Genomic DNA, 57671 nt, shown 5'->3' on the forward strand with positions numbered 1-57671 from the left:
GGTGGAGCGATGCTCTTTATCCGGCCACGCACATCCCGGGCAGTCAAACCCGTCGGGCTGGTTGGTACGCATCAGCGTCACCGGCGCTTCCAGGGTATCCATCTGTGTGCGCACGGCGATGGCCGTCGCTTTCAGCGCGCCCCAACCGCCGGCGGGCCCATCGTAGGGATGGACACCGGGTACTGCTCGTCTTTTCGCCATTATTGATTGCCTCCGACACCGCTTACGATAAATGCAGGTGATTGATTTAAAATTAATATTGTCGTTATCGTCTAAGAAGGAAGGCAGACGCCGCCGTCGTCAAACGCGAGCCTGTCGCTTCAGTATAGATGAGTAAGAAAGGGCGCAGCGGCAGTCAATGCGGGGAAGTAGCGGCCCGTCTAACCTGAGGCGGGCCGCCGGGGCGTTACTTTTTCACCACCAGGCCCACGCCGCGGCCGCGCGGATCGGACGCGGTTTCCGGCGTGCGGCCATCGATGCGGATGACCTGAATATCCCCCATGTTCCAGCCCTGGTCTTCGAGGGTGTAGCCCATGGCCTTCAGCTCGTCCGCCGGTTTGCCGGTCAGCGGCGCAAAGCTGTCATAGTAGACGGTGTCTTTCGGCAACAGCTGATGGTGTACGCGCTGGGCGGCCACCGCCTGCGCCAGCGGCAGGTGGTAATCGTAGAGGTTGTTGATCACCTGGAAGATCGAGGTGAAGATGCGCGAACCGCCCGGGGTGCCGATCACCAGGGTGACGTCGCCGTCGCGGGTGATGATGGTCGGGCTCATCGAGGAGAGCATGCGTTTGCCCGGCTCAATGGCGTTGGCGTCGCTGCCCACCACGCCAAAGGCATTGGCGACGCCCGGTTTGGCGCTGAAGTCATCCATCTCGTCGTTGAGCAGGAAGCCGGCGCCTTTGACCACCACGCCGCTGCCGAAGTCCCAGTTGAGCGTATAGGTGTTGCTGACGGCGTTGCCGGCGGCATCGACGATCGAGAAATGGGTGGTTTGGTGGGTTTCCAGCCCCGGCCGTACCTGCTCGGTCGGTGAGATCGCCTGCGGATTGATCTCGGCGGCGCGTTTTTGCAGGTAATCAGGGGCGATCAACTGCGCTTCCGGCACGTTAGTGAAATCCGGATCGCCGAGGTAGTCGGCGCGATCGGCGAACACGCGTTTTTCGATCTCCGCCAACAGGTGGATATAGCGCGCCGAGTTCAGCGGCACGTCCTTGAAGTCGGCGGCGCGATCTTCTTTTATCCCCAGCAGCTGCGCCAGCGCGATGCCGCCGGAGCTGGGCAGCGGGGCGGTATACACGGTGTTGCCGCGCCAGCTGATGCGCATCGGTTCGCGCCATTTCACCCGGTAGTCGGCCAGATCCGCCGCGCCGATCAGCCCGTTGTCGCGCTGCATTTGCGCCACCAGCAGGCGGGCGGTTTCGCCGTGATAAAAATCGTCGGCGCCCGATTTGGCGATGCGCTCAAGGGTGGCGGCCAGCTCCGGCTGTTTGAACACCGTGCCGGGCTTCATGGCGCCGAAATAGTCGCCGAAGTTGGTTTTACCGGCGAACAGCTTGTTGGCGTCTTCACGGTACTGATACTGCTGATCCGCTACGGTGAAACCTTGCCGGGCGTAACCGATCGCCGGCGTCAGCAGTTCGGCCCACGGCAGCTTGCCGAAACGCTTGTGGGCTTCCCACAACCCCAGCACGGTGCCCGGCACGCCGGCGGCGCGGCTGCCCACCAGGCTGAGATTTTCGATCACTTCTCCTTTCTCGTTCAGATACATGGTCTTGCTGGCGGCCTTGGGCGCCACTTCGCGGTAGTCGAGAAAATAGGGCTTGCCGTCGACATACAGCGTCATAAATCCGCCGCCGCCGATATTGCCGGCTTCAGGGTAGGTCACCGCGAGGGTAAAGGCGGTGGCGACCGCCGCGTCGACCGCGTTGCCGCCGGCCTGCAGAATGTGCGCGGCGACCTTGGCGCCATACTGATCCGGGGCGGCGACCGCGCCGGCGGTCAGATCGGCGGCAAAGGCGGCGGGAACGGTGCAGGCAAGGGCCACGCTCAGAGCTATCGTTTTCAATAAACCGGCAGACATAGAAGATCCTTTTAGCGATGTTCAGTTATCAGGTGAATTCAACTAATTATTTTGAAACAGCAGGTTAGCGCGTTTTCTTCGGGTTGTTGCGACGCTTTATTGAAGGTAGCAGCGGTCAGGCGGGGCCGCCTGACCAGAGTAGCAAATCGTGACGTGACGCGTTATGCGCCGGCGGGCAGCGCCGACTGCAGCCATTGGCAGAAGTGACGGGCGAGCGGATTGTGTTCGCTGTCGCGGTGCAGCAGCCACGCCCAGTTGGCGCCGCGCACGCGTTGCTCGGTTAACGGTTGCAGCAGCCCGACGTCGCGCGCGTGTTGCGCCAGCAGTTGGCTGACCAACGCAATGCCGAGGCCGTTGCAGGCGGCGTCCAGCAGCAGACCAGGATCGGAGAAGTTCAGCCCGCTGTCGCGTTGGCCGACGTGCGCGCCGCCCGCCACCGTCCAGTGGCTCCAGTCCATCTCGCGTTCGCCGTGCAAGGTCACGCGCTGCTCCGGCGCCAACGCCAGCAGGCTGGGGTGGCAGGCGGGATAGAGCCGGTCGGTACAGAGAACGTTAAAGGTGCAGTCCGCCTGCGCGCTGAGATCGTCGCGGATCGCCAGATCGATGCTGTCCGTCGCCATATCCGGCGGTTCAAAGCTGGTGAACAGCCACAGATCGATCTGCGGATGCCGCTGATTGAACTCGCCCAGCCGCGGCGCGAGCCAGTGGCGGGCAAAGGCCGGGGTGGTGTTGACGATCAGCTGGTTGGGTTTGCGGTACTGATCCAAACGGCGAATGCCGACGGCCAACTGTTGCAGCATCACCTGTGCGGTGCTGAACAAATCGTGGCCGGCGTCGGTCAGCGTTACGCTGCGGCCGGTGCGGAAGAACAGCGGCTGTTCCAAAAACGCCTCGAGGCTGCGGATCTGTTGGCTGATGGCCGACTGGGTCAGGTGCAATTCTTCGGCGGCCTGATGAAAACTGCCCAGGCGCGCCGCCGCTTCGAAACCGCGCAGTGCGCTCAAAGGGGGCCAGTGTTTTAACATTATCGATAAGCCTGTCTAATCAGATATCCACTAAATATATCGTTTGTCGCGGTGGCAGGGGAAGACTAGCATGGGATTCAAGTGCCGGAGAGTGAAAAATTCGGTTAACCATTTGAATTTAAATTAATTAAAAGAGGTCGTTTATGTCATCGCGTCGCACCTTCATCAAGCAGCTTTCGGCGGTGGCCGGCGTCAGCTTGACGGCATCGTTGGGCTTTCCATTACGCGGTCACGCAGAAGCTGCGCTTAATCCGGCCTGGCGGATGCCCGACGAAGGGGAACCTCAGCTGCGGGCGTTTCTCGCCTTCGGCGCCCAGAAGGCCATCTGGGGCGGGTTCACGGCGGACGTGCAGGCAGCGCAGGGGCGCATCGCCCGCGCCATCGCCGAGTTTCAGCCGCTGACGGTATTTTGCCGCGCGCACGAACGGCAGCTGGCGGAGGCCACCTGCGGCAGTCAGAACGTCAGCTATGTCGTCACCGAGCTGGATGACATCTGGATGCGTGACATTGGCGCCAATTTCGTCATCAACGACGCCGGTGCGCTGGGCGCGGTGGATTTCAACTTCAACGGCTGGGGCGATAAGCAGCAGCATGCCAAGGATGCGCGTCTGGCGGCGTTCGCCGCCAAAAAATACGGCGTCGCTCAGCCGCGCCGCAGCGCGCTGGTGGGGGAAGGCGGCGGCATTGAGGTGGATGGGCGCGGCACCGGCATCATGACCGAGAGCAGTTGGGTGAATGCAAACCGTAATCCAGGCTGGAACCGCGATCGGGTGGAGCAGGAGCTGAAGGCGATGCTCGGCCTGCGCAAAATTATCTGGCTGCCGGGCATTAAAGGCCGGGACATCACCGATGCCCACGTCGATTTTTATGCCCGTTTCGTGCGGCCGGGCGTGGTGGTGGCCAACCTGGACACCGATCCGGCCTCTTATGATCATGCGGTTACCCAGGCGCATCTGGCGATCCTCAAGGCAGCGACCGACGCCGACGGCCGCAAGCTGCAGGTGCATACGCTTTCGCCGCCGCTGGCGCCGCGCGACAGTCGTTTCAGCCGCCACAATCCCGATTTTGCGGCGGGCTACATCAACTATTTCGTGATCAACGGCGCGGTGATCGCCCCTGAGTTTGGCGATCCGCAGGCGGATAAAGCGGCGTTTGAGCTGTTGACGGCGCTCTATCCGCAGCGCAAGGTGGTGCAGTTGGAGATCGACGCCATCGCGGCCGGCGGCGGCGGCATTCACTGCGTGACCAGCCAGCTGCCGGTGCATGGCAAACCAGAGCAGTGAATGTTCAAAAAATGCGCGCACGGTTGTTTGTCGCCATAGGCTGTGGTTGGCTGAGTGGAAACATAAGGAGGCCATCATGAACGACTCACCCTTGAGCATTCCCACCTGGTATCGCGATCCGCACGCAGAGCAGGCCATGGCCGAAGGCCATGCACCTATCTGGCGGCATCTGCTAACTCTGGTGCCGGAACACGAACTGTCCGGCGTCAGGGTGCTGGACTTCGGCTGCAATCAGGGCGGTTTTCTGCGTCTGTTGCACCAAATCCGGCCATTTCGTGAAGGGCTAGGCGTCGATATCGCCCGCCAGTCCGTCGAACACGCCAATCGCCTGAAAGGAAACCTGCCGATCGATTATCAAACCGACACGCGGCTGACAGGCTGGGATCACCATTTCGATATCGCTTTCAGCCATGAAGTCATCTACCTGATCGAAGATATCGCGCAGCATGCCGCCGATATGCTGCGGGCGCTGAAACCGGGCGGCGTTTACTATGCGGTGACCGGTTGCCACACCGACAACCCGCTGTGGCCGCAATGGCGCGCAAGGGTCGCTGAACAGACGCATACCGTGGTGCAGGATCGCTCGCTGGACGACTATGCGCGCATTTTCTCCGGCGCGGGGTTCCAGGTCTCTGCCCGCAGGCTGGGTTTTTCCGGCTTCGTGCCCTATGAGCCGGACGGTTGGATGCCGAATATCGCGGCGGCGATCGACTACTATTGGCACACCAAAACGGTGTTCAGATTGGCGAAGCCGTAAAAAGCCGTAGGTACGCGAGGCTGTTGGCGTAGGCGCCTGCGCGATGATGAAGCATGGGCAGACTGCCATCCTGAATATCATGGGGGAGCTATTGCTTTTATCTCACTGTGTTGCTCTAAAAAAATCCTGGTATTTGTGATGAGGCAGGTAGGCGGGGGATTTTCCATGGATCTTGTCCACCTATCCAATATGTGGACAACCTGTGATATTCTTTCGTCCCTGACCCCATTCAATGTGGAACATCACGATGAGTAATGACGCGGATAATAGCGGCTCACAGGTGATTGCCCGGGCCGCCACCCTGCTGCGGGCGCTGGAAACTCAACCGAAGGGCATGACCATCTCTCAATTGTCCCGGGAAACGGGGCTGCCGCGCACCACCGTACACCGTTTGGTCACCTCGCTTGAATCGCAACAGCTGCTCATCATGGGCAGCGGCGGCGTTCAATTAGGGCCGGCGCTCGCCCGCCTGGCGGCTTCCGCGCATACGGATGTGATCACCCTTGCAAAACCGGCGATGGAAACGCTGGGCCGCCGCACGCGTGAAACCGTCGATTTGTGCGTTTACCGCGGCAGCCACGCGGTATCGGTAGGCCAGTTTGTTTCCGATCAGGAACTTCGCGTCGTATCAGCCGTTGGCACCGCCTTTCCGTGCCACTGCACGGCGCATGGCAAAGCCATTCTGGCCGAGCTGCCTGACGAAAAGATTGCGGATCTGCTTGGCGGCCAGCCGGATGTCAGAACGGATAATACCCTCAGGACAGTCTCATCCGTACTGGAGGACATTCGGGAAACCAGGATCCGTCGTTACGCCATCGATCGCGAAGAGCACGCTCGCGGCGTCTGTGGCGTCGGCGTTTATCTCAATATCGGCGTCAACGAGCTTTACGCCATATCCATTGCGGTTCCGGCCATGCGCTTCGAGGAAAAGTTTGACCATCTGCTCGGTTCGCTGATGCAGTGCAAAGCGGAAATCGAGGCGATGCTGGCATAACAAGCCGGGGCGTTTGGCCCGGCAGGCGCTAAACGCCGCATGGGCAAGCATGCCTCGCCCCCGGCGCTGCGTTGGCGAGGGGAAGGCGGCAGTCAGCTGTTGCCGAACCGGGCATAAATTTCAGGCAGGAAACGGCCGAGCGAAGAAAACTCCGTCATATCGTGGACGGCCATTTCATAAGCAAAGCCTTCCAGCGACGCTTTCGTCATCCCCGCTTTTGTGATGTATTCGCGGGAGCGTTTTCCGCCGTCCGGGAACTTATCGAATCTATCCCAGGATTCATGCGTGCCGATCCAGTAACGGTTGACCATTTCCATCCCTTGCGGCGTGTCGCGACCCAGATGAATCATCAACACCAGCGGCGTTGATTGCGCATCATAAGGCGTGATGATGCCGCTGGCGTTAAAGGTAAAGCGATGCTTTTTGAGCAACTCGCTCTCGACGCCGAAGCTTTCCGGCGCATTAAAATGGATAACGCCGTCAAGATAGTTATCGCCAATGTACTCGGTAATGTGGTTCGGGTTGCCGTACAGCCGCTCAGCGTAGGACAGACGGGTATCCGCCAGACGCTTGGGATCGACAACCGAGTTGTGGATATGAGCATGCGGGAACCACAGATAATAGCGTTCGCTCTCGATCGGGTGCCAGCAGAACCACCACTTGAACATCTCCGTGGTCACGCCCGGAAAAATATGGCGGCTTTGCGCATAGGCGCAGGGGCCGCCATCCTCAACGACGGCGTAACCCGATACCGGAAACTCGTCAAAACGTTCCAATAGGGTTTTCAGGCCCGCTTTCGTGGGTTGAAGGATGTGTTCTTTTGCCAACGGCCCCTGTTCCAGCGCGCGGATCATCTCTACGGGCGCATCCAGATTGCTGTCGAAGAACTCGGCGTAGGGCTTGCCCTGAATGCCTTTCTCATTGATCTTCAAGCGTTTCTGTATCGGCACCTGATAGTAGGAAATCAATGACTTATCGAGCGATGCGCCCGCATCAGTAAACGCGCCTTTCCGCGCCGCCGCCGGTAGGGCGGATGATGGCGCCGCCATGGCGGAAGACAGCAGGGATTGAGAAAGCAAGGCACCGCCAGCCAACAGCGGAATGCGCTTGATGATATTACGACGTGAAATTTCTTTACTCATGAGATCCTCACTTAGGTTGTCGCCGACTTGACGGCAGCGAGATGTGGTGTGGTTGATATTGATTCTGAATTATCCGTATAATGGATAATTCATCCGAATAATGGTTATTATTCTGTTGCCGGATGTGGGCGATGTCAACGCTCATTGAGTGACAAAGCGCATGGATTGCCAAAAAGCGCCTGCCAGCCATTGCAGGTAATAACTGGAGGGTTGCCGACGTTGGCAGGGTAGGATTGACATTCGGTTTACAGTTTGCGCGTTGACATGTTGGGCAGAAGCCTCAAGAATACCGTCCGAATTGTGGATGTTATATCCATATATCGGATATTTCAGTGAGGCACTCTATGCGTGAATTAAGAAAAATGGCGGCGTTTACGCTCTTGGCCGTGGCCTGTCTGACGATCATGGTCGGTTGCGTGATCGTTCCCGGTTTGACGGAGATCGCGAGCCAGTTGGGCACGCCTTCCGCGGCCAGTTGGCTGGTCACCGTGCCGTCGTTGGGCGTGGTGATATTTGGCCCCTTCGCCGGACGTTTTATTGACAAGGCGGGCGCTTACGCGGCGCTCAGCTGGGGGCTGTTGTTGTATGGCCTGCTTGGGTCGGGGGGGCTGTTCCTGCGCGGCTTTTGGCCGGTGATGCTCGACCGCCTGCTGCTTGGCGGCGCCACGGCGATCGTGATGTCAGCCGGCACCGGTCTGATTTCTGCTTTTTACAGCGGGCAGGCGCGCTTGAAAATGATCGCTTCGCAAGGCATGTCGATCGAGCTGGGCGGCGTCATCTTTCTGTTTATCGGCGGGCTGTTGGCGACGCTCGGCTGGCGCTGGCCCTTCCTGTTGTATCTTGTCGCCTGGGTGTTGCTGGCGATGCAGTTGCTGTTTGTGCCCAAACCCCAGTCCGATGTGGGCGAATCAGACAACGTTCAGCGCGATGATGCCATTTCCACCGGCGCCGGCAGATTAACCGCGGTCTATTTTTCCGCTGTGCTTTCCATGATCTGCTTCTTCACCGGGATCATTATCATCCCGCAGCATTTCCACCACATGAATATCGGGGCGGCGCAAACGGGATACTTCCTGTCGTTTATCTCGCTTATCGCCGTTTTTGCCGCCGCGCTGATGCCCAGGTTGGTGGCTTTACTCAGAGAAAACGGCGCGCTTGGCGCGGCGTTTGTCTGTTATGCCGCAGCGCATCAGCTCTTCGCCTCTGCGCACGGCACTGCGGCATTTGTTGCCGGCGGCATTCTGATGGGATGCGGGTTCGGCTTCTCGGTGCCGTTGGTTAATCATATGACCGTAGAAAAAAGCTCCCCCCGCACCCGGGGGCGAAATCTGGCCTATTTATCGATGGCGATTTTCTCCGGCCAGTTCTTGTCATCCTTTATGGCGTTCATTCCCGGCAGTTCATCCGCCGTTTTCCTGGGAGCGGCGGGTATCAGCATCGCCACGATTTTGGCGCTGACGCTTGCGCGCAGATTAGGATAAACCCACCGCGCTGCGCGTTTTCCAGCCCGAAAAGATTTTACGCAATCCTTACGCAACCCTTTCAGAAGCGCATTGCGGCATTCGATATATTGAGAATAGTCATTCTCAATAGGATCGTATTGCAATGCAGAGGAAAACGCTTTTAGCGCTGGGGCTGTCGCTGTTGCTGGCCGGCTGCGATGGGCAAAACGCCGGTGCGCTGGCGGGCGCAGGCGGTGAGCAGGAGGTCGGCGTGGTCACGCTGCGCGGCCAGTCAGTGACCCTGAGCAGCGAGTTGACCGGCCGGGTCAACGCCACCATGACCTCCGACGTGAGGCCGCAGGTCGACGGCATCATCAAGCAGCGGCTGTTTACCGAAGGGGCCGAGGTGAAAGCCGGGCAGGCATTGTATCAAATTGACCCCGCCAGCTATCAGGCCAGCTACGATCAGGCCGCCGCCCAGTTGAAAAACGCCCAGGCTACGGTGCAATCCACCCGGCTCAAATCGCAGCGCTATGCGGCGCTGGTCAAAGAAAACGGCGTTTCCAAACAGGACGCAGACGACGCCAAAGCCGCGTATCTGCAGGCCGTGGCGTCGGTGGCGCAGTACCAGGCGGCGCTGGAGACGGCGCGCATCAATCTCGGCTATACCCAGGTGCGTGCGCCGATCGCCGGGCGCATCGGTATTTCGTCGGTGACGCCGGGCGCGCTGGTCACCGCCGGCCAGACCGATGCCTTGGCCACCATCCGCGCGCTGGATCCGATCTATGTCGATCTGACCCAGTCCAGCGCCCAACTGCTTAAACTGCGGCGCCAACAGGCGGCGTTACAGCGCGGCGCGGTCACGCCGGTCGCCATTAAGCTGGAGGACGGCACGTCTTATGCCCACCCCGGCAAGCTGGAGCTGACCGAGGTGGCGGTGGATGAGGCCACCGGTTCGGTCACGCTGCGCGCGGTGTTCCCCAACCCCGAACATGAGCTGTTGCCCGGCATGTATATCCACGCCACGGTGGATAACGGCGTCGATCCCAAAGCCATTCTGGCGCCGCAGCAGGGCATCACCCGCAACGCCAAGGGCGAAGCCACCGCGTTGGTGGTGGACGAGCAAAACAAAGTGGCGCAGCGCACCGTCAACGCCGAACGGGTGGTGGGCAGCAACTGGCTGATCGGCAGCGGGCTGAACGAAGGCGATCGCCTGATCGTCGAAGGCACCAGCAAGGTGACGATCGGCGCCGCAGTGAAGCCGGTTGAAGTCTCGGTCGACAAAAACCAACGCGGGGAGCAGTGATATGGCGCAGTTCTTTATCCGGCGGCCGGTGTTCGCCTGGGTGATCGCCATCATCATCATGCTGTGCGGCCTGATGTCGATCAATTCGTTGCCCATCTCGCAGTACCCGGACGTGTCACCGCCGCAGATTTCCATCTCCGCCACCTACCCGGGCGCGGACGCGGAAACGCTGGAAAACAGCGTCACCCAGGTGATAGAGCAGCAGCTCACCGGGCTGGATGGCCTGCTGTATTTCTCTTCAACCAGCAGCTCCAGCGGCTCGGTCAGCATCGACGTCACCTTTGATCAGGGCACCGATCCGGATATCGCGCAGGTGCAGGTACAAAACAAAGTTCAGCAGGCGGAAAGCCGCTTGCCGAGCGCGGTCACCGCCCAAGGCGTGACGGTCAAGAAATCCCAGAGCAGCTTTCTGCTGATCGTCGGGCTGTATGACGAGACCGACAAGGCGACGATGGCCGACATTTCCGACTATCTGGTCAGCAACCTGCAGGATCCGCTGTCGCGCATCGAGGGCGTGGGGGACGTGCAGGTGTTCGGCTCGGAATACGCGATGCGCATCTGGCTGGATCCGACCAGGCTGGCGAGCTATGCGCTGATGCCTTCCGACGTGCAGACGGCGATCGAGGCGCAAAACACCCAGGTGTCCGCCGGCAAGGTAGGCGATCTGCCGGCCGCCGCCGACCAGCAGCTGACCGCCACGGTGAAGGCGCAGTCGCGGCTGCAAACGCCGGAACAGTTCCGCAATATCATCCTGAAAAGCGACAGCAGCGGGGCGCTGGTGCGGCTGGGCGACGTGGCGCGGGTTGAACTGGGCAACGAAGACTACTCCGCCAGCGCGCACCTCAACGGCCACCCGGCGGCGGGGATCGCGGTCAAGCTGGCGGCGGGCGCCAACGCCCTCAACACCGCCAAGCTGGTAAAGGCCAAGGTGGCGGAATATCAAAGCGCGATGCCGCAGGGTTATAAGGTGGCCTACCCGAAAGACAGCACCGACTTCATCAACATCTCGATCGAGGAGGTGGTGAAAACGCTGTTCGAAGCGGTGGTCCTGGTAGTGGTGGTGATGTTCGTGTTCCTGCAAAACCTGCGCACCACGCTGATCCCGACCATCACCGTGCCGGTGGTGTTGCTGGGCACCTTCGGCGTGCTGGCGGCGTTCGGCTACTCGATCAATACCCTGACGCTGTTCGGCATGGTATTGGCGATCGGGCTGTTGGTGGACGATGCCATCGTGGTGGTGGAAAACGTCGAACGCGTGATGCGTGAAGATAAGCTGCCGCCGCGCGAGGCGACGGAGAAATCGATGCGCGAGATCACCGGCGCGCTGGTCGGCATCGCGCTGGTGCTGTCGGCGGTGTTTCTGCCGATGGCGTTCTTCGGTGGTTCCACCGGGGTGATCTACCGCCAGTTCTCGATCACCGTCGTCTCCTCGATGGTGCTGTCGGTGGTGCTGGCGTTGACGCTGGCGCCGGCGCTGTGCGCCACATTGCTGAAATCGACGCATAAAGAACAGACCGACAAAGGGCTGCTGGGTAAATTCAACCGCGGTTATAACCGGCTGCAGGAGAAGTACGCCGACAAGGTCGGCGGGGTGATACACCGGCCGACGCGCTATCTGCTGCTGTACGGCCTGCTGCTGATCGCCACCGCCGTGATGTATCTGCGTTTGCCGACCGGTTTCCTGCCCAATGAGGATCAGGGTTCGGTGATGGTGCAGTACACCTTGCCGGCCGGCGCCACCAATGCCCGCACCTCGGCGGTGAGCGAGGCGGTCACCGCCTATTTCCTCGAGCAGGAAAAGGCCAACGTCAGCACTATTTTCACCATCAACGGCTTCGGTTTCAGCGGCAGCGGGCAAAATGCCGGCATGGCGTTCGTCAGCCTCAAAGACTGGAGCCAACGCGGCGGCAGCGAAAACACCGCCGACGCCATCGCCAAACGCGCCATGGCGCACTTCGCCTCGCTGCGCGACGCCCAGGTGTTCTCCATGAGCCCGCCGGCGATCGACGGCTTCGGTCAGTCCGACGGCTTCACCTTCGAGCTGCAGGCCAAAGGGGCGACCACCCGCGCCGAGCTGCAGGCGATGCGCGATCAGATCGTCGCCGCCGCCGCCGGCAATCCGTCGCTGTTGGCGGTGCGCGCCAACACCTTGCCGGACACGCCGCAGCTGCAGGTGGAGATCGACAGCGGCAAACTGCAGGCGCTCGGCCTGAGCGCCGGCGACGTCAACAGCACGCTTAGCAGCGCGTTCGGCAGCACCTACGTCAACGACTTTATCGATCGCAACCGGGTGAAAAAAGTCTATATGCAGGGCGACGTAGCGTATCGCGCCAAGCCGGAAGATCTCGACAAATGGTTTGTGCGCGGCACCAACGCAGCGGGCGACAGCAGCATGACGCCGTTCTCCGCTTTTGCGTCCTCACACTGGATCTACGGCCCGGAAAACCTGTCGCGCTATAACGGGCTGTCGTCGTTCGAGATCACCGGGCAGGGCGCCGCCGGCGTCAGTTCCGGCACGGCGATGAGCGAGATGGAGAAACTGGCGGCGAAGTTCTCCGCCGGCAGCAGCTATTCCTGGAGCGGGCTCTCCTATCAGGAGCGGCTGACCAGCGGCCAGGCATCGTCGCTGTACGCCATTTCGCTCATCGTGGTGTTCCTGTGCCTGGCGGCGCTGTATGAGAGCTGGTCGATTCCGTTTGCGGTGATGTTGGTGGTGCCGATGGGCATCGTCGGTTCGCTGCTTGCGATCACGCTGCGCGGGCTGGAGAACGATATCTACTTCCAGGTGGCGCTGCTGACCATCGTCGGTTTGTCGGCAAAAAACGCCATTCTGATCGTCGAGTTCGCCGAGGAAATGCACCAGCGCGGTGAAACGCTGATTGGCGCGGCGGTTCACGCGGCGCGCATGCGCCTGCGGCCGATCCTGATGACCTCGCTGGCGTTTACCGCCGGGGTGCTGCCGCTGGCGGTATCCAGCGGCGCCGGCGCCAACAGCCGCATCGCCATCGGTACCGGCATTATCGGCGGCACCCTTACCGCCACCGCATTGGCGATCTTTTTCGTCCCGCTGTTTTATGTGCTGGTGCGACGCATGTTTACCCGTCGGCCCGCCAACTCGCCGTCGCAGGCAGGAGAATAACGTGTTGCAACGAGTCATGATGTTAACTTTACCGCTGCTGCTGAGCGGGTGTCTGTCGCTGGATCCGCACTACCAGCGCCCGGCGGCGCCGGTGCCCGCCAACCTGCCGCAGGGCGAGGCCGCCGGCAAGCAGGCGTTGAGCTACCCGGACGTCGCCTGGCGCGACTATGTGCAGGACGCCAGGCTGCGCCAGGTGGTGGCGATGGGGCTGAGCAGCAGCCGCGATCTGCGCGAGGCGATCGCCAATATCGCCTCGGCGCGCGCGCTGTACGGTGAGCAGCGCTCGGCGCTGTTGCCGACGATCAACGCCACCGCCGACGGCAGCCGCGGGCGTTCGCTGACCGGCAACGGCAATGCCACCGCCATCAGCCAGAGTTACGAAGCGCAGGCCGGCGTCAGCGCCTTTGAGCTGGATCTGTTCGGCAAAAACGCCAGCTTGTCGCGGGCGGCGTTCGAAACCTATCTGGCGAACTCGGAGGCGGCGAAAAGTACCCGCCTGACGTTGATCGCCGACATCGTCACCGACTGGGTGGCGGTGGCGGCCGAGCGCAGCAATCTGGCGGTGGCGCAGCAGACGATGGAAAGCGCCAAACGGTCGCTGGAGGTGACACGCAAGAACCAGCAGCACGGCATCTCGTCGCTGGTCGACGTGGCGTCGGCGGAGACCGTTTATCAACAGGCGCGATCGGACGCCGCCAGCTATGCGACCAGCGCCGCGCAGGCGAAAAACGCGCTGGATTTAGCGGTGGGACAAAGCGTGCCGGAAAACCTGCTGCCCGGCGGCATCGACACGCTGGGCGGGATCATGCGCGACCTGCCGGCCGGGGTTTCTTCGCAGGTGCTGCTGACGCGGCCGGACGTGCTGCAGGCGGAGCATAACCTGAAATCCGCCAACGCCAATATCGGCTCGGCGCGGGCGGCGTTCTTCCCGTCGATCAGCCTGACCGCCAGCGGCGGGGTGGGCAGCGGTGAACTCTCGTCGCTGTTCAGCCACGGCGCGGGCGTTTGGTCATTCGCCCCGAGCATCAGCCTGCCGATTTTCAGCGGCGGCTATAACACGTCGCAACTGAACTACAGCAAAGCGCAGAGAGATCTGTATGTCGCCACCTATGAGAAAGCGGTGCAGACGGCATTTCAGGAAACCGCCGACGCGCTGGCGCGCAAAGCCACGCTGCGGGAGCAGCTGGCGGCGCAAACCGGCTATGTGGCGGCGGCGCAGCAATATTATCGTCTGGCCGAACTGCGCTACCGCCAGGGCGTGGACAGCTATCTGACCGTGCTGGACGCGCAGCGCACGCTGTATACGGCGCAGCAGTCGCTGATCGCCGCGCAGCAGACGGCGTACGATAATCAGGCGACCCTGTATAAAGTGTTGGGCGGCGGGGTTGCCGCCGAGCGGCAGGGGGATGGCGTCATCGCCGACAAGACGACGCTCAGCCGCTAACCTTCGACCGCGCGCGCCGGGCGTTTGGCTGCGCGCGCTTTTTATGGAAAGTGTAAAGAAACGGAAAACCCGCGCGGCGGCCCGAACTCGCCGCGGCGGGCAGAGTCAGACAGGTAATTGCACTCACTTTTTCTTCATATCGGCTCGAGGTCGTCATGGCAGAAGACATTCAGCAACAGGTCATCGCGCTTATCGCCGCCTTCAACGCATCAGGGCGGCTGCAGAAGGGCGTGGCCATCACCCCGGAAACCGAGATTAACACCGTGCTCAATCTGTCGTTCAGCGACTCCAACACGCTGATGCGCCGCTACTTCGACACCTTCGGCGTCGACAGCGGCAACTATAACCACGAGCTGTATTTCCAGCCGCCGAGCAATACCGGGCGCTGGTTTTCTCCCTCCGCCTGTAAAGAACACACCCGGCCGCTGTGCGTGTCTATGCTGGTGCGCTCCGCGCGCGCCAAACGCTGGCTGTACGACATCCATTTTCTGATCGAGCAGCTCCGTTAGCGCCGCATTACTGCTCCAATACCTCAGCGAACTTCGCCAGCCACTGCGGATGCGCCGGCCAGGCCGGGGCGGTGACCAGATTGCCGTCGACGTGCGCCTGATCGATGCCGATCTCCGCATAATGACCGCCGCCGAGCCGCACCTCCGGTGCGCAGGCCGGGTAGGCGCTGCAGGTGCGGCCTTTCAACACTCCGGCCGCCGCCAGCAGCTGCGGACCGTGGCAAACGGCGGCGATCGGTTTTTTCGCGGCGTCAAACGCCTGTACCAGCGCGATCACGTCGGGGTTCAGACGCAGGTATTCCGGCGCCCGACCGCCGGGGATCAAGAGCGCATCGTAGTGCTCTTCTTTGGCGGCGGCGAAGTCGGCGTTCAGGGTGAAACGGTGGCCGGATTTCTCGCTGTAGGTCTGCGCGCCGTCAAAATCGTGGATCGCGGTCTGGATATAGTCGCCGACGGCTTTGCCGGGGCACACGGCGTCCACCCAATGGCCGATCATCTGCAATGCCTGGAACGGCACCATGGTTTCGTAATCTTCGGCGTAGTCGCCGACCAGCATCAGGATCTTTTTCTTGCTCATGATCACAACTCCTGCAGGAGGGGGAATGCCTAAGGTATAGCCCAGCCCCCCTTGGAATGCGAACCGCAAAGCGCCTATCTATACTCGTGATACTGCGGCGCTTTTCTCGTCGCTCAACCCCAGGGAGAATCCCCGATGCTGAATCTGGCAACCTTGCTTGAAGAGAGTGCGCGTACCTGGCCGGAGCGGCCGGCGGTGATACAGGACGATATCCCGCTCAGCTATCGGGCGCTGAATGAAATGGCCAACCGGGTGGCGAATTTGCTGGTCGCGCGCGGCGTGCAGCCCGGTGAACGGGTGGCGCTGGCCTGCACAAACCGGCCGGAGTTTCCGGCTATCTACTACGGCATCCTCAAAAGCGGCGCCGTGGTGGTGCCGCTGAATATTTTGCTTAAAAGCGCCGAATTCGACTATTACCTGGCGGATTCGGCGGCGGTGGCGCTGTTCTGTTTCGAAGGCAGCAGCACTCTGCCGTTGGGGGAAGAGGCGCTGCGGGTGGCGGCGAAGGCGGAACAATGCCGCGAGGTGTTTATTATCGGCGATCGGCTGCCGCTCGAGGGGGAGCGTTTCAGCCAGGCGATAGCCGCACAGTCCACTGAGTTCGCGTCTGCCGCGACGCTCGAAAGCGACACGGCGGTGGTGCTCTATACCAGCGGCACCACCGGCCGGGCCAAGGGTGCGGAGTTGACCCACGCCAATCTGGTGCTCAACGCATTGGGATCGGTGCGGCTGTTCGACGGCTCAGAGGCGAATCCCGATCGTCACCTGGTAACCTTGCCGCTGTTCCACACGTTTGGTTCGACGGTGCAGATGAACGCCGGATTTGCCGCCGCCGCCACCCTGGTGCTGGTCGAGCGCTTCGACGCCGCACAGGCCATCGCGCTGATGCAACGGCACGGCATCACCTTTTTCGCCGGGGTGCCGACCATGTATTGGGCGCTGTTGAATGCGCTGGATGAGCACACGGATATCGAACGCTTGCGCAGCACGCTGCGTATGGCGGTGTCCGGCGGCGCCAGCCTGCCGGTGCAGATCCTGGAGGATTTCTCGCGCCGCTTCGGCGTCAACATTCTCGAAGGGTATGGGCTGTCGGAAACCAGTCCGGTCGCCACCTTTAACCATCCGCACCGCGTGACCAAACCCGGCTCCATCGGCCAACCGATCTGGGGCGTGGAGGTTCGCTTGCTCGACGTCACCGGGCAGCCGATCGACGGTGTCGATCAGGTGGGGGAGATCGCGGTGCGCGGTTACAACATCATGAAAGGCTATCTGAATCGCCCCGAAGCGACGGCGGAGGTGCTGGAAAACGGCTGGTTTCGCACCGGCGATCTGGCGCGCCGCGACGCCGACGGCTTCTATTTTATCGTCGATCGTGCCAAGGACATGATCATTCGCGGCGGGTTCAACGTCTATCCGCGCGAGATTGAAGAGGCGCTGATTCGCCATCCGGCGGTGTCGTTGGTGGCGGTGATCGGTGTCGAGCATCCTTCGCTGGGCGAAGAGATCAAAGCGGTGGTGGTATTGAAGGAAACGGAAGAACCGATCGAGGAAGAAGCGCTGATCGCCTGGAGCCGGGAGCGGCTGGCGGCGTTCAAGTATCCGCGTATCGTCGAGTTTGTCGAACGCTTGCCGATGACCAGTACCGGTAAGGTGTTGAAACGCTGTTTGCGCTGAGGAAAATCCGGCCTGCCGGGGCAGGCCGGAATACGGGTATCAACCAGGGTAGATGCCGCGCTCTTTACGTGCGGTCAGGATGCGCTCACAGGCCACGATGTAAGCGGCGGTGCGCAGGCTGCACTCTTTCTCGGAGGCCTTGTTCCAGACGTGGACCATCGCGTCGGTCATGATCTTGTCCATGCGCTCGTTGATCTCGGACTCGCTCCAGAAGTAGCTCGCCATGTCCTGCACCCACTCGAAGTAACTGACCGTTACGCCGCCGGCGTTACAGATAACGTCCGGAACCACGGTGATGTTGCGGGAGCGCAGAATGTCGTCCGCTTCTGGGAAGGTTGGGCCGTTAGCCCCTTCCAGCACCAGTTTGGCGCTGAGGATTTCGGCGCGCTGGCGGGTGATCTGGCCTTCCAGCGCCGCAGGGATCAGGATGTCCATGTCGACCGACCAGAACGCTTCGCTTTCGATCTCGCTGGCGCCAGGGAAGCCGGCGATCTGCTTGTGCTTGGCCTGGTATTCGGTCAGCGCGGCCAGGTCGATGCCGTCGGCGTTGAACAGGGTAGCGGAGTGGTCCTGGATGGTGACGACGCGCGCGCCGACGCCGACGAACAGACGGGCCGCTTCGCTGCCCACGTTACCGAAGCCTTGTACCGCCACTTTGGCGCCTTCGATCTGCACGCCCAGACGCTTGGCCACTTCGCTGCCGGTGACGAACACGCCGCGGCCGGTCGCTTTCTCACGGCCCAGGGAGCCGCCGAGGTGGATGGGTTTGCCGGTGACCACGCCGGTGATGGTGGTGCCGTGGTTCATGGAGTAGGTGTCCATCATCCAGGCCATCACTTTGGCGTTGGTGCCGACGTCCGGCGCAGGAATGTCTTTCTGTGGCCCGATGATGAAGCCGATTTCACTGGTGTAGCGGCGGGTCAGTCGCTCCAGTTCACCTTCAGACAGTTTGAACGGGTCGACGCGGATACCGCCCTTGGCGCCGCCGTACGGCAGGTTGACCGCGGCACACTTGATGGTCATCCAGGCGGACAGGGCCATCACTTCGTTCAGATCGACGTCAGGGTGGAAGCGGATGCCGCCTTTGCCCGGCCCGCGCGACAGGTTGTGCTGTACGCGGAAACCTTCGAAGTGACGGATGGTGCCATCGTCCATCTGCAGCGGGATATCGACAATCAAAGCGCGCTTAGGGTGACGCAGCGTATCAACCCAGCGTGACAGGTCACCGAGGTAAGGGGCGACGCGATCGATTTGTTGCAGATATGTAGCCCAAGCGGTGGTGCTGCTGTCTGAAGCGTAGGATAGCTTTTCCATAACCAACCTTTATATATTAGAGGTATTTATTTCGTTTAACCGTGGATTAGCAAGCGCATAACACTTTGCGACGCTAAATTTACCACTAATTATGCCGGTTGTTAGCCCCCCTCTCATCGGGCCAGCGGACGGTTTTTCGCCGCCTGCAGAGCGGTAAATGAATAGTTAATTACTTTTTGTCGGCGGTGAGCGATCACATGCATAATTTATGCATATAAAGCGCATAAAAACCCTTTCTATCTATTTTTCAGAAGCTTGAATGTGATCAAAAAGTTTCATTTTATTTAACTGCCATGTTGACAATGGCATTTCCCCTCGCCAGAGTTAAATTAATGTTAAAACGGCTCCGGCGTCGTTTTTTTGTTGCACAAGGGAAAGTATAACCATTTGATATTGTAGTGTTTACCCACCACGCTCAGGCTTTGTACGCCAAACGTGGGCGATACGACGGCTCACGAGAGCATTTTCTTGGTACCCATTATTATTACCTCCCTGTCACAACGGGGCGGGCAGCGTTTGGTCTCAATTTTTTTGCCGGTTAGAGCGCCCGCGGGCGTTTCATTCCTGCTGCAACCGCGCATCGGTTGCTTAATCGCCTTAACGACGGACAGGTAACACCATGACAAAAAACCACTGCGATCGGCTGAGCCCAGGTTCAGCCGAGGGGCCTCACTGTGCCCAAACCCTGCAGCGCGGGCTGAGTGCGCGCCACATTCAACTGATTTCGATCGGCGGCGCCATCGGCACCGGGCTATTTATGGGCTCCGGTAAGACCATCGCGCTGTCGGGCACCTCCATCGTGCTGACTTACGCCATCGTCGGCTTTTTCATGTTCATGGTGATGAGAGCGATGGGGGAGCTGCTGCTCACCCGGCTCGATTACCGCTCGTTCGCCGATTTTGTCTCCGAATACCTGGGGCCGCGCGCCAGCTTTTTTCTCGGCTGGTCCTACTGGCTGAGCTGGGTCGTAACCTGCATTGCCGACGTGGTGGTGTGCGGCGGCTACGTGCAATATTGGCTGCCGAACGTTTCGCCCTGGCTGCCGGCGCTGCTGACGCTGGGGTTTCTGTGTCTGTTCAACATGCTGTCGGTCAAGATGTTCGGCGAGGCCGAATTCTGGTTCGCGATGATCAAGGTGGTGGCGATCGTCGCGTTGATCGCTACCGGCGCCTGGATGGTGTTCAGCGGCTGGACTTCGCCGGACGGCGTGACCGCTTCGCTGCATAACGTCACCGATCCCGCCATTTTCATGCCGCACGGCATCTTCGGCTTTTTCGCCGGTTTCCAGATCGCCATTTTCTCCTGCACCGGCATCGAGCTGCTGGGCACGATGTCGGCGGAGACCAAAAACCCCGAGAAGGTGCTGCCGAAGGCGATCAACGCGATCCCGGCCCGCATCATCGTCTTCTACGTGTGCTCGATGCTGACCATTATCGCCGTCACCTCATGGAGCCACATTTCGCCGGACAGCAGCCCGTTCGTGATGCTGTTCGATCGGGCGGGGCTGCCGGCCGCCGCCGCGGTGATCAACTTCGTGGTGCTGACTTCGGCGATGTCCTCGGCCAACAGCGGGGTGTATTCCAGCACCCGCATGCTGTACAGTCTGTCGATGGAAAAGCATGCCCACGGTCAGTTCCGCATTCTGTCGCGCACCACGGCCATTCCGATCCGCAGCCTGCTGTTTTCCTGCTTCTGCATGGTGGCCGGCACCTTGCTGCTGGTACTGGTGCCGAACGTCATGACGCTGTTCACCATCGTCTCTACCGTGGCGGCGATCCTGGTGGTTTACAGCTGGGGCATGATTTTGGTCGCCTACCTGGTGTATCGCCAGAAGCGGCCGGATCTGCACGCCGCTTCCCACTTCAAAATGCCGGGCGGGGTAGCGATGGCCTGGCTGACGCTGGCATTTTTCGCCTTTACGCTGGTGCTGATGGTGTTCGATAGCGATACGCTGATCGCGTTGTGCAGCATGCCGCTGTGGTTTACCACGCTCGGCCTGATCTGGCGCTATCGGGTCCGCGACAGCGTGGCGCGCGAGAGCTACGTGTTTTATCGGCGCGGCGCCGAGGCGGAATAACCGGCGAAGGATACGCCGCTTGCCGCCGCTTGCCGCCGCTCCGCTCGGCAAGCGGCGGCAACTGCGGTATGCTAAGCGGCTGAACCGCAAACCAAACCGGGCTATACGGAGACCCCCAGCGTGCCGAACTCTTCTTCTCAACTCGACCTTTTGCGATCGGTCGCCGACGGCATCGCCGCGCTGTTTTTCCCGAATGCGGAAGTGGTGATCCACGATCTGGCCACCAACAAGATTGCCTATCTGGCGAACAACCTGTCGAAGCGCAAACCGGGCGATGACGCCGGCCTGGAAGACTTCGAGCTCGATGGCGGCACCGGCGTGACCGGCCCCTATGAAAAGCTGAACTGGGACGGCAAAAAGATGCGTTCGGTGAGCATCGCCGCGCGCGACGAGCAGGGCAAGCCCAGCTATCTGCTGTGCATCAACCTGAGCACCGCGATGTTCGAGGACGCCCGCAATGCGCTGGATATGTTTTTATCGGTCACGCGATTGCAGCCGCAGCCGCAACAGCTGTTCAAAGACGACTGGCAGGAGAAGATCAACACCTTCCTGCATGACTGGCTGCGGCGCGAGAACGCTGCGCTCGGCGCGCTGAGCCGCGAGCAGAAACGGCGGCTGGTCAGCGATCTCTATCATCAGGGGGCGTTCAAGGCCAAAAGCGCGGCGGATTACATCGCCAACGTGCTGTCGATGGGGCGCGCCACGGTGTACAAACACTTGCGGGAATTGAAGCAGGAGTAAAGGCGGCGAGAAAGGCGGAAGAAAGGGGCGGCGATGGCCGCCCCTTGTCGTTACCAGCGGTAGTTGACCGAAGCGATAATGCTGCGGCCGCTGCCGTAGAAGCAGGCGTACTCACCGCTGCACGACGAAACGTATTTCTTGTCCGTCAGGTTCTGCACGTTGAGCTGCAGCGCAGCGCCGCGCAGCGCCGACGAAGCCTGACCGAGGTCATACTTCACCATGGCGTCGTACAGCGTGTAGTGCGGCACGTCGTACTGGCCGGTGGCGTCGGCCGGCGCATCGCCGATGTAACGCACGCCGCTGCCGACGGTCAGGCCGTTGAGCGCGCCGCTCAGGAAGCTGTAGCTGCCCCAGGCGGACGCCGCGTGGCGCGGGATGCCCGCCGGGCTGTGGCCGATTTCGTCCGCCGAGTTGGAGTCTTTGGTCACTACGTCGGTGTAGGTATAGGCGGCGGTCAGCTTGATCGCCGGCGTCGGCTGAGCGTGCACTTCCGCCTCAATCCCCTTGGATTTCACCTCGCCAATCTGCTCGTAGGCGGAGGTGAGACGGTTATAGGACGCCACATTGCGCTGGGTAATGTCGAACCAGGAGAGGGTCAGCAGGGTATTGCCGCCCGGGATCTGGTACTTCACGCCCACCTCGGTCTGTTTGCCGGTGGTCGGCTTGAGCGGATCGGCGCCCGGCGCGCTCGGATACAGGTTAGGATCGAACGAGGTGCTGTAGCTGACATACGGCGAAATGCCGTTGTCGAAGGCGTAGAGCAGGCCCGCGCGGCCGGTGAACTGGGCATCGTTGTAGGTCTGCTCTTTGCCGCCGGCGGTGCGATCGCGGGTGTTGACCTGCGACCAGTCCTGGCGGCCGGACAGCAGCAGGTTCCAGTTATTCCACTCCAGCTGATCCTGCAAATACACCCCGACCTGATTCAGCGTCTTCAATTCGCTGGAAACCAGCGTCAGCGCGCTGCCATCAATGCTGGGGCGAACCGGGTTGGCCCAGTCGATCGGGTAATCGTTGCCGCGATCGCGATACATCTTCGAATCGCTATGGCTGTAGCGGTAATCCAGCCCGCCCAACACGGTGTGTTTCACCTCGCCGGTATCGAACAGGCCCTTCAGCTGGTTATCCACGCCAAACTCGTTGGTCATCTGCGTTTCATGCTGCGCCCTGCGCGTCACGGTGTGGTCGTTAACGTCAGAATTTACGTTATAGACCAGATATTTATAGTCTTCATCGCGGTGAGTGAAGCGCAGGTTCTGGGTAAACGACAGCGCATCGCTGAAGTTGTGCTCGAGGCTGTAACCGATCGACGCCTGCTCGCGCCGCGATTTGTTGAAGCTGGGCTCGCTGACGTTGAAGTCATAGGGCACATAGCCCGCGCTGGTCGGGAACAGCGTGCCGGCGCGCGGCAGGAAGTTGCGCGACCCGGCTTTCGGATCGTTCTGGTAGCTGGTCAGCAGCGTAAAGCTGGTGTCTTCGTTCGGCAGCCAGGTGAAGGCCGGCGCGATGGCCACCCGTTGCTGCTTGCTGTCTTTGACGAACTCGTGCTCGGTTCTGGCGATACCGTTCAGGCGATAGAACAGGGTGTTGTCGTCGTTGAGTTTGCCGCCGAAATCGAACGCCGTTTCCGCCAGATGGCGGTTGCCGGTGCTGAATTTGACTTCGTGAATGCTCTGGGCGGTAGGGCGTTTACTGGTCATCACCACCACGCCACCGGGGCTGACCTGGCCGTACAGCACGCCGGCCGGGCCGTGCACCATCTCCACGCGCTCCAGCAGCCAGGGATCGATCTGCCCGGCGCCGCCGTTTTGGCTCGAGAGGCCAAAGTGCAGGCCGTCGAGCAGCTTGGGCGCATAGCGGAAGCCACGGCTGATCACTTCGTCATTGCGGTTGGAGTTGCCGCGGTAGGTGGTGATTACCCCGCTGGTGTAGTTCAGCGCGTCGGCGACCGATGCCGGCTCCTGGTCGTTCATTTGCTCACGCGTGACCACCGAGATGGACTGCGGCGTCTTGCGCAGAGAGGCGGCGGTCTTGGTGCCGGCGGCGCTCTCTTTGGCGACGATCCCTTTGACCGGCGCGGTCACGCTGTTTTGCGCGTCGGCGGTCACCAAAATCGTTTCGTCCGCTGCCGCAGACGCGTGTTGCGCCAAGGGCAATAACGCCAGCGCCGATCCCAGCAACAGACGCCTGGCGGACATCGCCTCCGCATTCCCGTTAGCTATCCCTTTGTTTTTAATCTTCATTATCTCTCCTGCATACCTGCGTTGTGTGTTATGCCACCCTGATAAACCCCGAAATATCGGCGAGCGGTATTCACCCGTCGACGCGGAGACGCCGTATGTGCACGACGGTAAAAATCCGACAAATAGTATTGAAAATGATAATGAGTATCAATACGATTGTCAGGTTTTGTAAAAATCACTCATGTTATGTAAGGGGTGCTATGGAGTTTTTGCCGGAAAAGAGGCCAGGAAACGACCTTGAGGGATTGGCGGCGCAATGGCTGCGTGAAGAGGCGGCAGGGCAATCCGCGTGGTGGCAAAAGGTTGCCGCGCAGGGCACGCCCATCGTCGACGCGCTCGACGAACGCCACATCAAAATGACCTGGCTATGGCGCGACCCCGCCGGCGATGAACGGCACTCGCCGATATGCCGCGTTTACGCCGATATCAACGGCATTACCGATCACCACAGCACGTCCCCCAGCAGCCTGACTCGGCTCCCCGGCACCGACGTTTGGTACGGCTCGGCCGTTATCGATCGCCGCTGGCGCGGCAGCTACAGCCTGATCCCCATTACCGAGCGAGATCTCCCCCCGTCTTCAGCGACGACGAAACGTTACGCGACCGCCAGCAGCGTGCCTGGTGGGTATCGCTGTTCCCGTTGGCGATCGCCGATCCGCTGAATCGGCTCTCGCTGGGGCCGTCTCATCGCCCGCGGCCCGTATCCCTGGCGCAAGGACCGGATGCCGACGATCAAAGCGCCTGGCAGGCCGCCGATCGGCCGCTGGATGAGGCGCGGCTACAGCGATTTCAGTGGCTCAGCGAACGGCTGGGTAACCAGCGGCGCGTTTGGCTGTATGCCAGCGGCGACGCGGCGGTGAAAGCGAACCGCCCGCTGGTGCTGCTGCTCGACGGCCAAAACTGGATCGAAAGGCATGCGCTGCTGCCGGTGATCGAGAACGAAACCGCAAAAGGGCAGTTGCCGCCCGCGTGCTGGTTGCTGATCGATGCGATCGATGGTGAATACCGGGAAAACGAGCTGCCCTGCAACGCCGTCTTCTGGCAGGCGGTGATCGACGAACTGCTGCCGCAGGCGCAGCGCCGCGAAGCGTTCAGCGAGACTGGGGCGCGCACCGTGGTCGCCGGCCAGAGCTACGGCGGGCTGGCGGCGTTATACGCCGGTTTGCACTGGCCAGAGCGCTTCGGCCACGTGCTGAGCCAGTCCGGCTCTTTCTGGTGGCCTACGGTGCAATTTGTAACCCAGTTCGAAAAACGCCACGAACTGGAGGAAGGCTGGCTGATACGCCAGGTTCGGCAGCGCAACGCGGCGGCACCCAAGCTCACCGTGATCCAACAGGCCGGCGATCGGGAGGCGGACATCGAATTCGTCAATCGCCAGATGCACCAGGCGCTGACGGCGGCCGGGCACCGCGCCGACTACCGCGTGTATTCCGGCGGACATGACGCGCTCTGCTGGCGCGGCGGCCTGGTGGACGGCGTGCGCCGGCTGCTTTCCGCAATGAAGTAATCCCACATTTTGACAGACAGGTAATGAAAATGACTCAGGAACAACAAAACCCGTTCGATGACGAAAGCCTCCGTTTCTCCGTGCTGGTCAACGCGCAGCAGCAGTATTCGCTGTGGCCGCAGTTTGCCGATACGCCGCAGGGGTGGCGCGTGCTGATGGGGCCGGCGTCGCGCGGCGAGTGCATCGACTACATCGAAACGCACTGGCAGGACATGCGGCCGGCGGCGCTGAAAGCGGCGGATGCGGCGCGTTAAGCGCCTGGCAGTCAATCGATATATTCCGTTTGAGGGAAAGGACAGACACCATGTCAGAAACGCTTTCTTTACCGGATACTCAGGTCGAGTATCGGGATTATCCGCTGGTTGCTGCGCAACCGGGGATCTGGATCGCCGACCAAATCGCGCTGCGCCGCAACAGCTTCGCCGTGGCGCACTACACCGAACTGCACGGCGCTATCGATCGTTCGGCGCTGGAGCGCGCGATCCGTCAGGGGCTGGCCGAAGCGGATACGGTTCAGGCGCGATTCTTTGAGGCGCAGGACGGCCAGCCGGTGCAGCGTTTACCGCTGATAGCCGATCCCGCACGCGTGCAGGCGCCGGAGTGGTTCGATTTCAGCGCGCGGCCGGACGCCGAGCAGGCGGCGCTGGCGCTGATGAACGACGATCTGGCGCAGGATCTGCCGGCGGACGGCGAACGGCCGCTCTATCGCCATGCGGTGATCCGCGTCAGCGCCGATCGCTGGTTCTGGTACCAGCGCTTTCATCATCTGACCCTGGACGGCTTCAGCTTCGAGGCCATCACCCGTCGGATCGCCGATATCTATCGCGCGCTGCGTCACGGGCTGTCGCCGGCGGCATCGCCGTTTACCCCGTTCGGCAAGGTGGTGGCAGAGTTTCAGCAATGGCAAACGTCGCCGGCGCGCCGGCGGGCGGCCGAATTCTGGCAACAGCATCTGCGCGATTTGCCGTCGCCGCTGTCGTTATCGACGGAGAGTCGGGAGGTTGAACCGGGCGCCCGGCCGCTCAAACAGGCGCTGGTGCTGCCGGAATCGCTGTTTGACGAAGCGCTGCGCGATGGCGCGCTGCAGTCGCTGCAACCGGCCGATATCGTCACGGCGGCGCTGGCGATGTATCTGGCGCGCATGAGCGGCGAAACCCGTTTTTCACTCGGTTTTCCTTTCATGCGCCGTATGGGCTCCCAGGCGCTGGCGGCGGTCGGCCCGGTGGTTAACGTGCTGCCGCTGCTGCTGAATGTGACGCCGGAGATGTCGCTGGCGGACGTCTGCCAGGCGACCGTGGCGCAAATCAAACAGGCGCGCCGCCATCAACGCTATGAAGCGGAGCAGATCAAACGCGATCTCGGCCTGGTCGGCGGCCATCAGGAGCTGTACGGCCCGGTGATCAACGTCAAGGTCTACCACAGCGCCTTGTCCTTCGACGGGCAGGCGGCCGTTACCCATACGCTGGCGATGGGGCCGGTCGACGATCTCGAGTTTGAGATCGGCTTTCGCAACGGCGTGCTGACGCTGTCGTTGGTGGCCAACCCGGCCAAATACTCGCCGCGCACCTTGCATCACCACGCGGAGCGCATCGGCCATTGGCTGCAGCAACTGGCGCGGCAGCCGCACCAGCCGAACGGTCAACTGGCGTTGATCGGCGAAGGGGAGTTAAAGCAGCTCGCGGCCTGGGGGCGCGGCGCGCATCTGACGCCGCCGGCAGGCATGGTGTCAATCATGGATGCGTTTCAGCGCCAGGTTGAGCGGCAGCCCGAGGCGCTGGCGGTGGCCTGCGGCGATGTGCGCCTCAGCTACCGTCAGCTCTCCGAACGGGTGATGCAGCTGGGGCGAGTGCTGATCGAAAGCGGCATCGGCGCGGAAGACGTGGTCGCCATCGGCATTCCGCGCTCGGTGGACACGCTGGTCGCGCTGTTCGGCGTGTTGGCCAGCGGCGCGGCCTATATGCCGCTCGATCTGGATTACCCGCGTGAACGCCTGGCGCTGATGTGCGACGACGCGCGGCCGGCGATGTTGCTGACCCACCGCGCTACGCAGGCCAATATGCCGGATCTGCCACAGGTATTGTGCCTGGACGACGCAGCGTGCCTGGCGCGCTGCGCGGCCGCCGAAGCTGCGCCGATAACGGATGCCGAACGGCGTGCGCCGCTGAACGAGGCGCATCTGGCCTATATGATTTACACCTCCGGTTCGACCGGCAAGCCCAAGGGCGTGATGTCCACGCACCGCGGGCTGCTGAACCTGTTCCTGTCGCATCAGGCCTCGCTGTTTGGCCCGGCGATCGAAAAATTCCAGGCTCGCCATGCGCGCCGCCTGCGCGCCGGCCATACCGCTTCGTTCTCTTTCGACTCCTCCTGGGAACCGCTGTTCTGCATGATGATGGGCAGCGAACTGGTCATCTTCGATGAGGAGCTGCGCCGCGATCCCTGGGCGCTGCTCGAACAAACCCAAAAGACGCCGATCGATCTGCTGGACATCACGCCGTCATTCTTCTCGCAACTGGTGGACTGCGGCCTGCTGAAGGGGCAGTTCCCGCTGCCGGCGTTCGTGATGATCGGCGGCGAGGCGGCAACGCCGACGCTGTGGAACCTGATGCAGCAGCATCCGGAGGTGGAAATCCACAACTATTACGGCCCGTCCGAATACACCGTCGATACCCTCGGCGCGCCGGTCACGGCCGCCGAACAGCCGGTGATTGGCCGTCCCCTCGCCAATACCGAAGTCTGGCTGCTCGACGGCCGCCTGCAGCCGGTGCCGATCGGCGCGGCGGGCGAGCTGTACATTTCCGGCAAAGGCATCGCGCGCGGGTACCTGCGGCGCCCGGATCTGACGGCGGCGCGCTTTGTCGCCAATCCGTTCGCCGAAGGCGAAGTGATGTACCGCAGCGGCGATCTGATGCGCTGGAGCGCGGAGGGCCAGCTGGTGTTCATTGGCCGGACCGATCACCAAATCAAGGTGCGCGGCTTCCGCGTCGAGCTGGGTGAGGTGGAAAGCGCCTTGGCCGCCTTGCCGGACGTGGGGCGGGCGGTAGCGATCGCCGAGCCGATCGGCGCCACCTATCGCCTGATCGGTTACTGCTCGGTGCAGGATGACGCGCGCCGTGCCTCACCCTCGCTGCAAAGCGAGCTGCTGGGGCAGCTGACGCAGCGTCTGCCGGATTATATGGTGCCGGCGATCCTGGTGGTGATGCCGGAGCTGCCGCTTAACGTGAATGGCAAGATTGACCGCCAGGCGCTGCCCAAACCGCAGGAGACGCTGGCGCAAAGCATTCGCGAGCCGGCCACCGAGCAGGAAAGGCTGATTTGCGGCGCCATGGCGCAGCTGCTGGGGATGGATCGCATCGGCGCCGACGACGATTTCTTCGCGCTTGGCGGCGACAGCATCTCGGCGATGGGGCTGGGCACCGCCCTGCGGCGCAAAGGGTATCTGCTGCGGCCGCGCGAGATCTTCGCGCTGCACACCCCCGCGCGCATGGCGCAGGCGATGCAGCCGCTGGCCGTAGACTCTCAGGCTGCGCGCAGCGTGCAACAAGGCCCGATCGACGGGCTGCCGATCCTGCATTGGTTTGCCGAGACGGGCGATATGCATCGTCGCTTCGCGCACGGCGTTTTTCTGCGCGTGCCTGCCGAGCTGCAACCGGAACAGCTGCGTTATGCATTGGAGCAGTTGCGTGCGGCGCACCCGGCGCTGGGCGCGCGGATCCGCGACGGTCAGTTGGTGGTTGAAACCGCCGCCGCCGGTGAGCTGATGCAGGTTGATACCGTGTCCGGTGAGCTGGAGTTAGCGGCGGAACAGGCGTTTGATGCCGCACTTGACCATCTCGAACCGGCTGCCGGCACCATGATGCAAGGCATCCTGTTGCAGCGCGACGGGCAGAGCCTGGGGCTGGTGCTGGCGATCCATCACCTGGTAGTCGACGGCGTTTCCTGGCGCATCCTGCTCGACGAGCTGCGGCAGGTGGCCGACAGCGCCATGCAGGGGCAGCCGATCACCTTGCCGCCGGAAGAAACCTCGCTCTATGAGTGGTCTGCACGCCTACGAGCCGACGCTGAACGCCGGGAAACCGAGCTGCCGTTCTGGCGGCGGATGCTGGCGGACGGCGCACCGCGTTTGGGGCGACGCGCGCTGGATCCGCTTAGCGATCGCACTGGCGACGTATCGGAAAAACGCACGCTGCTCGACAGCCGGCTGACCGCCGCGCTGCTCGGCACATTGCCGCAGGGATACCGCGCGCAGGTTGAAGAGATCATGCTGTGCGCGCTGGCTCAGGCCTGCCGCCGCCGTTTCCAGGCTGCTTCGCTGCGTTTCTCTCTGGAGTCGCACGGCCGCGCCGAACTGGACGACGGACTCGATCTGGCCCGCACTGTCGGCTGGCTGACGGCGGAGTATCCGCTGCACATTGAACTGCATGACGCTGAGCACAATGAGGCCGTGCGTGCGGTGAAACGGGCGACGCGAGCGGTGGCCGATCGCGGCGTCGGTTATGGCCAGCTGCGTTATTTGCATCCGCAGCGTGACGAACTGGCGGCGCTGGCGCAGCGCAATGCGCCGGAGATCTTGTTCAACTACCTCGGGCGTTTCAGCCAGGATGAGGGACACTGGACGCCGCAACGCAGCCAAACCCGCTTCCGCGACGCCTTCGCCGTGGCGCAGGATGCGCAGCAGGCGCTGTCGTATGGCCTGGAGGTGAATATCTTTGTCGAAGAGCGGCGCGACGGCGCCTGCCTGGCGATCAACTGGAGCTGGCTGGAGGCGATTTTCAGCGAGAGCGACATTGCGCAGCTGCACAGCGGCATCGAGCAAGCGGTGCGTTCACTGTGCGAGTTTGCCGAGCGTCATCCCGAACGCGCGGCGGCAACGTTGGTGGCGGCCGAGATCGCCCAGCCGAACGTTGCCGATGAGACGGTGCGCGCCTGGGAGCAAGAGTGCGGGCCGTTGGCCGCGGCGTTGCCGCTGTTGCCGTTGCAACATGGCCTGCTGTTCCATGCGCAGACGGCGCAGCAGGGCGGCAGCTATAACTCGCTGACGCGCCTGAGCCTCTGCGGCGAGCTGGACGAACATCAACTCCAGCAAGCGCTGAATGCGGTGATCCGCCGCCATCCGCAGCTGGCCGCCCGGTTCAACCGCGAGGGGGAACCGCTGCAGCTGATACCGCAGGAAAGCCATTGGCCGCTGGACAGCCGTAAGCTGCCGCCGCTGTCCGAAGAGCAAGAAGCGCAGGCGCTGCATGAACTGGAACAGGAAGAGTTGCGGCGCGATCTGTTTAATCAGCCGGGTGCGATGCTGCATGCGCTGCGGATCAAACACGGCGATAGCGAACGCTACACGCTGTTCCTTAACGCACACCATCTGATTGTCGACGGCTGGTCGACGCCGGTGGTGCTCAACGATCTGATGCTGGCCCTGCGTGAAGGCGAGCAGGCGTTGCCGCCGCTGCGCTCGAACTACGCCGATATCGTGCGCCGTCTGACCGCGCGGGATGCCGACGCCTCGCGCCGCCTCTGGCGCGAGACGCTGCAGGATGTGCACCCGACGTTGTTGTTCGGTGAATCGCATAACGATCGCGTGCATGAGTTGGAAATGACGCTGCCGCCGGCCGAGGAAAGGCGCTTGCTGACCCTGTGTCGCGAACGCGGGCTGACGCTCAATACCCTGATGCAGGGCATCTGGGCGCAGCAGCTGGCCAGCTGCTGCGGCCATCAGGACGTGGTGTTCGGCTCGCCGGTTTCCGGCCGCTTTGGCCAGATAGAAGGGATTGAGGAACACGTTGGCCTGTTCAGCAACACGCTGCCGGTGCGGGTTCGTCTGCAGCATGACCGTTCGTTGACGGATCAACTGACCGAACTGCAGCATCGGCAGATTGAACTGCTGGAGCACGACGATTTGGGCTTGGGGGAGATTCAGCATCTGGCCGGGGCGGGCACGCTGTTCGATACGCTGTTGGTGGTGGAAAACTACCCGGACAACGACGCCTTGCTTGGCGGCGCAGGTTCCTTGCGCTGCGATGCCATCCGTAACAAAGGCTATACCCACTATCCGCTGACGCTGCTGGTGCTGCCGGGCGAGCGCCTGCGTCTGCTGATGGAATACCGCGATTCGGTGCCGCAGCCTGAACGCTTCGCCGCACGGCTGATGGCGCTGCTGCAACAGTGGATAGCGCAGCCGGATCTGCCGCTGCCGCGCTGGCAATTGCAAACGCCGCAGGAGCAGGCGCTGGTCGCGGCAGTCAACCGCACCGGGCAGGCGGTGGCGGACACCACCTTGCATCAGGCGATCGCCGAGCAAGCGCGGCGCACGCCGGAACGCATCGCGCTGCAGGACGCCGGGCACAGTCTCAGCTACCGTGACATGCAGCGCCAGGCCGCGCTGTTGGCCGAACGGCTGACGGCGGCCGGCATTCAGCCGGGGGACATCGTCGCGGTGGCGTTGCCGCGTTCCGTGCGCCTCAGCCTGGCGCTGACGGCGATTGTGCAGACCGGCGCCGCCTGGCTGCCGCTGGATACCGGCTATCCGGACGAGCGGCTGGCCTACATGGTGGAGGACGCCAAACCACGGCTGATTATCACCGAGAGCGCGTTGGATGCCCGCTTCGCCGCGCTGGCGCCGACGCTACGCTTCGATGCGCTGGATGACAGCGGGCGTGTGCCTGCGCCGCGCCCACCGGCGGGGAACGGCGATTATCCCGCCTACGTGCTGTATACCTCCGGCTCGACCGGGCGGCCGAAAGGGGTGGTGGTGAACCACCGGGCGATCGTCAACCGTCTGTTCTGGATGCAGCATGAGTATGCGCTTGATGCGCAGGACGTGGTCCTGCAGAAAACGCCGTGCAGCTTCGACGTTTCCGTCTGGGAGTTCTTCTGGCCGCTGATGGTCGGCGCGCGTCTGGTGATGGCGCCGCCGGAGGCGCACCGCGATCCGCAGGCGCTGACGACCTTGATCGACGACTATGGCGTAACCACGCTGCATTTCGTTCCGTCGATGTTGGCTATCTGGGTTGAGGCGTTGAACGAACGGGCGCCGCAGCGCGCCGCCGCCAGCCTGAAACGCGTGTTCTGCAGCGGTGAGGCGTTGTCGTGTGAACTGGCATCCCGCTACCAGGCGTTGGTCGCCGCGCCGCTGCATAACCTGTATGGTCCGACGGAGGCGGCGGTCGATGTTACCTATCAACCGGCGTCCGGCGAAGCATTGGCGGCGGTGAGCGGCGCCGGCGTGCCGATCGGCAAACCGGTCTGGAACACCCAACTGAGCATTCTCGACGCCATGCTGCGGCCGGTGCCCGTCGGCTGCGCCGGCGATCTCTACCTGCGCGGCATTCAGCTGGCCGACGGCTATCTGCATCGGCCGGGATTAACGGCGCAGCGGTTTGTCGCCGATCCCGCCGGCAACGGCGCTCGCATGTATCGCACCGGCGATATCGCCCGCTGGCTGGAGGACGGCAGCGTCGAGTATTTGGGCCGCAGCGACGATCAGCTGAAGATCCGCGGCCAGCGCATCGAGCTGGGTGAAATCGAGCAGGCGCTGCTGGCGCAGCCGGGGGTAGCGCAAGCGGCGGTGCACGCCATCGAACTGGGCGAGGGCGCGACGGGACTGGGCGGCGCCGATATGCGGCAGTTGGTCGCCTGGCTGATCGCCCAACCGGGGGTGACGCTGGATACCGCCGTACTGCATCAGGCGCTGGAGGCGCGTTTGCCGGCGCATATGATGCCGGTCAGCTATGTCATGACCGACAGCTTCCCGCTCAGCGCCAGCGGCAAGCTGGATCGCAAGGCGTTGCCACGGCCGCAGCTGAACCCGCAGAGCGGCCGCGCGCCGCACAGCGACAGCGAGCGCCTGCTGGCGGCGCTGTTCGGGGAACTGCTGGGCCGTGAAAACGTGTACGCCGACGACGACTTCTTCGCACTGGGCGGCCACTCGCTGCTGGCGATGCGTTTGGCGGCGGAATTGCGGCGGCGCGTCCCTCGGCCATTGACCGTCGGGCAAATCATGTTCGCCCGTAGCCTGGAGAAGATGGCGCATCTGCTTGATGACGTGCAGGCCGCCAACTCGGCCGAAAGCCGCGGCGTCGGCGAATGCCTGCAGCTGCGGGCCGGCCAAGGCCCGGCGCTATTCTGTCTGCACCCGGCTTCCGGTTTCGCCTGGCAGTACTCGGGGCTGAGCCGTTATCTGCCGGGGAGCTACCCCATCATCGGGCTGCAGTCGCCAAGGCCGGATGGCGCCATCGCCACCTGCGAAGACATTGAGCAGATGGTCGATCGTCATCTCGCCACTCTGCGCCGCCTGCAGCCGCAGGGGCCTTACTACCTGCTGGGCTATTCGCTCGGCGGCACGCTGGCGCATTCGATGGCCGCGCGTCTGCAGCAGCAGGGGGAGGAGGTGGCGTTCCTCGGCATGCTGGATACCTATCCGCCGGAAGGCCAGGACTGGACCGGCCCCACCGAGGAGGAGGCGCAGAAGGAGGTGGCGCAGGAGCAGGCCGAGTTTATGGCGGAAGATCATGGCGATCCGGCGCTGATGGCGGAGAAGGCGGCGATGTTTGACAGCATTGTCGCCAACTACCGCGACGCGGTGCGCCTTCTTTCTCAGGCGCGCAGTCAGCGTTTCCACGGCACGGCGACGCTGTTCGTCGCCGACCGGACGCTGCCGCCAGAGATGGATATCAACGCCGTGTGGGCGCCGTATCTGGATGGGCTGATCTGCCATCACCAAGGCTGCGAGCACGCAGACATCCTGTCGCCGGCCTCGCTGGAGACGCTTGGGCCGCTATTGCATTCGCTGCTGACGCGGCAATACGGGTTGATATAACGCAACCGGGCCGGGGCGTGCGCCACGGCCCGTACTAAAACATGATATGCAGGACACTATGGCCAGACCTTCTTTTTTTCTTGATTTCAGTTTGCTGAGAAGCAATGCGCATTTTCGTGCGATTTTCTGCGCCCGCATGCTGTCGGTGTTTTCCCTCGGCATGCTGGCGGTGGGGGTGCCGATTCAGATCCAGGCGATGACCGGCTCCACGTTGCAGGTGGGCGTGGCGGTGGCGCTGGACGGGGTGGGCATGTTTATCGGCCTGATGCTGGGCGGGGTACTCGCCGATCGCTACGATCGCCGCAAGCTGATCCTGTTCGCGCGCGGCACCTGCGGGCTGGGCTTTGTCGCCCTGAGTCTGAACGCCTTCGCCCCGGCGCCGTCGCTGTGGGCGCTCTACCTGCTGGCAGCCTGGGACGGATTCTTTGGCGCGCTGGGCATGACGGCGCTGATGGCGGTGATCCCGCTGCTGGTGGGGCGTGAAAACCTGGCGGCGGCGGGGGCCTTGAGCATGGTGACGGTGCGCATCGGCGCGATCCTGGCGCCGGCGCTGGGGGGGATTATCATCGTGTTCGGCGGCGTCGGTCTCGCCTTCGCCGTCGCGGCGGCCGGGACGCTGGGCACCCTTGTGCCGCTGGTGCGCTTGCCGACGCTGATGCCGCAGCAGCAGGAGCCGGAACACCCGCTGCGCGCGCTCGCCAGCGGCTTCCAGTTTGTCTGGCGCAATAAGGTGGTCGGCTCGGTGGTGTTGCTGGGGATGTTGATGAGCATCGTCGGCGCCGTCAGGGTGCTGTTCCCGGCGCTGGCGCAGGACGCTTACCACGTCGGGGCCTCCTCTATTGGTCTGATGTACTCCGCAGTGCCGCTCGGTGCGATGTTGGGCGCGCTGACCAGCGGCTGGGTGGGGCGTTTCTCTCGCCCTGGCGTGCTGATTCTGGCCGCCGCGATCGTCGCGTTCACCGCCATCGCATCGCTGGGGCTGTTCAGCCATCTGGCGCCGGCGCTGTTGGCGCTGGTGTGCTACGGCTATGCCAATGCCATCGCCTCACTTCTGCAGTTCATGCTGATCCAGAGCAACACGCCGGACCATCTGCTGGGGCGGGTGAACAGCCTCGGCACCGCACAGGACGTGACCGGCGATTCGATCGGCGCGCTGGGGCTCGGCGTTCTGGGCAAGATGTTTACCCCGTTGATGAGCGTGCTGTCGTTCGGTGCGTTCGCCGCCTTGTTGGGCGTGCTGGTGGCCTGCAGCGTGCGCACGCTGCGCCAGTGCCGGCCGGCAGACGCGTTGGTCGAGCACGATGAGCCGGCGCCGGCAACCTCAGCGGCGGCGGACAATTAACCCCTTATGGCACCGGCGGTTCCGGCCGGTGCCGTTCCCCCCAGTGGCACATCATGTCGATCACCGGGATCAGCGAACGCCCGCGCTCGGACAGGCTGTACTCCACCTTGGGCGGGATCTGCGGATACTCCTTTCTCACCACTAGCCGATCTTTTTCCAGTTCTTTAAGCGTCGAACTGAGCGTCTTGTACGAAATGGTGCCGATACAGCGCTGCAGTTCGTTGAACCGCAATACCGGCTTATACAGCGCCAGCCAGTAGAGAATAATCATTTTGTATTTGCCGTTGATCACCGACAGCGTATAGCCATAGCCGGTGTCTTCGAGGCTGATGCCCGTTGGGCTGCAGCGGGATTCGGCGGTCATTTACACTTTCTCCAGGGTAAGTATGTGTCGTGAGTGTGCGTATTTTACATTCTGTCAGCATACCCTAAGATGCGTCGAAACACCTGACTGGAGAACTCAGTATGAAAACCTTGGTGGTCGTGACCCATCCCGATATGGCGAACTCGGTGGTCAACAAACGCTGGCTGGAGGAACTGCGCCGCTATCCGGCGCTGTATACCGTGCACGAACTGCATCAGGCCTATCCGGACTGGCAGATCGACGTCGCCAAAGAACAGCAGTTGATTGAAGCGCATGACAACATCGTGCTGCAGTTCCCGATTTACTGGTTCAGCAGCCCGCCGCTGCTGAAAAAATGGCTGGACGACGTGCTCACCTACGGCTGGGCCTACGGTTCCCGCAGCGGCTATAAGATGCAGAACAAGAAACTGGCGCTGGCGGTCACGGCGGGCGTGCGCGCAGAAGATTACGCGCGTGAAGGGCGTTATCGCTACTCGCTGGAGGAAATCTTCCGGCCGTTTGAAGTCACCGCCGGTTACGTGCGGGCCGACTATGCTTCGTTCTTTGCCTTTTACGGCAAGGAGGCCGCTTCGGACGGGGCGGCAGAGCAGGTTCAGCAGCACGAGCTGGACAGCAGCGCGCAGGGCTATCGGGCATTTCTCGCCGCCCTGAATTAACGATACGCCCCGGATGCGCCTGATAGTGCTGTTGCGAATGTCCGGGGAAGAATATGATTACCGTCTCCTATGATTAGCCGGTGATAACCCCATGCCTTCGGCCGAAACGTTTATTGCTTTTCTTGTTGCACTCACCCTCCTGGAACTGTCTCCTGGACCGGACATGATGCTCACGCTGGCCCGGGGTATCGGCCAAGGCCGCCGTATCGCGCTGCTCAATGTTTTCGGCATGGTTTTTGTCGCCGGCATGGTGCAGGTTTCCATGCTGGTGCTCGGTCTCGCCACCTTGCTGCATACTTATCCGCTGGCGTTGGACGTATTGCGTTGGGTTGGGGCCGCCTATCTGGCCTGGCTGGGGATAAAAATGCTGAAGGTAAGCCGGCAGCGTTCCGATGCCGCACTGAAACCCCGGATGATGACCGGGTGGCAGGCGGTGAAAGAAGGGGCGATTAACAGCCTGACCAACCCTAAGTCGCTGCTGTTCATGTTTGCTTTTCTGCCGCAGTTTGTTAACCCAGAAAACGGACCGGTTTGGTTGCAATTGCTCGTTTTAGGTTCCATTCAGAAGCTGGCCGGGATCCTTTCACTGGGCTCTGTCGCGATGGCCTCCGGCACCGTGGGGCAATGGCTCGCCCGCAATCCCCGTTTGTTGGTCTGGCAGCAGAGATTTACGGGCGTGGTCATGATGGGATTGGGCGCCAAACTCCTCCTTGGGGGCGGCGCTGTGTCAGCGCCGCGATAAGGGGAGCGGCTCGCGCTATTTCAGGTGAATGCTAAAGCCGTCTTGCCCCGGCGCCAGATGGGCTTTCAGCGTCAACTGCGGGATCAGGTAGTCACCGGCGTTTTGCCGCCGAAACGGAATCGGCTCGGTGCGCCACAGGTTATCGAGCCGCTGTCCAAGCTGTTCGCACAGTTCGGCAAAGCGCGTCTCGTCGGTCTTACCGGCGCGGTAGGTGACGAAAGGCGGCAGCACCTCGAAGCCTGGGTAATGCAGCATGCCGTGCTGGATAGGGAACAGAATATCGTCGATCGGCCCGTTGATGCCGCGCGGGGCGTAATGGGATCCCCACCCGCCGGCGCTGACGATCAGCATCGCCCGTTTGCCCGCCAACATACCCTCGCCATAACGGTCGCCCCAATGGGTATCGGAATGTTCACCGACGCCGTAGGCAAAACCATAGGCATAGACGCGATCGACCCAGCCTTTCAGGATCGCCGGCATCGAGAACCACCACAGCGGGAACTGCAGCAGCACCGCGTCCGCCCAACGCAGCTTTTGCTGCTCCCGTTCAATATCGGCGCTTTGCACGCCGTTGGCGAACGCGCGCCGTGAATCCAGTGAAGGATCGAAACGGGGCCCTGATGCGCCTTCCTGGCTGTCATCGGCGTCGATCGCCGCTTTCCACTTCATGGCGTACAGGTCTGACACCTGGACCTGATGGCCGGCCTGCGTCAGGCGCTCAACGGCGAAGTTTTTCAGTGAACCGGTCAGCGACAGTGGCTCTGGGTGGGCGTAAACAATCAATACATTCATAACAACACTCCTTGGGGTGAGAGCTGCAGGTTAGGGCGTCACAAGGTATATTAGAAATGAATTACTGTTATCCCAGGTATAACCATGAATAATTTAAGGCGGCTGGATCTCAATCTGCTGGTGACGCTCGACGCGCTGCTGGCGGAGAACAACGTCACGCGCGCGGCGCAGCGGCTCAATTTCTCTCAGCCGGCGGTCAGCGTGCATCTCGCCAAACTGCGGGCGATCTTTGACGATCCGCTGCTGCTGCCCGGCCCGCGCGGCATGCGTCCGACCGCCAGAGCGGAACAGCTGCGGGAACCGCTGAGTCAGGCGCTGGCGGCGCTTGAGTTGGCGGTGACGCCGGCCACGCCGTTCGATCCCGCCGTGGCGACCGATACCTGGCGAGTGGCTGCCTTCGACTATGGCGAATCCACCATCGTGCTGCCGGCGCTGAACGGTTTGCGCTCGGCGGCGCCCGGCACCCGGCTGGCGGTGCTGGAAACCGCGCCGTCACGCATCGCCAAACTGGCGGAACAGGGAGAGATCGATCTGGCGTTTCACACCCGCGAAGGGGCGCCGCCCGGTCTGCGTCAGCGTACGCTGTTCAGTGAACGCTATGTGCTGGTGGGCAGAGTCGGTCACCCTAAGCTGCATGAAAACCTGACGCTGGCGCAATTTTGCGAATTGGAGCAGGTGATGGTCTCGCCGGACGGCGGCGGTTTCTACGGCATCACCGACCAGGTGCTGGCGGACGTGGGGCTAACGCGGCGCTTGGTGCTTTCCGTGCCGCATTTTCTCTTTGTGATCTCGGTACTGACGCAGTCCGATTTGGTGGCGATGTTGCCGGAGCGGCTGGCGCGCAACCACCCTTTATTGCAGCAACTCAAACCGCCGTTGGCAGTGCCGGGTTTTGAAATGACTATGCTGTGGCACGAACGCTCGCATCGGGATCCCGCTCACCAGTGGCTGCGCGAACATATCGTGCGTTTAGTGTGAGCGGAAACAGCGCGGGAAATTACATGAACAGGAAGCGGTCGGCCAGCGGAACGCCACGCTCAAGGCGCGGTGGCAACGCGTCGTCACGATCGTCAGGCTGGGCAGCCTGTGGTGCGGTGTCTTCGGCTTTTTCGATCATCAGCTCGCCGAGCAGGGCCAGAAAACGAGTGATCTTTTGCATATTCCCTCCGGGGCAATGATTAACCTGAGGATGATAGTAATCGCCGCCTAACCGAATGGGAAAAACTTAAAACTCATATCCTAAGAACCGGATCGCATATCGCCTGACCGGGCGACGGTTACCCATCGCCCGGTGAATAGCTTAGAAGGTGACGTTAACCTTGGCCCACAGGGTGCGGCCCGGTTCATTCACCGCGCTGTTGGCCGAATAGCCGAAGGCGCTGTTGCCCGCCAGGTTGAGGTGCTCGCTGTAGGTCTTGTTCAGGATGTTATCCAGACCGGCGCTCAGCTTGACGTTTTTATTCACCTTGTAGGCGGCGTTGGCGGAGAGCACGCCGAAGCCGGCGCTTTCGGCAAAGTCTTTGCCCACCACGTTGCCTTCGTTGATCGCCACGCGGTGTTGGCTGCTGACCAGACGCCACAGGCCGGTGCCGCTCCAGTCGCCGTACTCGTAGGTCAGCCCCAGGCGCGCTTCCAGCGGCGGGATCTGCGGCAGCGGGCGGCCGTCGCGGGTGTTTTTACCCCAGGAGTAGGCCAGGCTGGCGTCGGTTTTCCAGTGTTCGCTCAGCTGGTAGCCCATGCCCATTTCGCCGCCCATGATGTTGGCGTTGACGTTGTCGGCCTGGCTGAGGCGCGCGTTGTGCGGATCGTATTTGAACAGGATGAAATCATCGACGCGGCCCAGGTAAGCGGAGACCCAACCGTTGAAGCGCTTGCCGTTATACTGCGCGCCGATATCAAGCTGCGTGGTTTTCTCGCTCTTGACGCTGGCGAACGGATCCTTGCTGCCGTTCGGGCCGAGCTTCGGCGAGAACAGCTCCCAGTAATCCGGGAAACGCTCGGTATAACCGACGCCGGCATACAGCATCAGCGGCAGCTCGGCCAGCGTGTGCTCAAGGCGCATAAAGCCGCTCGGCAGGGTGTCGGAACGCTCCGCATCGCCGCCGTTGCGGAAGTTTTCCACCAGGGTGCGATCGAGACGCGCGCCGCCGATCAGTTTATCCTGTTCGCTGGTGGACCAGGTCAGCTCGCCGAAGGCGCCGTAGCTGTTGAACTGGGCGTCTTTTTCCCAGCTGCCGCGGCTCATGCTGCGGTGGGTGTTGGTTTGGGTGTCCAGGCCGCTTTCCAGCTTCACGTCCTGCCACTGCCAGGTGCCCATCACGCGGCCGCCGACGGTGCGGCGATCGAGCTGCATCGTCATGCCGGAGGACATCATATGCCCGCCATGGCCGCCCATGCTCATGCCGCCATGGCCACCGTGCCCACCCATGCCGCCGCCGCCCGGTGAGCGCAGGGTGACGTTGTCCATCACGTGGTTGGCGTAGTTGTAGTAGACCTGCGCTTCCAGCTTATCCAGCACCTCACCGATGTTGGATTTTTCCACCCGCATGCCCAGGCTTTCGCGCTTGAACTGCGAACCGTCCATGCTGCGGCCGGCATAGCGCGCTTCGCCGTTGCCGCGGCCCATGGTCACTTCCAGCAGCGTATCGTTGTCCGGCGTCCAGCCGAGCGCCAGATCGCCGTTCCATTTGTCCCAGCGCGACGGCACGCGCGTATGGGTGCCGTCCTGATAGTCGTTGGAGCGGGATTTGTTGGCCATCACCCGCAGATAACCTTGTTCGGCGCCGAGGCTGGCGTCGATATTCTCGTCCCAGCGGCCGTTGGAACCGGTCAGCACGCTGGCGTTGCCTTTGACGCCCGGCTTGTCGAAGCGCGGGCGTTCACGTTCGAAACGCACGGTGCCCGCCGACGATCCCGGCCCCCACAGCACCGTCTGCGGCCCTTTGGTGATGGTCAGCAGATCGAAACTTTCCGGCGAGATGTAAGAGGTGGGCGCGTCCATTCTCGATGGGCAGGCGCCCAGCATTTCCGAACCGTCGGTGAGGATCTTCAACCGTGAACCGAACATGCCGCGGAACACCGGATCGCCGTTGGTGCCGCCGTTGCGGATCTGAGAAAAGCCGGGAATGGTTTTCAGATAGTCCGAACCGTCACTGGCGGGCACCGGCTGGCGCGGAGTTTTCGGTGACGTCACGATGGTCAGCGGAGAGTAGAGTGGTGCGGTGACGGTGATCACGTCGCCATCATTAACCTGTGTGTCGGTAGGGTGCTGATGCGCCTGCGCCGCGTGGCCGGCCAGCAGGAACAGCGGCATGGCGGTGGTAATGGCGCGGGTGGCGGCGTTCTTTTTATAAACGGGTTTAAACATCATCTTTCCTTAAGCTAACTTTTTCCGTTCTTGGCCGAGGGATTATTCAGGCGTGGGGAGGCCTGGCGAAAATCACCATCGGTAAATACGGGGGTTAATTCCCTGAACGTGGAAATAACCGGGCTAATAATGTCGTCTCGATGATTAACCATTGGGCGAATTAATTCCGCCGGGTTGAAGCGATCAACGGCAATACAGAGAACGGCAATGGGCTTATTGTTAAATCAGAGGAAAGAGACGGGCGGCGCGCGCGGCTGTAATTCGGTGTGAACGACGTGGGCAAACAGGGGAACGAGATAGTGGATCGGCGGCGGGCGCGAAGCCAGCGGCAGGGACCAAAACAGCGGGGCGTGGCTCACGTCCAGCAGCGGCGCATGCAACAACAGCACACAGTAGCCGCAGGCGCTGTCGTCCATCATCATCGCCATGTTGTGGTGGCCGCCGCCGTGCTGCATCAGCGGCTGCGCGGCTTTTTCAGGTTCAGGCGACGGCGAGTGCATCTCGTGATGTATCGGCATATCCATGCCGCAATCCGCCATGACGGTCGTTCCAGCACTTCCGGCGCGTACATGCTCCAGGGATCGCGAGATCACCGGCGCAATGAACAACATCAGAATGGCAAACATCCCTAACCAGGCGGCGGCCCGATTTCGCGATGCATGGGGCTGAATTAACGACACAATCGACCTAAAAAAGGGTTAACACAGGGTAGGGAATTGTACTGGTTTATGTCGAAATGTTAAAACCTTTTATTTCTGGTCAACGGCCTGTTGATGAATATATTATCGGATAAGCGCGTTAATTTTGGCCAAAGGCTATTTTTACTGCGCCAATAACATAACGGGGAAAATATTAATGACGGAAGAACTGGCGAGCACGATTATTCCGCTTTATGACGAACATGCCGCCGCCTGGGAACGCCTCAGACCCACCACGCTGTTTGAGCGGCCGTGGCTCGACCGCTTTTTACAGCTTACCCCGGCCAATGCGCGGCTGCTCGATCTCGGCTGCGGCAATGGCGCGCCGATCGCCGCCTACTTTATTGAACAAGGGTATCGAGTCACCGGCATCGACGGTGCGCAGGCGATGATCGCGCGCTGCCGGCAGCGTTTTCCACAGCAGGAGTGGCGGCAGATGGATATGCGCCAGCTGAATCTGGCGACAAGATTCGACGGCCTGCTGGCCTGGGACAGCTTCTTCCATTTGGCGCGCGACGATCAGCGCCGCATGTTTCTACTGTTCAGACGGCACGCCAAGCCGAATACCGCATTGATGTTCACCAGCGGCCCTGCAGACGGCGTGGCGATCGGCAATTTCGAAGGCCAGCCGCTGTTTCACGCCAGCCTGGCGCCGGAGGAGTATACGCGCTTGCTGCAGGAGAACGGCTTCCGCGTGGTCGATCATGTGGTGGAAGATCCCGCCTGCGGGGGAAGAACGGTCTGGTTGGCGCAAAGCATTGAGTGACAATGTCACGTGCAGGTTCTTCGGAACCTGCACGTTAACGTTATTTAGCGCTGACGCGCCAAACGGTGTTGCCCACATCATCCGCAATCAGCAGGGCGCCAGCCTTATCGACCGCTAATCCAACCGGTGCGCCATAGAGTTCCTTCTCGTCGTCGGAGACAAAGCCAGTGACCACCGCTTTGAGTTTACCGACCGGCTTGCCTTGCTCAAACGCCACGTAGCTGACCCGGTAGCCGTTCAGCGGCGAGCGATCCCAGCTGCCGTGCTCGCTGACAAAGGCGCCGCCGCGATAGTCGGCCGGCAGAGCGCTCGCGGTGTAGAACAGCAGCCCCAGCGGCGCGACGTGCGAGCTGAGGGCGTAGTCCGGCTTGATGGCTTTCGCCACCAGATCCGGCCGCGCCGGCTGCACCCGACGATCGACGTGCTGGCCGAAATAGCTGTAAGGCCAGCCGTAGAAGCCGCCGTCCTGCACCGAGGTCAGGTAGTCCGGCACCAGATCGGCGCCGATCTCGTCACGCTCGTTGACAATCGCCCACAGCTTGCCGCTGTGCGGTTCCCACTGCAGCCCGGTCGGATTGCGCAGGCCGCTGGCGAAGATGCGGCTGGCGCCGGAGGCGGTGTCCACTTCCAACACGGCGGCGCGCCGGTACTCTACGGCCAGGCCATTTTCGGTGATGTTGCTGTTGGATCCAACGCCGACATACAGCTTTTTACCGTCCGGGCTGGCCAGCAGGGCCTTGGTCCAATGATGGTTGATGGTGTCCGGCAGATCGGCCAGCTCTTTACCCGGATCGCTGATGTGCGTTTCGCCCGGCTGATAGGCGTACTGCATGATATTGCCGGTGTTGGCCACATACAGGCTATTGCCAATCAGCTGAACGCCGAACGGAGAATCGAGCCCCTCGAGGAAGACATGCTTTTCCCAACTGCCGTCGGCGGTTGGGCGCAGCAGGGTGATGCGGTTACCGCCTTTTCCCCCTTTACCTGACTTGCCCTTAACCAGCCCGGCGATCAGCTGCTTGGGGGTGCTGACCGCTTCGGTGCCCGGCCCGTTGGCCTCCACCACCAAAACATCGCCGTTGGGCAGGGTAAGCAACTGACGCGGGTGCAGCAAACCGTCTGCCACCTTGTCAATTTTCAAGCCTTCGGCGACTTTCGGCATCTGGTTTTGCTGCCAGCCCACGCCCTTTGGCACCTGCATCGGCGGCATCAGGAAGTCTTGCGCCGCCGGCAACGCCGGATCCGGCCCCATTTGTTGTTCCGGCGAAATGACGGCGCTGTTATCGCAGCCGGCCAGCGCCAACACGGCCGAAAGCGCAATCGCGATGGATGATAGCTTCATGAAAACCTCCTTATTTTGCGCGGGTGCTCACGGCCAGCAGAATGTTGGCGAAGCTCAGCAGCGCGACCACGATCGCAGACAGCACCAGGCCTTGCGGCACCACGGCATACGCATCCCGGCTATGCACGAAAGCGTTGATAATGGCAAGAACGATGGCCAACAGATTCAGCCAGAAATGGAGCTTGACCGATGAGCCCTGTAGCCGGCCGCTGCCGAACCACACCTGCACCAGGTTAATCAGCCGGGGAATAATGGCAAAAATCAGGCCGATGGCGATCAGCCAACTGGCACCATTGACCCATTGAATATTCGCCGTGCAGACATAGATGATGTCGAAAATGAGCGCCGCGGTAAAAAATCCGTAGGGTATCGGATTGAGCCATTCATAGACGGCCACCGCGGCCGCTGAAGGCCTTGCTGTCGTTTGCGTGGTCATACGGTTATCTCCATGAAAAATGATAGATAAAAAAGGCGTTGGCCCCTTAAAGCTTTGTTCAGATTCATCGATTTGAACAATTTTGATTCTCATTTTTAGCATGCGATGTTAAAACCGAAACCATCACTTCGGCATTATCAATGGCTTAGCAATATCAGGAGGCAGGGCATGAGCATAGAACGCGTTCAGCGTTTTCTGGCCGAGCACGCACCGGAGACGACGGTGACGGTGCTGGCAAAGAACACCGCAACGGTGGCGCTGGCGGCGGAAGCCTTTGGCGTGGAGGGCGGGCAGATCGCCAAGACGCTTTCGTTTCGTGTAAACGACGGCGTGGTGTTGTTGGTGATGGCGGGAACCGCCAGAATCGACAACAAGAAGTACAAGCAATTCTTTGGCGTAAAGGCACGCATGCTGCCGACGGAGGAGGTGGAGGCGCTGACCGGCTATCCGCCCGGCGGCGTTTGCCCCTTTGCCGTACCGGCAACGGTGAGAGTTTACTGCGATCGCAGCCTGTGCAGCTACAGTGAAGTGCTTCCGGCAGGCGGCAGCGATAACTCAGGCGTGAGAATTGCGCCGCAGCGGCTGGCCAGCATCACCGGAGCAGAATGGATTGACGTGACGGGGTAACTTTAAGTGACGATGTCACAATTGTTTATGTTAAATCCAATGCATTACCTCGTGATTAATATACTGTTTTAACTGGAAAAATCACTAGTCCATCGGATTGTGGCAAACTGCCTCGATATTATGGCCATCCGGGGCGATCACAAATGCCGCATAGTAGTGGGCATGGTAATTGGGCCGTAAACCGGGCGCGCCATTGTCTTTGCCGCCGGCTTTTAGCGCGGCGTGGTAGAACGCATCGACCTGCTCACGGCTGCTTGCGACAAATGCCAGGTGTAGGTGCGCCGGCTTTTCGTCGGTTTGAAACAGGCACAATGACACATTACCCCGATCGGGACAAAGTTCGACGCCATAGCCGGGCTCGCCTTCAGCAACGATTTTTACGCCCAGCGGCGCCAGCGCATTGAGGAAAAACGCTTTGCTTAGGGCAAAGTCGCTGACGCCAAATTTCACATGATCAAACATGGAGAGGCTCCTGGAGCGAGGAAGAATGTTTCCATTCAGTATAGCCAACGCCGTGGTGGGCGCCGAAAGCAATGAAACGCGCGCCAATGCGCATTTGGCGTGCAAATACTGCCCGCTTAAATGACGCGTTTGGGAGAAATCTGCAGTATCGTAGCCGCCACGTTTTATCAGATTTCACGTAGCGCGATCAAAAAAGCAGGGGGTTTTTGGCCAATACCGGCAGGTATGCGCCATTGGAAACCATGCCCGGTCATCATTATTGGAGTGGAAAATGTCAGCGCGCATCATCACGATCCCAACGATTGATATATTGCTGGAGGTTGAAAGTCTGCCGGCGTTGGATAGCTTGAATGACAGGATGCGTGACATGGGATATACGCCGCGTGGCGAGAACGGCATTGCCGGCAGGCGTTACTACATCAAGGGAAACGGCAAACGCACGCATCACGTGCATGCATTTATTGCTGGAAGTGAACAGGCTGACATTTGGCGTTCAGAGATTATCTGCGCAAGCATTATGCTGTTCTCAGCAATACAGGGCAATCAAATACCAGACAGCAGAAGACTGCCGGCAAAATCCAGCGGCTTATGGCCGGTTGAAAAACGAATTGATTCAACGGCACGAGCAGTTGGCGCTGGCCTGGTTGGCTACAGGAGAAACCCCATGAATCAGGCCTGGACGGTATAATCCACATACCTGCATATAGATGCGCATAATGTATATTATGTTAAATTGAATTGCTGGATACGCACCGGGTTTAGCCCTGCACATTATCTCCCGCCTCACCTTCAACGCTATCCATCCCTCTGACATCCCGTTTTACCGCCAGGCTTACTGCCACTCGGCCGCTTTTAAATGCAATCACTCATCAGTCGGCGTGCCTTGATGAAACCGCATTTGCCAATCTGCCTTGGCTGTCAGAAGCCAAATCGATGAACGTTCGGTGCAACGAACGGCGTGGCCCTGCGCATCACGCTGAAAACTTTTATACGTCAGCAACACGGCGCCTTTGCTGATTTGCGCCAGCTTAAAACCTTCGGCAAAAATCTGCGGATGTTCAGTTTCAATTTCCAGCGCCGCAACGGTTTGGCGTTTGTCATAACGCAGCCCTGAACGACCAATCTCTTCAAAGTCTTCATGCAGCAATGCCGCGACGCGGCGCGGATCGCGGCGCACCGACGGCTGATGCAGTTCAACCTCAAGCGCCTGGATTTGGCTGTGCCACTCTGCAAAATGGGTCAAAATACCCTCCTTTTTGATCGCGCTACGTGAAATCTGGCAAACTCCGGCAGTCAATCTGCACCAGAATGACACTCGTGAGACCTGATTATTCCCAGGACTCCTTCTCATAATGCTTCTGCCAGTTCTTTTCCGTGACGGGCACAAGTTCCCCGTTGAACGTGTAGGTGCAACAACGGCATCTCACCGGCACATCTTCTGCGGTAAATGCCGGGTTCACTTTCTGCAGTATCCCTCGTTCATCGACACACAGTCCGCTGTAATAGCTAGATTCACCACAGCAGACATAGCTCCGCCAGTTTTTACGGTGCAGCGCCACCAGGTAAAAAATGGGTGCTGGTTTGTCCAATCGACTAACCGCTTCGCTATGTACTTCATTCCAGGGTTGGCCCACTTTACTGAGCAGAAATTGAAATAGCGGCGTGTAATCCATGCCATGTTGTATCCGCCCATGCATGCTTTCACGCAGCGGCAACTGCTCATCATCCGCCTGTTTGCCATGGCGTCCCCAACGGTATTCACCACCGCTGGCGATGGCCCCTTTGGATGTAACACTTTCTCTTCTATAGAGTTTTTTCTTTGTATCGCGATGAGTTCTCATCAAACCCCAAAAGTGACACCGTCACAAAAAAGACAAATCTCACGCCTGTTTTTCCCAAAAATGCGACCGCCGAACCCGCAATTCCCCGTGCCGCCAGGCGCCGTCTGCCGTGGCGCGATTGTCGATCAGGCGATTCAAGGCTTCTTCAACCAGCCGGTCGATGCGTTGGCTATAGCTGGTCAGCGCCCAATTGGCTGAGCCGGCCTCATCGATATCGTCGAAGCCCACCACGGCCATCGCGGACGACGGCGCCGTTTGCCTGAGCGCTTCGAGCGCCCCCAGCGCCAGCACGTCGTTCTCGCAGAACAGCGCCTCAATCCGCTCGCTTTCCGGCGTTGCCTGCAGGTATTCGCTCATCAGCTGGAAACCGCGTTGGCGATCGTAGTGGCCGGCGGTGAGCACCCGATCCAGCCGAAAGCCGGCGGCCATCAGCCTGTCGCGGTAGCCTTCCATGCGCAGCAAATGGCTGCTTTGCGTGTCCGGCCCCTTCATGTAACCAAAGCGCCGATGCCCTTGTTCTATCAGCAGCGCAGCGATCTCTTCGCCGGCGCGGTAGCCGTCGATATTGACCACATCAATGTGTTCGCTTTCCGTATTGCGACATACCTGCACCAGCGGGATCTGATGCAGATCTTGCGCGATCGCCGCCCACTCTTTGGTTAACACCGTCGCCAGGAACAAAATGCCATCGACCTGCAGCTGATCGGCCATCGCCATCACCGCCCGGTAGTTTTCCCCCGCAGTGATGTTCAGCAGCAGCGCCATATAACCGCGAGTTTGCAGCTGTTTGGTGACCATATCGAGCATCATCATCGAATGCGGGTTCTTCATCTCGTCGATGGCCACGCCAATGATGTGCGTGCGTTTTTGCGACAGGCTGCGCGCCAGTAGGTTTGGCCGATAGCCCAGCTCGGCCGCCGCCGCCAACACGCTATCACGCGCGCTGTCCGAGATCGACGCACCGGGCGTAAAGGCGCGCGATACCGTCCATTTAGAGACGCCTGCCTTTTCGGCGACGTCGCTGGCGGTGGCTTTGTGGTGTTTTTTCATGGTTGCGTCGATCCCTGCTTCGGTGAAGTTAAACTATACCCTGCTCGCTCAGATCCCCTAAGCGCCTGCCGGCATATCAGCTGCAATTATGTATCGTTTTTGCACCCGATTGCAATTTGCTGTGCAACCGGGTGCAAAACGTAAAGAGTTTGTGATCGTCCGCGCTATTTTCACCTTTCCCCTGTTGACCAAATTTTATCCATGGCCGACATTCACGGTGGCATTCAGAGACTCATCGCCGTTTTTTCTTCTGATTTGCACCCGGTTGCAGAAACGCTGTTTTTACATAACACCTCTCTTCTCAACAGGATACCGTAATGAAAAAAACCAGACTGCTGTTGATGTTAGCCTGCTCGCTGTTTGTCGTGACCGCTCAGGCCAAGAGCTATCAGGTCGGCGTGGCGCTGGCCAATTTCGATCTCAACTTTGTCTCCATCCTGCGCAGCCAAATGGCGCGAGAACTGGCTGCGCAACAGCTGCAAGGCCAGTTCGTCGATGCCAAAGGCGATGTCGCCCTGCAGGTGCAGCAGGTAGACGATCTGATTAATCAGGGCGTGGACGCCATTATCCTCAACCCGGTTGATACGCAAGGCGTCCAGCCGATGATAGCGGCCGCCAAACGCGCCGCTATCCCCCTTATCTTCGTCAACCGCAAACCCGAAGTGCCGCTGAGCGGCGCGACGGCCTACGTCGGCTCCGATTCGGCGCTCAGCGGCCGCCTGCAGATGGAGGCCCTGGCGAAAAAAATGAATTACCGCGGCAACGTGGCGATCCTGATGGGCGCCCTCTCCAACGAAGAAACCCGCGAACGCACCCGCGCGGTGGAGGCGGTGATCGCCAAACACAAAGACCTGAACGTGGTAGAGAAACAGACCGCCAAATGGCAGCGCAATGAAGCGGTCGACGTGGTCTCCGGCTGGTTGCTGAACGGCGTACCGATCGATGCGATCGCCGCCAACAACGATGAGATGGCCATCGGCGCGATCATGGCGCTGAAGCAGGCCAAAAAGAACGGCGTACTGGTTGCCGGTATCGACGGCACGCCCGACGGCCTGCAATTTATCAAAAATGGCGACCTGGCGGTGACCATTTTCCAGGATGCCAAAGCCCAGGCGATCGGCGCGGTGCAAGTGACCCGAGCGATGTTGGATCGCGCCAAAACCGAGTCTTACAACTGGGTGCCTCATGCCACCGTGACGCGAGAAAACTACCCGCAATTTGCACAGATGAACCAGAAATAAACCGTTGCCACTCTCTTTTCAACCCATTTTGCACCCGAGTGCAATACCACAATATCAGGAGTCAGCATGTTAAATGGTGAAAGAAGCATCCCTCGCCCGCTGCGTTGGGCGATGATCGGCGGCGGCCGCCTCAGCCAGGTGGGCTACAAGCATCGTTCCGGCGCACTGCGCGACAATACCGCCTATCGGCTGGTTGCCGGCGCTTTTGATATCGACGCGGCGCGCGGACGTGAGTTTGGCGTCAATCTCGGTGTGCCCGCCGAACGCTGCTATGACGACTATCAACAGCTGCTGAAACAAGAGGCCAACCGCGAAGATGGCGTTGAGGTGGTGACCATCGCCACCCCTAACGGCACCCACTATGAAATTACGCGCGCCGCGCTGAATGCCGGCCTGCATGTCATCTGCGAAAAGCCGCTGTTCTTTACCACGGCGGAGGCAAGAGAAATCAAGGCGCTGGCGGCGGAGAAAGGTCTGATCGTCGGGGTGACCTACGGCTTCTCCGGGCATCCGCTGCTGATGCAGATGCGCGCCATGATCGCGAACGGCGACATCGGCGAAATACGCATGGTCGAATTGCAGTACACCCATGGCTTCAACGCCAATGAAAGCGCGGACACGTTCGAGGCGCAAAAGTGGCGCGTCGATCCGAAAATCGCCGGCCCCTCCTTTGTGCTGGGCGACATCTCTACCCACACCTTCTACATCTCACAGCTGGTCATGCCCAACATGAAAATTGCCTCCCTGCTGTGCGATCGTCAGAGCTTTATCCCTTCCCGCGCCCCGCTGGAAGACAATGCCATGGTGCTGATGCACTACGAAAACGGCGCCGTCGGGCGCATGTGGGCCTCCGCCATCAACGCGGGCGCAATGGACAGCCAAAGCATCCGCGTGGTGGGCTCACGCGCCAGCCTCCAATGGAGTGATTCCACACCCGGCGAATTACGCTATGAGATCCAGGGGCGGCCCAGCCAGACGCTGCACCACGGCATGCCCTATCTGGACGACAGCGCCCTGGCGGAAGAGCGGCTCGGCGCATTGCATACCGAAGGGCTGGCCGAATCCTGGGCCAATATTTACCTCAAGTTCGCCATCGCCATCAGCGCCAGTCAGCGCGGCGATCGGCAGACGCTGGCCGCGCTGATCTATCCGGATATCGATGCCGGATTGGAAGGCGTGCGCTGGATTGAGAACTGTGTTCGTTCCGCCGACAACGGCGCCACCTGGGTTAATTACCAATAAGGAAAGCACCATGAAACTTTCGTTCTGTACCGACAGCCTGGGCCATTTACCCTTCGAGCCGATGCTGGATCGGCTGCTGGAGCTGGGGGTGCGCGGTGTGGAGATGACCACCGGCGGTTGGTCCCCGGCGCCCCATCTGGATACCGAGGAACTGCTGGCCAACCCCGCCAAACGCCGGCGGCTGCAGCAAGCGCTGGCCAGCCGCGGCATGGAGATCGCCGCGCTCAATGTCTCCGGCAATCCGCTCGATCCGGGCGAGCTGGGGCAGCGTCATCTGCGCCAAACCGACAATACGCTGGAGCTGGCCGGCCTGCTGGGGGTGAAGAAGATCGTGATGATGAGCGGCCTGCCGCCGGCCAGCCCGCATGACACCATCCCCAACTGGATCACCTATACCGTCAGCTGGCCGCCTACGGTGAAAAACTGTCTGGACTATCAATGGAATGAGGTGGCGATCCCCTATTGGCAGGCGCTGGTCGCCCGAGCCAAAGCGTGCGGCGTCGAGCGCTTTGCGCTGGAAAACTTCAGCGCCATGCTGGTGTGGAACCCGGAAACGCTGTTCCGGCTGCGCGAGGCCGTTAGCCCAATGGTGGGCTTGAACCTCGATCCCAGCCACTTGATCTGGATGGGCGCGGATCCCATCGCGGTGGCCCGCGCCCTCGGCCCCGCCATTCACCATGTACACGGCAAGGACGTGCGCCTGGAGCGCGGCGTCGTCGAGATCAACGGGCTGCTGGAGACCAAACCGATCGACGAGGTAGCTGGCCGGGCCTGGAACTATGTCGCCGTCGGCTGCGGCCGGGATCTGCAGTGGTGGAAGGAATTCTTCTCGGTGGTGCGCATGATGGGTTACAACGACTGGGTGTCGCTGGAAATGGAGGACTTGACCATGTCGGTCGATGCCGGCATCGACTCTTCCGTTCAGGCGTTGCAGCAGACGATCAGCCGGTAGCCTCAGGCGCGGCGGCTACGGCCGCCGCGCCCCCTTTCACTCCGGTTCACTCGCCCCGGCCGGCATTTGCCGCTGATACTGCGACGGCGACTGCGCCATCACCCGTTTGAAGGCGGTGCTGAACGCGCTTTCCGAGCCATACCCCAACGGGTAGACGATCGATGCGACGTTTTCTTTACCGGCCCGCAGGCGATCTGCCGCCTGCAGCATACGCCAATGCGAGAGGTATTCCATGGCGGTGCTACCAACCAGCCCTTTGAAACGTTGAGCGAATAGCCGGCGATGCGGGCCAGCTCTTCCAGCGTTCCCCACGGCGTCGAGCTGATCGCCGGCCGCACGGCGACGGTCAGTCTCAAGGATAACGGGGAATAATCCGCCGCTAACCGTATCGCTGGGCTTTATGGCGTGATGGCCAACTTAATCACGCCATCGCGTTTCTCCGCGAACAACGCGTAGGCCTCTGCGATATTCTCCAGCCGAAAGCGATGCGTCACGAACGGCCTGAGATCCAAACCGCCATGCTGGATGACGTTCATCATTCTGCGCATCCGCTCCTTGCCGCCGGGACACAGAGCCGTACGGATCGTATGATCGCCCAACCCATAGGCAAGTGCACTCACCGGCAGATGGAGGTCTTCGCTATAAACGCCAAGGCTGGATAAGGTGCCGCCGGGTTTTAACACCCGCAGCGCTTGATTGAAGGTGGCTTGCGTCCCCAAACACTCGATGCTGGCGTCCACACCACGCCCCGCCGTAATCTTGAATATTTCATCAATCACATCGGTTTTCTTGTAATTCAGCAAGACGTTTGCCCCCATCTTTCCCGCCATCATCAGCTTTTCGGGAGAGCTGCTGATGGCAATAATCAGGCTGGCGCCCTGCAGACGAGCGCCCGCAGTGGCGCATAAACCGATCGGCCCCTGGGCGAAGATGGCCACCGTGTCACCAATTTTAATGTTGGCATTTTCCGCGCCTTTAAAACCGGTAGACATCACATCCGGGCACATCAGCACCTGTTCATCCGTCAGACCGTCCGGTATGAGCGCCAGATTGGCTTCAGCATCAGGCACCAGTACATATTCAGCCTGGGTACCATCGATAACATTGCCGAAGCGCCAACCCGCCGTGGCTTTATATCCGTGGCAACGGCATTCCGGCAAATAGGCTCCGTCCTGGGCAGGAAATCCATCCTGGCAGGCATAGGATGTAAAAGAGGGGCAAATGGCGCCGGCCAACGCCCGCTGCCCTTCATTAAAGCCTTTAACATTGCTCCCGAGCTTTTCTATAATCCCAACCGGCTCATGACCCACGGTCAATCCGTGAGGCACGGCATATTCGCCCTTAAGAATATGAATATCGGTACCGCAGATTGTCGTCGTGGTTATTTTGAGCAAAGCATCGTTGGGGCCAGGAGAAGGAATCGGCTTTTCAATGAGTTCTATTCTCCCCCTGTCGATAAAGGCGGCGGCTTTCATCATGCGCATGGTGGAAGATCCTTTGGTTTCTGTCGAGGTAATTACAAGAAAGAATAATCAAAACGGTTATTTTTTCTATTTTAATTTCTTGTAAAGTAATCACTTTCATCAATAATTCCAATAGCGAAGTAAAATAAGAAATATAATTAACCGAAGAATTAATCCCACCCCGACAAACTATTTACCTTCATCTTTTCGAGTAGAGCATCGCTTAAGAAAAGAATGGTTAACACCCTAGCGAAAGCCGCATTACTTCTCTTTCTAAATACCCTGCGCTAAGCGAAAATATGCGTTATCTGATTGATAGAACATGCAGGAAACGCCATGTCACGATTCACCCTCATCCCGCTGAGCCTGGCACTTGCCGGCTGCGCGCCATTGCAACCTGATGGCTGTGAAAAAGCCAGTGCGGTGAACGATTGCGTCTATGCCTGGCGTGCAGGCAGCAATGTTCCAGCGGCAAAGCAACCGCCTAATCTGGGATGCGACGGCCAAGTCTTTTATGAGCGGCCATACTATTCCGCCTCTGCGAAGGCTGAAAAACGTGAAGGCGAAGTGAGCGCGACGTTTGATGTTGATGATAAGGGTAAAGCCAGAAATATCGTACTAACGGGCACCCCGGAGTTCTATCGCGACACCAAAAGCGCTATCGCACGCAGCTGCTGGATACCAGGCAGCGTTAATGAAACAGCGTTGTTTACTTTTAAACTCTCTGGTGATGCTGAAGCCAACCGATAAGCGCAGGATAGTTTCCCTTGCAACGGTTGACTTAACGGGTGTCGGCGGCATTCGCCGCCCTTACAACATCCACTCGATCGGCAGCCAGCCGGCCACGGTGAGAACGATGCGTTTTACCCAGCCGGCGCCGGGTTCTTGCTGGTGCACCTCGGTGTGGCCGTCTTCGAAGGCTTCGTTCCACACCATTTTGCCCTTGGGCGTCAATGTCGGCCGGTAGGCGGCATACTCGAGCGGGCCATCAAACAGTTGGCGGGTGTCGGCCGCCAGCGCCGGGCTGTCGATCAAAAAGCCCATTTCGCAGTTCAGGTGCGCCGATCGCGGATCGAAATTGAACGAACCAATAAACACCCGCTTATCGTCGATGGCGAAGGTTTTCGCGTGCAGCGCCGCGCCGGACAGCCCCAGCGGTTTGAGTTCCTTGCGCCCCGTCGGTTGGCCGGCGCGCAATTTCAGCTCGAACAGCTCGACGCCCGCCTGCAGCAGCTCACGTCGGTATTTGGCGTAGCCGGCATGGACCACCAGCACGTCGGTGGTGTTCATCGCGTTGGTCAGCACACGGATGGATTTCCCCTGTTTGGCAAGCGATTCAAAAAAACTCGCCCCTTCCCGGCCCGGCACGAAATAGGCGGAGACCAGCTCCAACTGCTGGTTGACGCCGCCGATGATCTTGCTGAGCTGCGTCACCATCAAACGATCGCGCGAAGCCTTACCCAACCCTTTCGCCGGATCGTCGGCCACCAGCTCGACCTGGGTGAATTCCGGCTGCACGGCGCCATCGCGAAAGCGCACCGCACTGGTTTCCAGCTGCACCGCCAGTTTGCGGGCCCGGTCACTGCTTTCGGTCGCGGTGGCCTGCGTCAGGAAAGCAGAAAGATTGCCTTTGCCTCGGATAATTTGCTCAACGCCAAACACCGAAGCGCTGTTCCAGTAGCGATCGAAGACCTCGGCGGTTTCCGCCACCACGTTACCGACGCTCAACACGTCGAGATCGAGGAAATAGTTTTCGTCGCCGACCTGGAAATACTCGTCGCCGATGTTGCGGCCACCGATGATCGCCACAGCGCCATCGACGATATAAGACTTGTTATGCATGCGCCGGTTCATGCGCATAAAGTCAAAGGCGTAGCCAGCCAACTTCGGCGTGCGCACGGTTGATGGGTTGAACAGACGGATCTCGACGTTTTCCTGGGCGTTCAGCGCCGCCAGGGTCTCGTCCATGGCGACGCCGTTATCGTCCAAGAGCAGCCGCACGCGCACGCCGCGCTGGGCGGCGTCATACAGGGTTTTCAGCAGGATCTGCCCGGAGGTGTCGTTATGCCAGATGTAATACTGGGCGTCGATCGACCTTTCCGCCATTCGCGCCAGCGCCAGGCGGCTGGCGAATGCATCGTGGCCGCTGACCAGCGGCACCACGCCGCTCAGGCCGGGATGCGCCGCCATCAGTTCGGCGGCTCGCGCCGGCAATAGCGCGGCAGGATCCGCCGGCAACGCCGCCTGCGGTGAACGTTGGGAAATATCCGGCAAACGAAAGAGGACTCTTGCCGCAATAATGGCGATCGTCACGGCGAGAATCAGATACACGACAATTTTTATCACGGGACGCGGCCTCTGAAGTTGACTGCTTTGCTTTATACGTCATTAGGTTGCTTCAATCTATAGGAGAAGCGCGCTATGCCATAAGGCTATAGCGTAAAGCGCGAAGGCGAAACGCCAAACAGTTTTTTGAACGCCACCGAATAGGCGCTGTGACTCTCGTAACCGCTTTCGAAGGCGGCGTGGATGATCGAGTTGCCGGCCAGCAGCAGCGGAATGGACGACAGCAGCCGCAGGCGTTGTTTCCACTGGCCAAAGGTGATGCCGGTTTGTTGGCTGAAATGGCGTTGAAAGGTCTTTACGCTGATCGACAGTGAATCGGCCCAGGCCTCAATACCGCGTTCGTCGGCCGGCGTGATGACCAACTGCCGGCAAATTTCGGCCATTCTCGCCTCTACCGGCCAAGGCAGATGCAGCGCCAGCTGCGGCTGCAGGCTCAGCTCCTCCAGGAACAACGCTCTGAGCAGCGCATTGCGTTTGGTCTCCGCCCCTTCAGGCGCCAGCGTCGCCAACTGGGCGATCAGTTCTCGCAACAGCGGTGAAACCTGTAATACGCCGTCGCGCAGCGGCAAACGCGCGGCGGTGATTTCATCGACCAAAATCCCGTAAACGCAGATGTTGCTCTGCATGACGATCTGATGTTCTACCCCCGGCCGCAACCAAACCGCGGTGGTGGGCGGCACGATCCAGCGACCGCTGCTCGCCTCGACCGCCATAACGCCCTGTTGCGAATAGAGCAAATGACAGCGTTTATGCGAGTGGTAAGGAATGACGAAGCCCGCCGGATAGTGTTTCACCAGCCCCGTCACCTCGAACGAGGAATTTTCGTGGCTGCTGAGGTCGATGCGTTTCGTTTCGGCGTTGTCGACTTCGAATCCCATGATCGTTTGTCCCTTTTGATAACGCGAATGTCTTTTATTTGATAGAGGGAGCGCATGATCCTCCATATAGTGACGTTCTCGCAAGCCACACCAGGGGCCTTATGCGAAGAAACTCACTATTTACACCAAAATTTCATCGTTCTGCGTAAAACGGAGGCGATGACGTTGCGCATGCGCTGCGCGATGGCGGCTCGTTGCGGGGGCGACGCGGCCGAAAGTGATGGAGAGGGAAAGCGCGGTGGCATAATCAGGAGGTGTACGCATCAATCAGCAAGTAGCGCGGCCTGGGGGACGGCTTACTGCTGAAGGGATAGGGAGAGCGCCTAGGCTCTCCTCCATCCAACGTTGTTATCTCATCAACGGGCCAACTCGGCGCCGTCCAGCTCTGAAATCGCCAGACAAATCACTTCCGTGATGGCCTGTACCGTATAAGCGGTATTGGCAGGAATGATCAACATCTCATGGGGTTGCAACGTCTGATCGTCAACCTTCAGTTCACCGCTCAGCACCATCAGTTTCACCCAGCCCGGATGAAAACGCGCCGGTTGCCGGCTGCCCGCATCCAGCTTCAGCAACGCCGTATGGCCAGGCGTCTCCCGTTTCAAAATGTGAAAGTGTACCCCATCGTAAGGCATGTTTTCGTAATGCAGTGACGCCAGTGTTCTCTTATGCATGGTAAGTGTCCTCGTGACCGGTGAGTAGCTGCTCCGCCTTCGGTCGCCGTAGAAACGATTGGCGGCTGTCCCTACCGAAAGCACAGGCTCGGAGCCTCTTGGCGAACGGATTAACTGTCGTACTTGCAGCGGCCCGATCGACCGCCGTTTCATGCCTAACCTGCCTCAGGCATGCTAATAAATATATAAGAGCCTCGCCGACGGCGCAAAAAACCGCTGCAACGTTGAGCGCATTACGATGTGAATCCATAGTCGGAAAGATTATCCAGCAGCCCGATCAGTGAATCGCGCCGGGCGGTAGCCGCGAGGAATGGCGGGATTAAC

General features: G+C 60.7%; 48 protein-coding genes and 1 pseudogene (2 of these 49 running past the window's edge). 25 read left to right on the top strand and 24 right to left on the bottom strand.

Features of this window, described 5'->3' with window-relative positions; translation table 11 throughout:
• The 3 genes from ACMGF7_RS19695 to ACMGF7_RS19705 form a co-directional block, all read right to left on the bottom strand.
• Positions 1 to 204, bottom strand: the 5' end (the start) of a protein-coding gene (locus ACMGF7_RS19695) for an FdhF/YdeP family oxidoreductase (RefSeq protein ID WP_274864129.1). The gene continues 2094 nt to the left of window position 1, outside the view; only the first 204 of its 2298 coding nucleotides appear in the window; its start codon is at positions 202 to 204; its stop codon lies off the left edge, out of view.
• Between the two features lie 202 nt (positions 205 to 406).
• The gene (ggt, locus tag ACMGF7_RS19700; RefSeq protein ID WP_164094935.1) at positions 407 to 2080 is read right to left on the bottom strand and encodes a gamma-glutamyltransferase; all 1674 of its coding nucleotides are present in this window, start codon (positions 2078 to 2080) and stop codon (positions 407 to 409) included.
• 161 nt (positions 2081 to 2241) lie between these two features.
• Entirely contained in the window at positions 2242 to 3105 is an 864-nt protein-coding gene (locus ACMGF7_RS19705) for a LysR substrate-binding domain-containing protein (protein ID WP_060559691.1), read from the bottom strand.
• 143 nt (positions 3106 to 3248) lie between these two features.
• On the opposite strand from ACMGF7_RS19705, the gene ACMGF7_RS19710 reads away from it, so the two are divergent.
• The 3 genes from ACMGF7_RS19710 to ACMGF7_RS19720 all read left to right on the top strand — a co-directional run bounded on the left by ACMGF7_RS19710 (position 3249) and on the right by ACMGF7_RS19720 (position 6139).
• A complete protein-coding gene (locus ACMGF7_RS19710) occupies positions 3249 to 4388 on the top strand; it encodes an agmatine deiminase family protein (protein WP_197842831.1) in 1140 nt (379 codons plus the stop codon).
• A 76-nt stretch (positions 4389 to 4464) separates the two neighbouring features.
• Positions 4465 to 5145 (top strand): class I SAM-dependent methyltransferase, encoded by a 681-nt coding sequence (locus ACMGF7_RS19715; protein WP_085336882.1) that lies wholly within the window; start codon positions 4465 to 4467, stop codon positions 5143 to 5145.
• A gap of 247 nt (positions 5146 to 5392) precedes the next feature.
• A complete protein-coding gene (locus tag ACMGF7_RS19720; protein ID WP_004938000.1) occupies positions 5393 to 6139 on the top strand; it encodes an IclR family transcriptional regulator in 747 nt (248 codons plus the stop codon).
• A gap of 92 nt (positions 6140 to 6231) precedes the next feature.
• Here ACMGF7_RS19720 and ACMGF7_RS19725 read toward each other — a convergent pair whose 3' ends face one another.
• Entirely contained in the window at positions 6232 to 7281 is a 1050-nt protein-coding gene (locus ACMGF7_RS19725) for a DAPG hydrolase family protein (RefSeq protein WP_420286591.1), read from the bottom strand.
• A 362-nt stretch (positions 7282 to 7643) separates the two neighbouring features.
• Between ACMGF7_RS19725 and ACMGF7_RS19730 the strand changes: the two genes are divergently transcribed.
• From ACMGF7_RS19730 to ACMGF7_RS19750, 5 genes are all read left to right on the top strand, one after another.
• A complete protein-coding gene (locus tag ACMGF7_RS19730) occupies positions 7644 to 8762 on the top strand; it encodes an MFS transporter (protein WP_420286771.1) in 1119 nt (372 codons plus the stop codon).
• Positions 8763 to 8886: 124 nt separating this feature from the next.
• Positions 8887 to 10029, top strand: coding sequence for an efflux RND transporter periplasmic adaptor subunit (locus ACMGF7_RS19735; RefSeq protein WP_164094938.1), 1143 nt, complete (start codon positions 8887 to 8889; stop codon positions 10027 to 10029).
• 1 nt (position 10030) lies between these two features.
• Positions 10031 to 13168, top strand: coding sequence for an efflux RND transporter permease subunit (locus ACMGF7_RS19740; protein ID WP_197763545.1), 3138 nt, complete (start codon positions 10031 to 10033; stop codon positions 13166 to 13168).
• A 1-nt stretch (position 13169) separates the two neighbouring features.
• On the top strand, positions 13170 to 14612 hold the full coding sequence (locus ACMGF7_RS19745; protein WP_164094940.1) for an efflux transporter outer membrane subunit: 1443 nt from the start codon (positions 13170 to 13172) through the stop codon (positions 14610 to 14612).
• A gap of 155 nt (positions 14613 to 14767) precedes the next feature.
• Positions 14768 to 15121, top strand: a complete 354-nt coding sequence (locus tag ACMGF7_RS19750) for a DUF1493 family protein (RefSeq protein ID WP_004937980.1) — start codon at positions 14768 to 14770, stop codon at positions 15119 to 15121.
• 7 nt (positions 15122 to 15128) lie between these two features.
• Here ACMGF7_RS19750 and ACMGF7_RS19755 read toward each other — a convergent pair whose 3' ends face one another.
• Positions 15129 to 15698 (bottom strand): DJ-1/PfpI family protein, encoded by a 570-nt coding sequence (locus tag ACMGF7_RS19755; RefSeq protein WP_060445134.1) that lies wholly within the window; start codon positions 15696 to 15698, stop codon positions 15129 to 15131.
• A 135-nt stretch (positions 15699 to 15833) separates the two neighbouring features.
• Here ACMGF7_RS19755 and ACMGF7_RS19760 point away from each other — a divergent pair, with 135 nt between their 5' ends.
• A complete protein-coding gene (locus ACMGF7_RS19760) occupies positions 15834 to 17372 on the top strand; it encodes a long-chain-fatty-acid--CoA ligase (protein WP_049240972.1) in 1539 nt (512 codons plus the stop codon).
• 39 nt (positions 17373 to 17411) lie between these two features.
• Here the strand turns inward: ACMGF7_RS19760 and ACMGF7_RS19765 are convergent, their stop codons facing one another.
• Complete coding sequence (locus ACMGF7_RS19765) at positions 17412 to 18686, bottom strand: Glu/Leu/Phe/Val family dehydrogenase (RefSeq protein WP_164094941.1); 1275 nt, start codon at positions 18684 to 18686, stop codon at positions 17412 to 17414.
• A 619-nt stretch (positions 18687 to 19305) separates the two neighbouring features.
• On the opposite strand from ACMGF7_RS19765, the gene ACMGF7_RS19770 reads away from it, so the two are divergent.
• Together ACMGF7_RS19770 and ACMGF7_RS19775 are read left to right on the top strand one after the other, a co-directional pair.
• Positions 19306 to 20763: an amino acid permease gene (locus ACMGF7_RS19770; protein ID WP_273874554.1), complete on the top strand. Its 1458-nt coding sequence runs from the start codon at positions 19306 to 19308 to the stop codon at positions 20761 to 20763.
• A gap of 120 nt (positions 20764 to 20883) precedes the next feature.
• The gene (locus ACMGF7_RS19775) at positions 20884 to 21504 is read left to right on the top strand and encodes a helix-turn-helix transcriptional regulator (protein WP_004937967.1); all 621 of its coding nucleotides are present in this window, start codon (positions 20884 to 20886) and stop codon (positions 21502 to 21504) included.
• Positions 21505 to 21554: 50 nt separating this feature from the next.
• On the opposite strand, the gene ACMGF7_RS19780 is transcribed toward ACMGF7_RS19775, so the two are convergent.
• Positions 21555 to 23744, bottom strand: coding sequence for a TonB-dependent siderophore receptor (locus ACMGF7_RS19780; RefSeq protein WP_076741239.1), 2190 nt, complete (start codon positions 23742 to 23744; stop codon positions 21555 to 21557).
• 200 nt (positions 23745 to 23944) lie between these two features.
• Between ACMGF7_RS19780 and fes the strand changes: the two are divergent.
• The 4 genes and pseudogenes from fes to entS all read left to right on the top strand — a co-directional run bounded on the left by fes (position 23945) and on the right by entS (position 35408).
• A pseudogene (fes, locus tag ACMGF7_RS19785) lies at positions 23945 to 25251 on the top strand (enterochelin esterase).
• A 29-nt stretch (positions 25252 to 25280) separates the two neighbouring features.
• Positions 25281 to 25505: an MbtH family protein gene (locus ACMGF7_RS19790; RefSeq protein ID WP_004937955.1), complete on the top strand. Its 225-nt coding sequence runs from the start codon at positions 25281 to 25283 to the stop codon at positions 25503 to 25505.
• A gap of 50 nt (positions 25506 to 25555) precedes the next feature.
• A complete protein-coding gene (locus ACMGF7_RS19795) occupies positions 25556 to 34066 on the top strand; it encodes an amino acid adenylation domain-containing protein (protein ID WP_420286592.1) in 8511 nt (2836 codons plus the stop codon).
• A 58-nt stretch (positions 34067 to 34124) separates the two neighbouring features.
• Positions 34125 to 35408: an enterobactin transporter EntS gene (entS, locus tag ACMGF7_RS19800; RefSeq protein WP_319860691.1), complete on the top strand. Its 1284-nt coding sequence runs from the start codon at positions 34125 to 34127 to the stop codon at positions 35406 to 35408.
• Positions 35409 to 35412: 4 nt separating this feature from the next.
• Here entS and ACMGF7_RS19805 read toward each other — a convergent pair whose 3' ends face one another.
• Positions 35413 to 35772, bottom strand: coding sequence for a winged helix-turn-helix transcriptional regulator (locus ACMGF7_RS19805; RefSeq protein ID WP_049240984.1), 360 nt, complete (start codon positions 35770 to 35772; stop codon positions 35413 to 35415).
• A 101-nt stretch (positions 35773 to 35873) separates the two neighbouring features.
• Here ACMGF7_RS19805 and ACMGF7_RS19810 point away from each other — a divergent pair, with 101 nt between their 5' ends.
• Together ACMGF7_RS19810 and ACMGF7_RS19815 are read left to right on the top strand one after the other, a co-directional pair.
• The gene (locus ACMGF7_RS19810) at positions 35874 to 36428 is read left to right on the top strand and encodes an NAD(P)H-dependent oxidoreductase (RefSeq protein WP_033633026.1); all 555 of its coding nucleotides are present in this window, start codon (positions 35874 to 35876) and stop codon (positions 36426 to 36428) included.
• A gap of 91 nt (positions 36429 to 36519) precedes the next feature.
• The gene (locus ACMGF7_RS19815; RefSeq protein ID WP_197842827.1) at positions 36520 to 37170 is read left to right on the top strand and encodes a LysE family translocator; all 651 of its coding nucleotides are present in this window, start codon (positions 36520 to 36522) and stop codon (positions 37168 to 37170) included.
• 15 nt (positions 37171 to 37185) lie between these two features.
• On the opposite strand, the gene ACMGF7_RS19820 is transcribed toward ACMGF7_RS19815, so the two are convergent.
• Complete coding sequence (locus tag ACMGF7_RS19820; RefSeq protein WP_197763551.1) at positions 37186 to 37962, bottom strand: NAD(P)H-dependent oxidoreductase; 777 nt, start codon at positions 37960 to 37962, stop codon at positions 37186 to 37188.
• A gap of 84 nt (positions 37963 to 38046) precedes the next feature.
• On the opposite strand from ACMGF7_RS19820, the gene ACMGF7_RS19825 reads away from it, so the two are divergent.
• Positions 38047 to 38940, top strand: coding sequence for a LysR family transcriptional regulator (locus tag ACMGF7_RS19825; RefSeq protein ID WP_273890481.1), 894 nt, complete (start codon positions 38047 to 38049; stop codon positions 38938 to 38940).
• A gap of 19 nt (positions 38941 to 38959) precedes the next feature.
• Here ACMGF7_RS19825 and ACMGF7_RS19830 read toward each other — a convergent pair whose 3' ends face one another.
• The 3 genes from ACMGF7_RS19830 to ACMGF7_RS19840 form a co-directional block, all read right to left on the bottom strand.
• Positions 38960 to 39121, bottom strand: a complete 162-nt coding sequence (locus ACMGF7_RS19830; RefSeq protein ID WP_015377897.1) for a hypothetical protein — start codon at positions 39119 to 39121, stop codon at positions 38960 to 38962.
• Between the two features lie 141 nt (positions 39122 to 39262).
• Positions 39263 to 41329 carry a TonB-dependent copper receptor gene (locus tag ACMGF7_RS19835; RefSeq protein ID WP_420286772.1) on the bottom strand — a complete coding sequence of 689 codons (2067 nt, stop codon included), beginning with the start codon at positions 41327 to 41329 and terminating at the stop codon, positions 39263 to 39265.
• A 224-nt stretch (positions 41330 to 41553) separates the two neighbouring features.
• A complete protein-coding gene (locus ACMGF7_RS19840) occupies positions 41554 to 41955 on the bottom strand; it encodes a DUF2946 domain-containing protein (protein WP_075201890.1) in 402 nt (133 codons plus the stop codon).
• Positions 41956 to 42184: 229 nt separating this feature from the next.
• Between ACMGF7_RS19840 and ACMGF7_RS19845 the strand changes: the two genes are divergently transcribed.
• Positions 42185 to 42793, top strand: a complete 609-nt coding sequence (locus ACMGF7_RS19845) for a class I SAM-dependent DNA methyltransferase (RefSeq protein WP_197763554.1) — start codon at positions 42185 to 42187, stop codon at positions 42791 to 42793.
• Between the two features lie 40 nt (positions 42794 to 42833).
• Here the strand turns inward: ACMGF7_RS19845 and ACMGF7_RS19850 are convergent, their stop codons facing one another.
• Both ACMGF7_RS19850 and ACMGF7_RS19855 read right to left on the bottom strand, forming a co-directional pair.
• Entirely contained in the window at positions 42834 to 44135 is a 1302-nt protein-coding gene (locus tag ACMGF7_RS19850; RefSeq protein ID WP_164094948.1) for a PQQ-dependent sugar dehydrogenase, read from the bottom strand.
• Positions 44136 to 44145: 10 nt separating this feature from the next.
• A complete protein-coding gene (locus ACMGF7_RS19855; RefSeq protein WP_420286594.1) occupies positions 44146 to 44571 on the bottom strand; it encodes a DUF2231 domain-containing protein in 426 nt (141 codons plus the stop codon).
• 168 nt (positions 44572 to 44739) lie between these two features.
• Here ACMGF7_RS19855 and ACMGF7_RS19860 point away from each other — a divergent pair, with 168 nt between their 5' ends.
• Entirely contained in the window at positions 44740 to 45198 is a 459-nt protein-coding gene (locus tag ACMGF7_RS19860) for a YbaK/EbsC family protein (RefSeq protein WP_049240993.1), read from the top strand.
• Positions 45199 to 45282: 84 nt separating this feature from the next.
• Here the strand turns inward: ACMGF7_RS19860 and ACMGF7_RS19865 are convergent, their stop codons facing one another.
• Positions 45283 to 45660, bottom strand: coding sequence for a VOC family protein (locus ACMGF7_RS19865; protein ID WP_033633031.1), 378 nt, complete (start codon positions 45658 to 45660; stop codon positions 45283 to 45285).
• A gap of 271 nt (positions 45661 to 45931) precedes the next feature.
• On the opposite strand from ACMGF7_RS19865, the gene ACMGF7_RS19870 reads away from it, so the two are divergent.
• Positions 45932 to 46348 (top strand): GrpB family protein, encoded by a 417-nt coding sequence (locus ACMGF7_RS19870; RefSeq protein ID WP_306377457.1) that lies wholly within the window; start codon positions 45932 to 45934, stop codon positions 46346 to 46348.
• Positions 46349 to 46522: 174 nt separating this feature from the next.
• On the opposite strand, the gene ACMGF7_RS19875 is transcribed toward ACMGF7_RS19870, so the two are convergent.
• The 3 genes from ACMGF7_RS19875 to ACMGF7_RS19885 all read right to left on the bottom strand — a co-directional run bounded on the left by ACMGF7_RS19875 (position 46523) and on the right by ACMGF7_RS19885 (position 48551).
• Complete coding sequence (locus ACMGF7_RS19875) at positions 46523 to 46903, bottom strand: DUF4440 domain-containing protein (RefSeq protein WP_420286595.1); 381 nt, start codon at positions 46901 to 46903, stop codon at positions 46523 to 46525.
• 85 nt (positions 46904 to 46988) lie between these two features.
• Positions 46989 to 47501, bottom strand: a complete 513-nt coding sequence (locus ACMGF7_RS19880) for a hypothetical protein (RefSeq protein WP_075201891.1) — start codon at positions 47499 to 47501, stop codon at positions 46989 to 46991.
• Positions 47502 to 47540: 39 nt separating this feature from the next.
• Entirely contained in the window at positions 47541 to 48551 is a 1011-nt protein-coding gene (locus ACMGF7_RS19885; protein ID WP_049240996.1) for a LacI family DNA-binding transcriptional regulator, read from the bottom strand.
• Positions 48552 to 48868: 317 nt separating this feature from the next.
• Between ACMGF7_RS19885 and ACMGF7_RS19890 the strand changes: the two genes are divergently transcribed.
• The 3 genes from ACMGF7_RS19890 to ACMGF7_RS19900 all read left to right on the top strand — a co-directional run bounded on the left by ACMGF7_RS19890 (position 48869) and on the right by ACMGF7_RS19900 (position 51986).
• Entirely contained in the window at positions 48869 to 49792 is a 924-nt protein-coding gene (locus ACMGF7_RS19890; RefSeq protein ID WP_420286596.1) for a substrate-binding domain-containing protein, read from the top strand.
• Positions 49793 to 49858: 66 nt separating this feature from the next.
• Positions 49859 to 51034, top strand: a complete 1176-nt coding sequence (locus ACMGF7_RS19895; RefSeq protein ID WP_049241000.1) for a Gfo/Idh/MocA family protein — start codon at positions 49859 to 49861, stop codon at positions 51032 to 51034.
• Positions 51035 to 51044: 10 nt separating this feature from the next.
• Positions 51045 to 51986, top strand: a complete 942-nt coding sequence (locus ACMGF7_RS19900; RefSeq protein ID WP_164094951.1) for a sugar phosphate isomerase/epimerase family protein — start codon at positions 51045 to 51047, stop codon at positions 51984 to 51986.
• A 36-nt stretch (positions 51987 to 52022) separates the two neighbouring features.
• Here ACMGF7_RS19900 and ACMGF7_RS19905 read toward each other — a convergent pair whose 3' ends face one another.
• Together ACMGF7_RS19905 and ACMGF7_RS19910 are read right to left on the bottom strand one after the other, a co-directional pair.
• Positions 52023 to 52298: a helix-turn-helix domain-containing protein gene (locus ACMGF7_RS19905; protein WP_239504272.1), complete on the bottom strand. Its 276-nt coding sequence runs from the start codon at positions 52296 to 52298 to the stop codon at positions 52023 to 52025.
• Between the two features lie 86 nt (positions 52299 to 52384).
• A complete protein-coding gene (locus tag ACMGF7_RS19910) occupies positions 52385 to 53470 on the bottom strand; it encodes an NAD(P)-dependent alcohol dehydrogenase (RefSeq protein ID WP_049188892.1) in 1086 nt (361 codons plus the stop codon).
• Between the two features lie 315 nt (positions 53471 to 53785).
• Here ACMGF7_RS19910 and ACMGF7_RS19915 point away from each other — a divergent pair, with 315 nt between their 5' ends.
• A complete protein-coding gene (locus ACMGF7_RS19915; protein ID WP_060559667.1) occupies positions 53786 to 54199 on the top strand; it encodes an energy transducer TonB in 414 nt (137 codons plus the stop codon).
• A 60-nt stretch (positions 54200 to 54259) separates the two neighbouring features.
• Here the strand turns inward: ACMGF7_RS19915 and ACMGF7_RS19920 are convergent, their stop codons facing one another.
• The 4 genes from ACMGF7_RS19920 to ACMGF7_RS19935 all read right to left on the bottom strand — a co-directional run.
• Entirely contained in the window at positions 54260 to 55795 is a 1536-nt protein-coding gene (locus ACMGF7_RS19920) for a phospholipase D family protein (protein ID WP_197799180.1), read from the bottom strand.
• Between the two features lie 86 nt (positions 55796 to 55881).
• The gene (locus ACMGF7_RS19925) at positions 55882 to 56673 is read right to left on the bottom strand and encodes an AraC family transcriptional regulator (RefSeq protein ID WP_004937878.1); all 792 of its coding nucleotides are present in this window, start codon (positions 56671 to 56673) and stop codon (positions 55882 to 55884) included.
• A 356-nt stretch (positions 56674 to 57029) separates the two neighbouring features.
• Positions 57030 to 57347, bottom strand: coding sequence for a cupin domain-containing protein (locus ACMGF7_RS19930; RefSeq protein ID WP_015377878.1), 318 nt, complete (start codon positions 57345 to 57347; stop codon positions 57030 to 57032).
• 261 nt (positions 57348 to 57608) lie between these two features.
• Positions 57609 to 57671: the end of an NAD(P)/FAD-dependent oxidoreductase gene (locus ACMGF7_RS19935; protein WP_197763559.1), read on the bottom strand. 990 nt of this gene lie beyond the right edge of the window; the window shows 63 of its 1053 coding nt (coding positions 991-1053); its start codon lies off the right edge, out of view — the gene reads right to left on this strand; the stop codon is at positions 57609 to 57611.

The sequence above is a fragment of the Serratia sp. BNK-17 genome, assembly GCF_048684935.1.
In the GTDB taxonomy this organism is placed as follows: domain Bacteria; phylum Pseudomonadota; class Gammaproteobacteria; order Enterobacterales; family Enterobacteriaceae; genus Serratia; species Serratia nematodiphila.

Coding starts and splice junctions, on each gene's coding strand:
- ggt (WP_164094935.1), bottom strand. CDS start 2,080: ATGTCTGCCGGTTTATTGAAAACGATAGCTCTGAGCGTGGCCCTTGCC.
- ACMGF7_RS19705 (WP_060559691.1), bottom strand. CDS start 3,105: ATGTTAAAACACTGGCCCCCTTTGAGCGCACTGCGCGGTTTCGAAGCG.
- ACMGF7_RS19710 (WP_197842831.1), top strand. CDS start 3,249: ATGTCATCGCGTCGCACCTTCATCAAGCAGCTTTCGGCGGTGGCCGGC.
- ACMGF7_RS19715 (WP_085336882.1), top strand. CDS start 4,465: ATGAACGACTCACCCTTGAGCATTCCCACCTGGTATCGCGATCCGCAC.
- ACMGF7_RS19720 (WP_004938000.1), top strand. CDS start 5,393: ATGAGTAATGACGCGGATAATAGCGGCTCACAGGTGATTGCCCGGGCC.
- ACMGF7_RS19725 (WP_420286591.1), bottom strand. CDS start 7,281: ATGAGTAAAGAAATTTCACGTCGTAATATCATCAAGCGCATTCCGCTG.
- ACMGF7_RS19730 (WP_420286771.1), top strand. CDS start 7,644: ATGGCGGCGTTTACGCTCTTGGCCGTGGCCTGTCTGACGATCATGGTC.
- ACMGF7_RS19735 (WP_164094938.1), top strand. CDS start 8,887: ATGCAGAGGAAAACGCTTTTAGCGCTGGGGCTGTCGCTGTTGCTGGCC.
- ACMGF7_RS19740 (WP_197763545.1), top strand. CDS start 10,031: ATGGCGCAGTTCTTTATCCGGCGGCCGGTGTTCGCCTGGGTGATCGCC.
- ACMGF7_RS19750 (WP_004937980.1), top strand. CDS start 14,768: ATGGCAGAAGACATTCAGCAACAGGTCATCGCGCTTATCGCCGCCTTC.
- ACMGF7_RS19755 (WP_060445134.1), bottom strand. CDS start 15,698: ATGAGCAAGAAAAAGATCCTGATGCTGGTCGGCGACTACGCCGAAGAT.
- ACMGF7_RS19760 (WP_049240972.1), top strand. CDS start 15,834: ATGCTGAATCTGGCAACCTTGCTTGAAGAGAGTGCGCGTACCTGGCCG.
- ACMGF7_RS19765 (WP_164094941.1), bottom strand. CDS start 18,686: ATGGAAAAGCTATCCTACGCTTCAGACAGCAGCACCACCGCTTGGGCT.
- ACMGF7_RS19770 (WP_273874554.1), top strand. CDS start 19,306: ATGACAAAAAACCACTGCGATCGGCTGAGCCCAGGTTCAGCCGAGGGG.
- ACMGF7_RS19780 (WP_076741239.1), bottom strand. CDS start 23,744: ATGAAGATTAAAAACAAAGGGATAGCTAACGGGAATGCGGAGGCGATG.
- ACMGF7_RS19790 (WP_004937955.1), top strand. CDS start 25,281: ATGACTCAGGAACAACAAAACCCGTTCGATGACGAAAGCCTCCGTTTC.
- ACMGF7_RS19795 (WP_420286592.1), top strand. CDS start 25,556: ATGTCAGAAACGCTTTCTTTACCGGATACTCAGGTCGAGTATCGGGAT.
- entS (WP_319860691.1), top strand. CDS start 34,125: ATGGCCAGACCTTCTTTTTTTCTTGATTTCAGTTTGCTGAGAAGCAAT.
- ACMGF7_RS19805 (WP_049240984.1), bottom strand. CDS start 35,772: ATGACCGCCGAATCCCGCTGCAGCCCAACGGGCATCAGCCTCGAAGAC.
- ACMGF7_RS19810 (WP_033633026.1), top strand. CDS start 35,874: ATGAAAACCTTGGTGGTCGTGACCCATCCCGATATGGCGAACTCGGTG.
- ACMGF7_RS19815 (WP_197842827.1), top strand. CDS start 36,520: ATGCCTTCGGCCGAAACGTTTATTGCTTTTCTTGTTGCACTCACCCTC.
- ACMGF7_RS19820 (WP_197763551.1), bottom strand. CDS start 37,962: ATGAATGTATTGATTGTTTACGCCCACCCAGAGCCACTGTCGCTGACC.
- ACMGF7_RS19825 (WP_273890481.1), top strand. CDS start 38,047: ATGAATAATTTAAGGCGGCTGGATCTCAATCTGCTGGTGACGCTCGAC.
- ACMGF7_RS19830 (WP_015377897.1), bottom strand. CDS start 39,121: ATGCAAAAGATCACTCGTTTTCTGGCCCTGCTCGGCGAGCTGATGATC.
- ACMGF7_RS19835 (WP_420286772.1), bottom strand. CDS start 41,329: ATGTTTAAACCCGTTTATAAAAAGAACGCCGCCACCCGCGCCATTACC.
- ACMGF7_RS19840 (WP_075201890.1), bottom strand. CDS start 41,955: ATGTTTGCCATTCTGATGTTGTTCATTGCGCCGGTGATCTCGCGATCC.
- ACMGF7_RS19845 (WP_197763554.1), top strand. CDS start 42,185: ATGACGGAAGAACTGGCGAGCACGATTATTCCGCTTTATGACGAACAT.
- ACMGF7_RS19850 (WP_164094948.1), bottom strand. CDS start 44,135: ATGAAGCTATCATCCATCGCGATTGCGCTTTCGGCCGTGTTGGCGCTG.
- ACMGF7_RS19855 (WP_420286594.1), bottom strand. CDS start 44,571: ATGACCACGCAAACGACAGCAAGGCCTTCAGCGGCCGCGGTGGCCGTC.
- ACMGF7_RS19860 (WP_049240993.1), top strand. CDS start 44,740: ATGAGCATAGAACGCGTTCAGCGTTTTCTGGCCGAGCACGCACCGGAG.
- ACMGF7_RS19865 (WP_033633031.1), bottom strand. CDS start 45,660: ATGTTTGATCATGTGAAATTTGGCGTCAGCGACTTTGCCCTAAGCAAA.
- ACMGF7_RS19870 (WP_306377457.1), top strand. CDS start 45,932: ATGTCAGCGCGCATCATCACGATCCCAACGATTGATATATTGCTGGAG.
- ACMGF7_RS19880 (WP_075201891.1), bottom strand. CDS start 47,501: ATGAGAACTCATCGCGATACAAAGAAAAAACTCTATAGAAGAGAAAGT.
- ACMGF7_RS19885 (WP_049240996.1), bottom strand. CDS start 48,551: ATGAAAAAACACCACAAAGCCACCGCCAGCGACGTCGCCGAAAAGGCA.
- ACMGF7_RS19890 (WP_420286596.1), top strand. CDS start 48,869: ATGAAAAAAACCAGACTGCTGTTGATGTTAGCCTGCTCGCTGTTTGTC.
- ACMGF7_RS19895 (WP_049241000.1), top strand. CDS start 49,859: ATGTTAAATGGTGAAAGAAGCATCCCTCGCCCGCTGCGTTGGGCGATG.
- ACMGF7_RS19900 (WP_164094951.1), top strand. CDS start 51,045: ATGAAACTTTCGTTCTGTACCGACAGCCTGGGCCATTTACCCTTCGAG.
- ACMGF7_RS19910 (WP_049188892.1), bottom strand. CDS start 53,470: ATGCGCATGATGAAAGCCGCCGCCTTTATCGACAGGGGGAGAATAGAA.
- ACMGF7_RS19915 (WP_060559667.1), top strand. CDS start 53,786: ATGTCACGATTCACCCTCATCCCGCTGAGCCTGGCACTTGCCGGCTGC.
- ACMGF7_RS19925 (WP_004937878.1), bottom strand. CDS start 56,673: ATGGGATTCGAAGTCGACAACGCCGAAACGAAACGCATCGACCTCAGC.
- ACMGF7_RS19930 (WP_015377878.1), bottom strand. CDS start 57,347: ATGCATAAGAGAACACTGGCGTCACTGCATTACGAAAACATGCCTTAC.